Here is a 57,671-nt window from a genome sequence, read left to right on the forward strand (position 1 = left end):
TCCCCCGCCGCCGTCTCGGGCTCGACGACCTCCTCGGCCCCGACCTCCTCGGCTCCGACCACCGCCACCCCGACCGCCGCGGCGTCGATCACCGTGACGCTCCCGGGGGCCGGACCGCGTCGGTGGTCGCTCGCCCAGCTGCTCGCCCTGCCCCGCACGACGGTGACCGCCGCGGACGGCAGCACCGTCACGGCGCCCACGCTGGCGACGCTGACGCGGTACGCCGGCCCGGCCCGCACCGGGTCGCCCGACTCGCGCCTGCTCGTCGTGTACCGCGTCTCCGGCACCGGGACGGGCGCGGCGATGACCTTCACCCGGGCGGAGACCGAGGCGTCGGTCGGGGACCACCCGGCCCTGATCACCCTCACCGCCGCCGGACGGCTCGACGTCGTCGTGCCGCAGGACCGGACGACGGGCCGCTCGGTGCTGGGGTGGACGCGGTCGACGTCCGGGTGGTCGAGGTGCCGGCCGCCCGTCGCCCGTCCCGGCGCCCGGGTCGGTCGAGGTCGATGCCGGGTCGAGCCACCGCACGGTCGACGTCGCCTCCCTCCCCCGCCGCGACTATCACGCCCTCGGCCACCACGCCGGGTCGGCCACCACGCGCCAGCAGGGGGCGCCACGCTCGCACGCGACGGCGACCGCGCCGACGGCTGTGACCGACGTGCTGACCGCGGCCGGCTGTCGCTCGACGACGCGACGCTGGTCACCGTCGTCGGCAGCACGGGCCAGGTCGCGGTCCCTCACCGGTGGTGAGGTGCGGGAGGCGCAGAAGGAGGTCGGGCTCAGTCTCGCCCAGGACGGGCGGTCCCTGCCCCGCCCGCAGCTCGTCGTCGGCGGTGACGTGGGCCCCGCGCGGACCGTGACGTCGGTGACGCGGGTCGTCGTCGGGAGCTGACGACGCCGGGTCAGGCGGCCGCGCGCAGGTGCTTCTCGAGGTTGCGCCCGAAGCGGTCGCCGGTCTGCGCCATCGCCGCGCCCATGACCCGCTCGACCGCGGGGGCCGCGAGCCGGGAGACGGGCAGCTGCACGGTGAGCGTGATGGAGATGTCGAGGCGGGTGCCCGTGCCCTCGTCGGCCAGCGCGTACCACCCCTGCGCGCCACCCCGCTCGGTCACCCCGGCGGGCGGGGTGTGCTCGAACTCGATCCGGGTCTTCGGGGTGAAGCGCATGGTCTCGGTGAACGACGGGTCCACCGTGATCCCGGCGAGCTTGAGCGAGGCCAGCCGCCACCGCCAGGTGTCGCCGTCGGTCTCGATGCCCTGCAGGAACGGCGTCAGCCGCGGCAGGACGTCCGGGTCGGTCAGTGCCGCCCAGATGTCGGCGCGCCGGGCCGCGACCACCGCCGTCGACTCGGTCGTCGACGAGAAGCTGGCCATGCGGTCCTCCCAGGGACGGGGACGAAGAGGGACGTACGGCGCGCCGGGCGCGCCCGGCGTCGACATACCCCCACCGGCGCCCTCGCACCCCCGGGCGCGCGGCCTCCCGGTGGGGCCTCAGGTGGTGGAGAGCTTGTCCGCGTTGGCCTGCAGCTTGGCGTCGTACGACTGGAGCGTCGCCTTGTCCCACTTCTGGTAGCCGTCCGGCAGCTCGATGGAGATCGCGCCGACCTCGACGGAGTTGGTGAGGGCGGCCTGCCAGTCCTGGATCTTGGCGTTCGAGGCGGTCTGGATGTAGAGCGGCTGGTGCAGCCCCTGCAGCATCGTGTAGAGGGCGTCGTACGCCTTGCCGCGGGTGTTGCCCTTCATGGAGTTGTTGCCGAGCACGCACCGCGGGCCGAGCTCGCTCACGCAGTACTTGGCGATCTGCTCGGGCACCTGGACGCTGGCCTGCGCCGAGGCCTCCGACTTGTCGTTGGAGCCCTGCTTGGTCAGCGACTGGTACGGGTTGAAGGCCATGGCCATGTTGGTCGTGCGCCAGTCCTTCGCGAACATGCTGACGGTGTTCTTCAGGCAGGCCTGGTCGGTGGCGTCGCTGTAGCCCTTCCCCGAGGCGGAGGCCACGTTGGCCTTCTCGCTGAACTGCCGCTGGAACGGCTCGGCGAAGTTGGTGATGCACATGCCGGGGACGAGCTCGCGCAGCTGCGGGTCGCCGTCGTACTTGGCCGCCAGCTTGGCGTCGAACTGCTGGAACAGCTGCTGGAACCTCGACCCCCAGAAGACGGGGACGGGGTAGCTGGTCGGGCCGGCGTCGTTGGCCGTCCCCTGCCACGTCACGCTGCCGGCCGACTGGAGCACCCAGGCGGGGCTGTTGTAGCCCGCGTAGACGCGCATCCGGACGGCGAGGTCGTGAGCCTTGGCGAACGCGAGCTGCTGGTCGATCTTGCTCGTGTCGAAGCTGTCGGGTCCGGTTGGCTGGACGTCCTTCCACAGCACCTGGATGACGAAGCCCTGGACGAGCGGCTTGCCGTCGTAGGTCAGCTCAGAGGCGTCCGGCGGGCCCTTGCGGTCCATGACGCCGACCACCCACGGCTTGCCCGAGCCCGGGGCGGCCGTCGCCGAGGAGGAGGGCGAGGAGGAGGACGAGGAGGTCCTGGTGGGCGGCGTGGACGAGCCGGAGCAGGCCGCGAGCCCGAGGACCGCGAGCGCGGTCAGGACGGCGAGGACGGCCGCCCGACGCGGGCGTGGGGAGAGGATCGGCATGACACCACCAGATCCTGCCCGTGATCGGGCCTGCCGTCATCTCGCTGTGCGTGGCCTGTGTCCCGACGGTCACGGGCCCCTGCCCCGTGGCCCCCGGGCGGCGCGGTGCCGCACGAGCTCGCGCACGGTCGCCCCGCGAGCGCCGACGACCTCCCCGCCCGGGGCCTCCTCGGACGCGGCGCCGACCTCCCACGGGGCCTCGCCCTCGTCGGCATCCTGCGGGGCGCCCGCGTCGCCCCCACCGTCCCCGTCGCCGGACCACCGGCGCGTGCCGGGGTCGAGGGTCTCGCGGTGGAAGCGGCCGTCCTCGGCGCGCAGCAGGAACAGCTCCTCGGTGTCGTCGCGGTGCGCGGCGAGCACGCCGTCGACCCGGTGGTCGAAGGTGAAGGCGTCGAAGGCCGGCCCCCTGCCCCGGGCGAGCGCCCGCGGGCCGAGGAAGTGGTCGACGAGGAAGCGCAGCGCGAGCAGCGCGTCGTTGGAGAACGGCGCCGGCCGCCACACCAGGTGGCACCCCTCGTCGCAGGGCGCCCAGTCGCGCACGCCCGCGGGGATCCCCGTCCGGCGGCCCTCGTCGGCCGGTCGCGCCCACGGGTCCTGGCCGGCGCGACCGGCGAGGTCCGCCCGCGGGTTCATCGGGACGTCGAAGGGGTCGCCGTGCGGGCCACCGCCCCACTCGGCGAACGCCCGCAGCCAGTCCAGCTCGGCCTCGGCCAGCGGCGGGTCCAGCCGCAGCTGACCGAGGTACGTCGTGTGGTGCTCCATCGCTGCTCCTTCGTGGCGGTCGGGCGGGGCGGGTCGGGCGAGGCGGTCGGGCGTGGACCGGTCCGCGGGCCGGCGACCTGCCCGCCCGACGATGCTGGCACGTGCGCCCACCCCTCCCCGGGCCTCGTCCACAGGCCTCGCCCGGCGCCGATCAGCCTGTGGAGGAACCGGATCGGCGTCGCCGCGCCGCTGCCACGCTGCTGGGATGAGCACCTCGACCCCCCGCTGTCCCCGAGCCCCGCCCGATCGCCCCACCGGCCCGCCCCCGGACCTCATGCTCGCCCGGTGGGAGCTGGCCAACCCGGCGCGCACCCTCGCCGAGGTGGTCCGGCGGACCGCGCCGCGGCCCGGTGACGTCGTTCCTGGCGCTGCTGCGCTTGCGGTCCGGCGGGGCGCGGACCTGCATCGACGCCGCCGTCGTCGTCCGGCGCGGCGAGCACGTGGGGCCGTGGCAGGCCGCCGAGCGGCTGGCCGAGCACACCGCCCGCCCGGCGGGCACCCTGCCCCTTGTCGCCGGCCACGAACCGGTGCGACCAAGTCATTCGTCACGGTCGTGTGCCGGGAGGGGCGGGTCGTCCCGGGTCCGGCCGAGACGGTGTGGAAGCTGGCGTGGCTGCGCGCCGCCGACGTCGGCGCCGCGATGGGCGGGGACATCTACGTCCTCACCCCGCACGGGTGGACGGGCTGCCTCGACACCCGGGCCGGGCACCCGCCCGGCGCTCCCCCCGCCGCGGCTGAGCGCCGTGCGGTGACCCCTGGTGCGCCGCCGACCCGTGTCGCAGAACGAGGACACCCAGTCCTTCCGTCCCGCGATCCGGCCGGGGTTACCGTCGTGGCCAGGCTGGAAGGAGGGCGATGGCGCCCACGGAGGACTCGCTGCTCCCGCGACGCGCACGCTCGCCGTACGTCGCCCGGCGGAGCCGGGTCGCCGCCCTCTCCCCCCGGCTGCTGGCCTCGTGGCGGCGCAGCGAGGACTACGGGGTCGACCTCGAGGAGGTCGAGCCGGTCTGGTCCGGCACGTCCGGCGCGGCCGCCGGCGATTCGCTCTTCTTCGAGTGCGGCGCCGAGGTGCTCACCGGTCTGCACCGCACCCTCGCCAACGAGCCGATCAGCCTCATGCTCACCGACGCCGACGGTCTGGTCCTCAACCGCCTCAGCGGCGACACCTCGCTGCTGCGGGCCCTGGACCGGGTCCACCTCGCCCCCGGCTTCGCCTTCTCCGAGCGCGAGGCCGGCACCAACGGTTGGGGATGGCCCTGGCCGACCGCACGCCCAGCCTGGTCCGCGCGGAGGAGCACTACTCGGCCAGCCTGTGCACCTACACCTGCGCCGCCGTCCCCGTCCTCGACCCGCTGTCGGGGATGCTCGAGGGGTCGGTCAACATCACGACGTGGGCGCGTTCCTCGAGCGACCTGCTGCTCGCCCTGGCCCAGTCGGCGGCGGGCACGACCTCGGCGCTGATGCTCGCCCGCTCGCAGGGACGGCGCTCGCGCCCGCAGCCGCGCGGTGGCGTGTTCCGGGTGCAGAACGCGCGGCTCGAGCCGGCCGCCGGCACCATCCGCGAGATGTCGGCCGCGTGGAGCGAGGCCCTCGCCGCGGCCACCCGCGCCGTCGAGGACGGCAAGGTCGTCGCCGCCGTCGGCGAGCCCGGCTCGGGCCGGGCCACCCTCCTCGCGCAGGCCTTCCGGCGCGCCCGGCCCCGAGACCGCATCCTCAGCGCCGCCGTCCCCGCGCCGGAGGACGTCGAGCGCTGGCTGTCCCTGTGGACGCCCGAGCTGGGCAAGGAGCACACCGCCGTCATCGTCGAGGGCGCCGACTCGCTCCCGGCGTGGGGGGCGCAGACGCTGCACGACCGCGCCGTGGCCGCCCGCACCACGATGCCGGACACCCCCGCCGCGCAGCGGGTGCTGCCCTGGGCGGCGACCGCCGAGCGGCTGGACGAGGTGCCGCTCGTCCTGCGGGCGCTCGTCGACACCGTCGTCGAGGTGCCGTCGCTGCGCGACCGACCCGCCGACGTCCTGCCCCTGGCCCGGTACGCCGCGCACAACACGCGCGCCCGCGAGGTCGGGTTCACCCCAGCGGCGGAGCGCGCGCTCACCACCTACGGCTGGCCGGGGAACGTCGACGAGCTGTTCGCCGTCGTCCACGACGCCGCGATGCGCTCCGACACGGTCGACGTGCGCCACCTGCCCGGCCGGGTCCTCGGCGGCGCGAGCGCACCCACCGTCGGACGGATCGAGCAGTTCGAGCGCGAGGAGATCGCCCGCCTGCTCGCCCAGCCGGGCAAGACGATGAAGGACGTCGCCGCCGAGCTCGGGATGAGCCGGGCGACGCTCTACCGCAAGATCTCGCAGTACGGGTTGAGCTCGACCCGCTGACCGCCCGGGACGGCGTCGAGCCCCCGCCCCGGTGGGGACGAGGGCTCGACGGGCAGGACGCCGTACGGCGGCGGGTCAGGCGACCCGCTGCTGCGGCGAGTTCTCCACCGTCTTGCCCGGGTCGCGCTCGACGAGGTCGCCGAGGGCGTCGTCGATCCGCTGCATCAGCTCCGGCTCGAGGGTGACGCCGGCGGCCTTGACGTTCTCCCCGACCTGCTCGGGGCGCGAGGCCCCGACGAGGGCGGCGGAGACGTTCGGGTTCTGCAGGACCCACGCCACGGCGAGCTGGGCCATGCTCAGGCCGGCGTCGTCGGCGACCGGCTTGAGCTTCTGGACGCGGGTGAGGGTCTCGTCGTTCATGAACCGCTGGATCATGTCGGCGCCGCCCTTCTCGTCGGCGGCGCGCGACCCGGCCGGCGGCTGCTCGCCCGGGCGGTACTTGCCGGTGAGCACGCCCTGCGCGATGGGGCTCCAGACGATCTGGCCGATGCCGAGCTCCTCGCAGGTCGGGACCACCTCGGGCTCGATGACCCGCCACAGCATCGAGTACTGCGGCTGGCTCGAGATGAGCTGGATGCCGAGGTCCTTCGCGAGCGCGTGGCCGGCGCGGATCTGCTCGGCGGTCCACTCGCTGACGCCGATGTAGAGCGCCTTGCCCTGGCGGACGACGTCGGCGAAGGCCTGCATCGTCTCCTCGAGCGGCGTCTCGGTGTCGTACCGGTGGGCCTGGTAGAGGTCGACGTAGTCGGTCTGCAGGCGCTGCAGCGACCCGTTGATCGACTCCATGATGTGCTTGCGGGACAGGCCGGTGTCGTTCTTGCCCTGGGGGCCGGTGGGCCAGTAGACCTTGGTGAAGATCTCCAGGCTCTCGCGCCGCTCGCCCTTGAGGGCCTCGCCGAGGACGGTCTCCGCCGCGGTGTTGGCGTAGACGTCGGCGGTGTCGAACGTGCTGATCCCCTCGTCGAGCGCGGCGCGCACGCACTGCGTGGCGACGTCGTTCTCGACCTGGGACCCGTGGGTCAGCCAGTTGCCGTAGGTGATCTCCGAGATCTTCAGACCGCTGTTGCCGAGGTAACGAAACTCCATACCTGCGAACCTACGACCCGTCCGCCACCGCGTCTCACCTGGTCGACCGGACGGCCCACCGCAGCGAGGTAGATAGGCACCTGGAGCAGGTACCCTGGTGCCATGGCCATCAACATCAAGCGCGAGCGGGTGCAGGAGCTGGCTCGGGAGGCGGCCGAGCGCACCGGCCGGTCGCAGACCGACGCGATCGAGACCGCGCTGGAGCGCTACCTCGCGGAGCTAGCGGCGGACGGCGACGACCGCGAGCTCCGGATCGACGAGCTGCTGGCCCGGGTGGACGCCGAGATGACCCCGCAGACGCGCGCCGCTCTGCTGTCGGACGACCTGTACGACGCCGACGGCCTCCCCCGGTGATCCTCGACTCGTCCGCCATCGTGGCCGTCCTGACCGGGGAGCCGCAACGGGCCGACATCCGACGAGTCGCTCGGACCGCCTCGCGACTCGGCATCTCCGCCGGGACCCTGCTCGAGGTCGGTGTCGTCGTCGACCGGCGGGGGCAGCCCCTGTTGTCCCGGCGCCTCGACGCGCTTCTCGAGGAGTGGCAGGTCGAGGTGCACCCGGTCACCGAGTCGCAGGCCCGGATCGGTCGAGCCGCCTACCGCGACTTCGGCAAGGGGTCCGGACACCCCGCCGGCCTCAACCTGGGTGACTGCTTCTCCTACGCGCTGGCTCGCGAGACCCGCCGCCCCCTGCTCTTCGTCGGCGGCGACTTCGTCCACACCGATGTGGTGGACGCACTCGCCTGACCTGCACCTGCTCCCGGTCCGACCGGCGAGCCGCCGCCCCGTTTGTTCACCTTGGCTCACTACGGTCACGCGCGTCCCACCCCGACAGACCCGACCGACCCCGAGCCAGGAGGGAACGGTGACCGACCGGCGCCTCGCCGCGTCCGACCGCGCGCCCGCCCCGCGCACCCTCGTCGACGTCATCACCGCGACGGCGGCCGCGCACACCGACGCCCCCGCCGTCGACGACACGACCACCGTGCTCACGTACGACGACCTGCTGGGGGCCGCGCGCGACCTCGCCACCGGGCTGCACGCGGCCGGGGTCCGGCGCGGCGACACCGTCGGCGTCCGCGCGACGTCCGGCCACGCCGACCTCTACGTCGCCGTCCTGGGGATCCTCCTCGCCGGGGCGGCCTACGTCGCCGTCGACGCCGACGACCCGCAGGAGCGGGCCGACCTCGTCTTCGGCGAGGCCCGGGTCGCCGCCGTCGTCGGGGCCCGGCGCAGCATCACCGTGGCGCCGGGGGGCCCGGCTGCGACCGACCGCCCGGGCGAGCCGCTGCCCGCGGTCACCCCCGACGACGACGCCTGGGTCATCTTCACCTCCGGCTCGACCGGCGTCCCCAAGGGCGTGGCCGTTACGCACCGCTCCGCGGCGGCCTTCGTCGACGCCGAGGCGCGGATCTTCCTGCAGGACAGCCCGATCGGCCCGGGCGACCGCGTCCTCGCCGGCCTGTCCGTCGCCTTCGACGCCTCGTGCGAGGAGATGTGGCTGGCCTGGGGCCACGGCGGCTGCCTCGTCCCCGCACCCCGCTCGCTCGTGCGCACCGGCCAGGACCTCGGACCGTGGCTCGTCGCCCAGGACATCACCGTCGTCTCGACCGTGCCGACGCTCGCGGCGCTGTGGCCGGCGGAGGCCTTCGAGCCGGTGCGGCTGCTGATCTTCGGCGGCGAGGCCTGCCCGCCCGAGCTCGCCGCCCGCCTCACCGTCCCCGGCCGCGAGGTGTGGAACACCTACGGCCCCACCGAGGCCACCGTCGTCGCCTGCGCCGCGCCGATGGACGGCACCGGCCCGATCCGGATCGGCCTGCCCCTCGACGGCTGGGACCTCGCCGTCGTCGGCGCCGACGGCCGGCCCGTCCCCGAGGGGGAGACCGGCGAGCTGATCATCGGCGGGGTCGGCCTGGCCCGCTACCTCGACCCGGCCAAGGACGCCGAGAAGTACGCGCCGATGCCGACCCTCGGCTGGGAGCGCGCCTACCGCTCCGGCGACCTCGTCGTCCACGACCCCGAGGGCCTGCTCTTCGTCGGCCGCGCCGACGAGCAGGTCAAGCTCGGTGGGCGCCGGATCGAGCTGGGCGAGGTCGACGCCGCCCTCCAGGCCCTGCCCGACGTCACGGCCGCGGCCGCCGCGGTGAAGACCACCCCGGTCGGCAGCCAGGTCCTCGTCGGCTACCTCGTGCCGGCCGACCCCGACGCGCCGTACGACCGCGACCGCGCGCTGGCCCGGCTGCGCGAGGAGCTGCCCGCCGCGCTCGTCCCCGTCCTCGCCGTCGTCGACGACCTGCCCACCCGCACCTCGGGCAAGGTCGACCGGGACGCGCTGCCGTGGCCGCTGGTCGGCGCGACCGGCGACGACGTCCCCGCCCTGCCGGGCACGGCCGGCTGGGTCGCGGGCCACTGGTCGGCCGTGCTCGGCCTGCCCGTCACCGACGAGCGCGCCGACTTCTTCGCCCTCGGCGGCGGCAGCCTGTCCTCCGCCCGGCTCGTCTCGCTGCTGCGCGAGCGCTACCCCACCGTCACGGTCGCCGACGTCCACGCGCACCCCCGCCTCGGGGCGCTGGCCGAGCTGCTCGACTCGTTCGCGCCGGCCGAGCCGCAGGCGGCGGTCGACCGCGAGGTCCGCCGCCTCCCCCGCCGGGTGCAGCTCCTGCAGACCCTCGTCTCGCTCGTCCTGCTCACCGTCCGCGGGCTGCAGTGGCTCGTCGGCCTCGCCGTCGCCACCGAGGTCCTGCGCGGCTCCGGTACGGCGTCCTGGCCGCCGCCGGCCTCGTGGTGGGCGATCGGCGTCGGCCTGCTGCTCTTCGTCACCCCGGTCGGGCGGATGGGTCTGACCGCCCTGGCCTGCCGGGTCCTGCTGTGGCGCCTGGCCCCCGGCTCCTACCCGCGCGGCGGCTCGGTCCAGGTCCGGCTGTGGGCGGCCGAGCGCTTCGCCGACGCCATGGGGGCCGTGACGATGGCCGGCGCGCCGTGGATCGTCCACTACGCGCGGCTGCTCGGCGCGCAGGTCTCCCCCGGCGTCGACCTGCACACGGTGCCCCCGGTGACCGGGATGCTCCGGGTCGGCGCCGGCGCGAGCATCGAGCCGGAGGTCGACCTGTCGGGGTGGTGGATGGACGGCGACGTCGTCCACGTCGGCCCGGTCCACATCGGCCGCGACGCCGTCGTCGGCGCCCGCTCGACGATCGGCCCGGGCGTGCACATCGGCAAGGAGGCCGTCGTCGCGGCCGGCTCGGTCGTGCTGCGCTCGGTCCCGGCCGGCCGCTGGGTCGCCGGCTCCCCCGCCGAGCGGGTCCGCGACCACGCCCCGCTCGACGTCCCCGCCGAGCGGCCGCCGCGCCGGCCCGCCTGGGTCATGGCGTACGGCGCCTCGGGGGTCCTGCTCTCGCTCCTGCCCTTCCTCGCGCTCGGGCCCGCCCTGCTCGTCGTCGCCGCCGCGCTGCGCGGCACGACGGGCCTCGGGCAGGCCGCCGTACGGGCCCTGGCGTGGACCCCGCTCGGTGCCGTCCTCGCGGTCGTCACCCTCGCGCTGCTGACCATCGCCCTCGTGCGGCTCCTCGGCCTCGGCCTCGGCGAGGGGGTGCACCCGGTCCGCGGCCGCGTCGGCTGGCAGGTGTGGATGACCGAGCGGCTGCTCGACCAGGCCCGCACCCTGCTCTTCCCGCTCTACGCCAGCCTCGTCACGCCGGTGTGGCTGCGCGCGCTCGGCGCCAGCGTCGGGCGCGACGTCGAGGCGTCGACCGTCCTGCTGCTGCCGTCGATGACGACCGTCGCCGACGGGGCGTTCCTCGCCGACGACACGATGGTCGGTTCCTACGAGCTGGCCCGGGGCTGGGTGCGGATCGGGCCGGTGAAGATCGGCAAGCGCGCCTTCCTCGGCAACAGCGGGATGGCCGCGCCCGGTCGGCGAGTGCCCAAGCACGGGCTGGTCGCCGTGCTGTCCGCCGCGCCGGTCAAGGCCAAGGCCGGGTCGAGCTGGATCGGCAGCCCGCCGACCCGGCTGCGCCGCCCGCCGCAGGGCAGCGACGACGAGCGCACCTTCGCGCCGCCGACCCGCCTGAAGGTCCTGCGCGGCCTCGTCGAGCTGTGCCGGCTCGTGCCGGTCGTCGTGACCGCGGCCCTCGGCGTCGGCGTGCTCGTCACCCTCGCGGCCCTCGCGCAGATCCTCGGCTGGGTCGCGGCCGGGCTGCTCGGCGGGCTCGTCCTCGCCGTGGCCGGGGCGGTCGCCGCCGCGGTGACGACGGCCGCGAAGTGGCTGGTCGTCGGGCGGATCGGGGTGGTCGAGCACCCGCTGTGGAGCTCGTTCGTCTGGCGCACCGAGGTCGTCGACACCTTCGTCGAGATGGTCGCCGGGCCGTGGTTCGCGTGGACGGCGACGGGCACCCCCGCGCTGACCTGGTGGCTGCGCAGCCTCGGCGCGACCATCGGGCACGGCGTCTGGTGCGAGACCTACTGGCTGCCCGAGGCCGACCTGGTCACGCTCGGCGACGGCGCCACGGTCAACCGGGGGTGCGTGCTGCAGACGCACCTGTTCCATGATCGGATCATGTCCATGGACACGGTCACCCTCGGCGCGGGCGCCACCCTCGGCCCGCACGGCGTCATCCTGCCGGCGGCGTCGATCGAGCGCGCCGCGACCGTGGGGCCGGGCTCGCTCGTCCTGCGCGGCGAGGCGGTGCCGGCCGGCAGCCGGTGGACGGGCAACCCGATCGCGCCCTGGCGCGCACCGGCCTCCTGATGGGGCTCGCCCCGCCCGAGACCCGCGAGCCGCTCGACCCCTACACGCCGGAGCGCGGCGACGCGTCGTACCGGGTCGAGCACTACGACCTCGACCTCGACTACAAGGTCGCCCCCAACCGGCTGGCCGGCACGGCGACCCTCACCGTCCGCGCGCTGGCACCGGTGACCTCGCTGCGGGTCGACCTGGTCGGGCTGCGCACGACCCGGGTGACCGTCGACGGCAAGCCGGCCAAGTGGACCGCGCGGCCGCAGTCGCTGCTCGTCCGGCTCCCCCGTCCGCTCTTCACCGGGACGACGGCCACCGTCCGGATCACGTACGGCGGCACGCCCTCCCCCACGACCACCCGCTGGGGGACCCTGGGCTGGGAGGAGCTCGAGGAGGGCGCGCTCGTCGCGTCGCAGCCCACGGGCGCCCCGACCTGGTTCCCCTGCAACGACCACCCGAGCGGCAAGGCGACCTACCGGGTCACCCTCGACTGCGACTCGCCGTACGACGTCGCGGTGACCGGCCGGCTGCTCTCGAGCCGGGTCCGCGGCAGCCGCACGAAGCGGGTCTTCGCGCAGGCCCACCCGACGGCGACGTACCTCATGACCGTGCACGTCGGGCACTGGACGGCGCACCGGATCGGCGAGCAGCCGTGTCCCGTCTGGGTGCTCGCGCCGAGCGAGGGGTCGGCGGCGGCGCTGCACGACCTGGGCCGGCTCCCGCAGATGGTCGCCGTGCTGAGCGACCTCGTCGGGCCGTACCCGTTCGAGGACTACACCGTCGTCGTCACCCCCGACGCGCTCGACATCCCGCTCGAGGCGCAGGCGATGGCGACCTTCGGGGCGAACTGGCTGCCCGGCGACCGGCGCCACGAGCGGCTCGTCGCGCACGAGCTGGCGCACCAGTGGTTCGGCAACAGCCTGACCCTCGGCTCGTGGCGCGACATCTGGCTGCACGAGGGGTTCGCCTGCTACGCCGAGTGGCTGTGGTCGCAGGCGTCCGGCGGCTGGTCGACCGACCGGCACGCGCGCGAGCACCACCGCCGCCTCGCGCTGGAGACGCAGCCGCTCGTCGTCGGCGACCCCGGCCCGGAGGCGATGTTCGACGACGCCGTCTACAAGCGGGGCGCGTTGACGCTGCACGCGCTGCGCCTGGCTCTGGGCGACGCCGCGTTCTTCGGGCTGCTGCGGTCGTGGGTGGCCGAGCACGCCGACGGCACGGTGACGACGGCCGACTTCGTCGCCGCGGCGGCCGCGGCCGGCGAGGCGGCGGGCGTCGGCGCCGGGTCGGTGCGGGACCTGCTCACCGCCTGGCTCGACCGCGCCCCGCTTCCCGACCTCCCCTGACCGCGCCTGCCTCCGGCCCGGGGTGGACTCGACGCAGCGTCGAGCCGCTCGACGCAGGGTGCACCCTGGGTCAAGCGGCTCGACGCTGCGTCAAGTCCACGGGCACGGAGGGGTCGGGGCGGCACAGCGCGACCGCCCCCACCAGCGGCGGTACGACGCCCCGTCCGCCCACCAGGGCGGTGAGCCGGTCCGGGTCGAGGTCGCTGACGACGACCGGCGCGTCGTCCGGGCCGAGCCGGGTGACCGCCCCGGGGCGCGGAGCGGGGAACGAGGCCGGGTCGATCGTCAGCCCGGAGCCGACCGCCTTGAGCGAGGCCTCCTTGCGGGCCCACAGGACGGCCGCGTCGAGGCCGCCGTCCTCCGGGTGCCGCGCCACGTCGTCGAACCCGGCGAAGTCGGGCTCCCCCGCCCAGGCCAGGTCGAGCCCGACGGGGGCCAGGCGGGTGACCGCGACCGCGACGACCGGCGGACCGACCCGGGCCGGGGTGCCCGCCCCGGGCGGGCGGCCGGCCCGGCTGACCGAGACCGACAGCGCCGGGTCGTCGAGCACCCGGATCCGTCCGTGCGCCCGGCCGCAGCCGGGACAGGTCCGGTCCAGGCGCACCGCGCCCGGCCGGGTCCCGAGCCGCTCGCCGAGCACCGCGCGGACCAGCCGGTAGCCGGCGGCCCGGGACACCGCCACCCACGAGGAGGCCTCGGCGACGCGGGCGCGCTCCCCGTCGGAGAGGCCGGCCAGGTCACCCGGCCCGACCCCCCTCGGGGCGACCGCCTCGACGACGACGACGACCGAGCCCTCGGCGTCCCGGCCGCTCACGCGCCCGCCGCGAGCCCGAGGTGCCGGGCGACAGCGTCCCCGCCGACCGCGCGCAGGACCCGGGGGTCGCCGACGACGACCAGCCGGTCGGTCGCCCGCGACAGCCCGACGTACAGCTTCTCCGTGGCCCGCTCGAGGGTGTCGTCGGCGTTGACGCAGAGCACGACGGCCCGCCGCTCGAGGCCCTTGCACCCCAGGACGTGCCCGTAGAACACGTCGTCCTCGTCCCAGAACGAGTCCCAGTAGCCCTGGTGGCCACGGCGATCCTGCCGCTCCTTCTGCTCCTGGTGGCGCGAGCCGACGGCGAGCAGCGCGACGTCCTTGGCTGGCCACCCCTCGTCGAGCAGGGCCTCGACCTCGTCGTTCGCCAGGTCCATCGCCTCGTCCGGGCGGCAGGCGACGAACCGCACGTCGGGGCCGTCGCCGCCCCGCAGCGACATCCGCATCGGCGCGAGCGGCTGGAAGACGGTCGCGATCTGCTGCGTGTTGCGCAGGTTGTGGTCGAGCACGAGCGGGACGAGCTCGACCGGCGGACGGCCGAACCGCGCGAAGATCCGCTGGTTCTCGTCCGAGTAGGCGTAGACCCCGCCCTCGTCGGGGTCGCGCAGGGCGGACATCAGCGGCCGCCACCAGTCGTCGGCGAAGTCCTGCGCCTCGTCGACGATGACGGCGTCGAACTTCCTGCCGTCCGGCAGCGCCTGCGCCAGCTCGGTCATCCGCGGGGCGAGCCGCTGCTCCCAGAAGTCGGTGTCGTCACGCGCGGCGAACTCGTGGATCCCCAGCTCCCGGGCGAGGTCCTCGAAGCAGCCGACGAAGGCGGGGCGGTGCCGTCGCGGCACGGCCGCGACCTCGCGGCGCAGGTAGGCGGCCAACCCGATGGAGTAGCACAGCAGCGCCACCCGCTGCGGCCGGCGCTCCCCCTGGCCGCGGGTCAGCTCCTTGGCCTGGGTGAGCGCCAGCACCGTCTTGCCGGAGCCCGCCCCTCCGCGCACCTCGACGCGGCGCAGCAGCCGGGTGACGTGCAGCAGCATCGCCTGCTCCCGGGTCAGCCGGTCGGCCCGCGCCTGCCGCTCGTCGGCCTCGGCCCCCGGGTCGGGCTCGAGCACGCCACGCCCCGTGAGGATCTCGCGCACCAGCGCGACGTCGTCCTCGTCGGGTGCCCGCCGACCGGTCTCCTGCCGACGGGCGCTGTCGGCGAGGCGCTCGGCCAGCCGGGGCAGGTCGTCCCGGTCGCTCACCGCCCAGCGCGGGCACTCGGGGTGGGCGAAGTCGGCCGGCAGCCGGCTGAAGGGCAGCACGACCGCGTGCACCCAGCGGACGTGCCGACGCGAGGAGTCGCGCCAGCGAGGGTCCTGCTCGACGTAGTCCCGCAGGGCGTACTTGCCCCGGCGGACCTGGCCGACCGGGTCGATGACCTTCGCCCGGCGTCCCTGTCGCCAGCGGCCGTCCGCGTCGATGCGCACGTCGCCGCCCTTGACCTCGACGGCGACGAGTCCGGCCCCCGGGATCATCACGAAGAAGTCGATCTCGTGGTCGAGCTCCTCGTCGGTCAGCCGCAGGTTGGGCAGGACCACCGCGTCCACCGGCAGCTGCCGCCGCAGCTCCTGCCACACCAGCCGCTCCGACTCCGTCCGGAACGCCGGCTCCACCACCTCGTCCACCACCCGGTCCCCCGTCATGGCCGCAGCGTAGGGCCGGACACCGACGACCGCCGCCATCCCCGCGCCCGTGTCACCCCGACGGCAGTGGTTGCCCAGGACACGACTGGAGGACCCGCGCGATCGCGTCCCTCTCGGCCGCCGTCACGGTCAGCCGGTACGCCGCCTTGACCGCCACCTGCCGCGCGACGTACGCGCACCGGAAGGCCTTGCGCGGCGGCAGCCAGGTCGCGGCGTCGCCGTCCCCCTTGGCCTGGTTGACGGCGCCGCTCGTGGCGAGCAGCTCGAGCGGGTCGTTGGCGAACGCCTCGCGCCGCGCCGGGCTCCACTGCTGGGCGCCCTTCTGCCAGGCATCGCCGAGCGCGACCACGTGGTCGACCTGGACCTTCGCGCTGGTCCCGCTCCCGCGCACGAAGTCGACCCGCTCCCCCGTGTAGGGGTCGTCGAGCTCCCCGCGCAGCACGACGCAGCCGTGCGTCCCCGCCTTGGGCTCGGTGCCCAGGAGATCACGTCCCAGGACGTCGTTGCGGGTGTCGCAGCCGTTGCGGTCGACGTCCTTCCACGCCGGGCCGAAGGCCGCGCGGTCGTAGCCGGTCATCGGCGCGCGACCCGTCACGGGCAGGGTGGCGAGAGCCGCGAGCGCCGTACCGGCACTGGCCGACGACGGGGTCGCCCCCGAGGGGGCCGCCGCCCCCGAGGGAGCCGGTCGGGTCCACCACCCCGCGCCGAGCCCGAGGACGACGAGCAGGGCGAGGGCCGCCCACCCGCGTCGTCTCACGCCGACACCGTACGGAGCCCCGGGGACGCCACCGCGACCCGGGTGCGCCCGGTCACCGGGAGGCGACGAGCTCCGCGAGACCGGACCCCATCCACGTGCCGATGGCCTGCGCGTGGGTGGTGACGGCGGCGGCGAGCACGACCCCGCCGAGGAGCCGTCCCCACCCGCGGGCACCGGTGGCGCGTCGGCGCATCGCCCGCGGCCGCGCCGACGGTGGCACAGGGTTGCGGCGGGCGCCGGCGGGGACCCGGTCGAGCGGGCCGACGGGCACGCTGACGAACGGGCGGCCGGCCCGGCCGACCGCACCCGGCCCCGTCGGGACGGGCGGGAAGCGCGTGGCGCACGCCCGGGCCAGCGCCTGGACCGTGGCGTCGTCGACGACGACGGGCCGGCGCAGGAACCACTCGCGCAGCCGCCCGGACGGCACGACGTGGACGCCCGCCACCTCCTGCGGCTCGAACCCCTGGTGCACGTCGTTGGCCAGGACGAGGACCGGGTGGACCGGGACGCGCAACGCCCCCGCCATGGTCTCGGCGTGGTCCGCGACGACCGACAGCGTGTGGTCCTGCGGCGTGTGGTGCCGGCTGTGCGCCGGCCCGACGTGCCGCCACAGCATGCCGTGGTGGACCGTGAGGTCGGCCATCCAGTTCTTCGTCTCGAGGACGAACACCCCGGAGTCGGTGACGACGACGTGGTCGAGGTCGGCGAGCGGTCGGGCCGGGGTGAGCAGCCGCTGGTGCAGGGCGTGCACCTGCGGACCGAGCCCGTCGAGGACCGCGGCGACGTGGCGCTCGCCGCCGGACCCGCGCGACCACCGGGCCGCGAGGAGGTCCTGCTGGGCGGCCCGCTGGTGCGGCCGCTCGACGCCGGCGCCGAGCTCCGGGACGCGACCGGCGACCCCGCTGGTGGGGGCCGTCGCCCCGCTCGACGCTGCTGCGTCCCGTCCGTACGACGCCGTGCTCACGGACCACTCCCGACCGCTCGACCTGCTGTGCCGGAACAAGTCTTCCGGACAGCGAGGGATGGGGGAAGGGTCATGGGGTCGCCGAGGACTGGCCGTTCGGACGAGTCGCCCCCGCTCGCCCGGGCTCCGCCGACGTCATCAGGAGGCGGACGGGGCGGCTTCGTACCGGAACGTGGAGACGAGCCGCTCGAGGTCCTCGGCGAGCGCGGAGAGGTCGCTCGCGGCCTCCTGCGTCGTCGTGGCGCTCTCCGCGGTCGCGGCGGCGACCTGGGCGACGCCGCTGATGGTGTGCGCCGCGCCGGCACTGCTCGCGGCGACCTCGGTGACGGTCCGGCCCATCTCGGAGGTCGTGGCGTTCTGCTCCTCGACGGCCGAGGCGATGGTCGTCGTGTAGTCGCTGATCCGCACGATGACGTCGGCGATCTCGGTGATGGCCTCGCCGGCGGACGTCGTCGACACCTGGATCGCGGTGATCCGGTCGCTGATCATCTGGGTGGCGTCGGCGGTCTGGCGGGCGAGCTCCTTGACCTCCCCGGCGACCACCGCGAAGCCCTTGCCGAACTCGCCGGCCCGGGCCGCCTCGATCGTCGCGTTGAGCGCGAGCAGGTTGGTCTGCTCGGCGATGGTGCGGATGAGCTTGACGACGTCGCCGATCTCGGCGCTGGCGGTGCCGAGCTCGCCGACCTGCTGATTGGTGCGCTGCGCCACGGTCATCGCCTGGTTCGCCACGTCCGCCGCGTTGGTCGCGTTGAGCGCGATCTGGGTGATCGAGGAGCTCATCTGCTCGGCCCCCGCGGCGATGGACTGGACCCCGACGCTGACCTGCTCGCTCGAGGCGCTGGCCGAGCCGACCTGGTCCGAGGCGTCCAACGCCCCCGAGCGCAGCTCCCCGCTCACCCGGTCGAGCTGGTGCGCCGCGGTGCTGAGCAGCGAGGTCGACTCGGCGATGCCGCGGATCGTCGTGGACACCTTGCCCACGAACCGGTTGAAGGCGTCGGCCAGCTGGCCGGTCTCGTCGTCGGTGACCTCGACGCGCTGCGTCAGGTCCCCGTCACCCTCGGCGATCTCCGCCATCCGGTCGCGCAGCCGGTCGATGGGCCGCACGATCGTGCGGGCGACGACGAGGGCGACGAGGGCCCCGACGAGCAGCGCCCCGAGGGCGATCAGCAGCCCCACGTGCTGGGTCGCCACGGCGTCGGCGACGATGGTGCTGGTCGGCACGGCGACGACCAGCGACCAGGTGTCGGCCTGGCCGAGGCGCACGGGGACGGCGATCTGGAGCGTCTCCGCGTCCCCGCCGCCGACCACGCGCTGCGTGCTGCGCCCGGCGGACGAGGAGCTGCCGGCGAGGGCGGCGACCGCCGCGTCGACCGGCTTGCCGGCGTCCTGCGCGCGCCCGCCGCCGACGAGGTTCCCCTTGGTGCTGACGAGGATCGCGCTGCCGGTGCCGAACGGGTGGATGCCGCCGACGACGCCCTACAGACTGGCCAGGGTGAGGTCGACGCCGGACACGCCGACGACCTTGCCGTCGCGGACCATGGGCTCGGCGACCGACGTCATGAGGACGTCCTGCCCGCCGATCTTGTAGACGTAGGGCTCGATGATCTTCTCCTGGCGCGTCGACGCGGCGATCGCGTACCAGTCGTTGGCGCCCGGCTTGTCGTAGTCGACCAACGGGGTCTGGGTGATGGCTCCCCCGTCACGCACCCAGTAGGGGACGAGTCGGCCGGTGGCGTCGTCGCCGGCCCCGGCGCTGCGGAAGTCGCGGTCGCGGCCGTCGAACGCGTTCGGCTGCCAACAGGTCCACGTCCCGAGCAGGTCGGGGTGGGTGGCGAGGACGGACCGCAGCTCGGCGTTGACCACGCGGCGGTCGCCGCCGGTGCTCGAGCTCGCCAGCAGCATCGGGGTGAAGGCGCGGGCCGTGTCGACGGCGCCGCGCAGGACCTGCTCGATCGACTCCGCGTTGCGCTGCGCGACCTCCCCGGCGTAGGCGTACCCGGCCGCCTTGGCCTCCGCGAGGCTGCGCGTCGTGATGTAACCGACGACCCCGCCGAGGGACACGACGAGCAGGGCGACGACGGCCACGACGACGCGGGCCTTGATGGTGAAGCGGAACCGACGCACTGTGACTCCCGACGCGACGACGACACGGCGGCACGGCCGCCGCTCTCGTCCTCATCGGCCACGGGACCTTCGTCCTGAGCGAATGGTCGTGCCACGATCATCTCGCATCGCGCACCGCTCGCGGCCCGTCCCAGCGCTGCGGGGTGTCCGGCACCCGTACGGCGTTCCCGCCCTCCGGGTGCGCGGGCTCAGCGCTCGCAGTCGATGCCGTCGTGGTCCGCGTCCTTGTACCAGTCGTACTCGGGGTCGATGCCGACGCGGTACGGCCCGTAGCCGGCGGCGATGGCCGCCTTGCAGGTCGGGAAACGCGGGTCGAGCGACGCCGATGCGGCCGATGCGGCCGATGCGGCCGCCTGCGCCGCCGCCTGCTGCGACGCCGCCTGCTCAGCCGCCGCCCGCTGGGCGGCGGCCGCCTGATCGGCCGCTGCTTGCTGCGCGGCCGCCTGCGCGGCGGCCGCCTGCTGGGCCGCTGCCTTCTGCGCAGCCGCCTTGGCCGCGGCCGCTTGCTCGGCGGCCGCCTTCTGCGCCGCGGCCTTCGCGGCTGCGGCCTGCTGCGCCGCGAGCGCCTCGGCGGCCGCCTTGTCCGCCGCCGCCTTGTCCGCCGCCGCCTTCTCGGCGGCCGCCTTCTCCGCCGCGGCCTCGTCCGCCGCCGCCTTCTCGGCGGCCGCCTTCTCGGCCGCGGCCTGCGCAGGGGCTCCCGGGTCGGCGGCGGGGGCACCACCCGACAACGCGACAGGGTCGGACGTGGAGGTGGTCGACGTGGAGGCCGCGCCCCCGATCGACCCCAGCACGCCGAACAGCGTCAGCAGCGCGAGCGCCGCGGCCGGGAGGAGGACCCGCTTGCGGGTCCACGGATTGCGCTGCCCGACCGGCGCGGAGACGGGAGCCACCACCGGCCCGGCCACCGGCGCCGCCACCGGCCCGTCGACCGGCGCGTCGACCGGTCCGGCGTAGGCCGGTGGCGCCAGCGGCGCGGTGTGCGAGGTCCACATCCGACCGTCCCAGTAGCGCAGGACGGTGCCGTCCGGGTACCAGCCGGCCGGGGCGGGGGGTGTGGTCACAGAAGTCCTCCGAGGTGTCGCGGGCAGGGCGGAGCCGAGGCGCGCCCGCACCTCGTCCCCGAGCCCCGAGGCGCGCGGTCGGCGCCTCGAGGGCGTCGTCACCGTAGTCAGGAAAATCCCAGGAAACGGCGCCTTCCGGGAAATCCGTCACACGACCGCCATGTCGGTCGACTCCCGCGCGCCTGGTCCCTACCCGGCGCGCCGACCCCGCGCGTACGACGCCGCCATCAGCTCGAGGTACCGCCCGGCGGGGCTGCGGTCCTTGGCGATCGGCCCCTCGCTCACGGGGTGGATCGCTCCGGTCGCCAGGTCGACGTACCCCAGCCGGTGGTGACCGACGTGGTGGCCCCACAGCTCGCCGTACAGGCGGTCGGCCCCGCCGCGGCGCCAGTGGTAGCCGACGTGGAACGTGGTCCACAGCCGCCCGAGCACCCCCATGGCGCGCCCACCCGGCAGGGCCAGGGGGATCTTCGGCAGGGACGCGCGGTCGAGGTGCAGCCGGCCGAGCTCGGCGTGCTCGAGCAGCGCCCGGACGACGCCGTCGGCGGGGGCGTGGGTGACGGCCACCTGCCCGGAGACGGTGTCCTTCCAGCCCAGCGCGGTCCCCTGGTCGTCGTGGACGTAGAGGCGCTGTCGCCCCGATCGGGTCCACGGCTCGACGAAGAGCGTGGCGTTGGCCCGGCCGTAGAGGCCGGGGCGCGCGGGCCCCTCGACCTGCTCGGCGGCCAGGGCCGCCGGCGTCGTGGTGCCCTGTGGCGGGAAGGCGAGCGACAGGCGCCGTACGGCGTCCTCCACCGTCGCCCGGTCGGCGACCGGCACCGCCGAGGCCAGCAGGGGCGGGAGGCCGCGCAGACCGACGACGTGGACCCCGTCGACCACGGCGTGCGGCAGGGCGACGTTGCGGTCGTGGGTGAGGACGAGCAGCCCGCGGACCGGGAGGTCGAGCGATGCGGCGACGAGCACCCGGCGCACCTGGTCGGTCAGCGCGGTCATCGCGGGCACCGCTGTCGTGGTGCGTGATCCGGCCCGCAGCCCCCGGGTCACGGTCACCGCCGAGCTCCAGTGCTTCGCGTCGAGGACGACGACGCCCCCGGGCCCGACCGCCAGGTGGTCGAGGTTGCCCAGGTGGGGCACGCACCGGTCGTGCAGCACCGTCCACCCGTCGACGGTGAGCGGGGCGAGGGTCTCGGCGACGAGACGCTCCCCCACCGCACCCCGGGCGAAGGCGTCGGCCCGTCGTCGGGCGTACGCCGCCTTGCGGTCGAGCACGCGGGCCGCCTCCGCAGCGCTCGCCGCTTCCTCGAGCGCGCTGCGTCCCGCCGACACCTCAGGCGACCTCGGCCGCGGCGACCGCCGGCAGCGGTTCCTGCGCCGACACGGGCCGGCCGTAGAGGAACCCCTGCGCGGCGTCGACCGACGCCGACCGGATCGCGTTCTCCTGGCCCGGCAGCTCGACGCCCTCGGCGATGACGGTGAGCCCGAACGCGTGCGCGGCGGCGGCCATGAGCCGGACGAGGCTCTGGTGCGCGGGGTCGGCCGACGCGACGAAGCTCCGGTCGATCTTCAGGGTGTCGACGGGCAGGTGCGGCAGCTGGCCGATCGAGGTGTAGCCGGTGCCGAAGTCGTCGATGGCGATCTGGACGCCGAGCGCCCGCAGCGTCCGCATGTTCGTCGTGCAGACGGGGTCGTCGACGAGGACGGTCTCGGTGATCTCGACGACGAGGCGCGGCGGGTCGATGCCCTCCCGTCGCAGCGCGCCGACGACGTCGTCGACGAAGCCCGGGGTGGCCAGGTGCCGCCCGGACACGTTGACCGCCATCGTCAGGCCCGACCGCTCGGTGTCGGCGGCGTCCCAGCGCGCCAGCTGCGCGGTCGCCTCCGCGAGCACCCAGCGGCCGATCTCGTTGACGAGGGTGGAGCGCTCGGCGAGCGGGATGAAGGTGTCGGGCGCGAGGACGCCGTACCCCGGCCGGTCCCAGCGGATGAGCGCCTCGACGCCGACGGGCGAGCCTGTGCTCAGCTCGATGACGGGTTGGTAGTGCAGGAAGAACTCGCCGGCGGCGAGACCGGCGCGGATCGCCTTCTCGAGCTCGAACCGTCGGCCCAGCTCGGTGCGCAGTAGGTCGTCGAAGACCTCGACGCGGCCGCGGCCGGCGGTCTTGGAGCGGTACGCCGCCGCGTCGGCCTCACTGAGCAGCTGGTCGGCCCCGACGGCGGAGTCGGCGCAGAAGGCGATGCCGATGCTGGCGCTGACGTTGACGCGGTGGTCGGCGTCGACCGCGATGTCCTCCTCGAGGGCGGCGATGAGCCGTTCGCCGATGGCGATGGTGTCGGCCTCGTCGGCGACGTCCTCGACGAGCATGACGAACTCGTCGCCGCCGAGCCGAAAGACGGTGTCGCTGGCCCGCATCTGGTCGCGCATCCGCTCGGAGACCGTGCGCAGGACGACGTCGCCGGCGGCGTGGCCGTGCGTGTCGTTGACGGCCTTGAAGTGGTCGAGGTCGATGAACAGGACGGCGGTCATCGTCCCCGCGCGGGTGCCGCGGTGCAGCGCCTGGTCGAGCAGGAGCATGCACTGGACGCGGTTCGGCAGCTCGGTGAGCGCGTCGTGGGCGGCGTGGAAGGCCAGCTGGGCCTGGGCCTTCTCGCGGTCCTGGATCGCCTCGATCATCGCGCGCGCCGACGTGTGCATCACCTCACCGAGGCGGCCGGGGACCGCACTGGCGAGGACGGGGCTGTCGAGGTGGCCGGCGGCCACCTGAGCGGCTTGCTCCTGCACCCGCCGCAGCCCGGTGACGGTGTCGTCGAGGGCGGCCGCGACGGTCTGGACCTCTCGGGGGCCCCGTACGGCGACCGTGGGCAGCTCCCCCGCACTGATCCGCCGCGCGGCGCCGGCGAGGTCGGTGAGCGGGCGGTCGATGAGCCGGCCGATGACGACGGCGGCACCGACGGTGAGCAGCACGAGCCCGATCAGCACCCCGATCGTCCAGTACTCCGCGCGCTGCGCGATGGAGCCCTGGGTCGCCGCGGCCTGCTCGGCGCGGACGAGCGCGGTCTTGAGCACCGCCTGGTACGCCGTGTTGCGGGCCTGGTCGGGGGTCAGCAGCCCGATGAAGTCGGTCAGCGAGGGTGCGGCGTCGGCCAGGGCGAGCGTGGCGAGGCGGTAGGTGTAGCCGGCGACCTCGGGCGAGGCCCCGGCCTGCTGCCACGCCCGCGCGAGCTCCGGCGAGGCCCCGTCGAGGACGCGGCTGGACGCGTCGGTGGCGGCGGCCCAGGCTTGCGTCCAGACGCTGCGCGACTCCGCCGAGGTCAGGCCGACCTTGGCGACCATGTAGGCCAGGCCGGGCAGCTCCAGGGCCGCGGTCTGGCTGGCGCGGGCGGCCATCTCGGTGTCCTGCACGGCCCGGACCCACGGCCCGGTGAGACCGGCGGCGAGCGCGCCGCCCAGCTCCTTGCTCTCCTGCTGACCGAGGCGGACGAGGAGGGCGGAGGCGGCGCGCGTGTCGGGCACGCCGTGCTCGCCGTCGAGGTCGGCCCGGGCGGCCTCGAGGTCGCGCTGCAGCGACGGCACGAGCGCGCGGACGGACAGCTGCTGAGCGAGGGCGGCGACCGCGGTGTCGGTCGTCGAGCGCAGCCCGTCGACGACGACGGCCATCGAGCTGACCTGCTGCAGCTGCCACGAGGTCGGCATCTCGGTCAGCACCTCGGGGTGCCGCACGCCGTAGCGCATCAGCGCAGGCATGACCTCCTGCTGCAGGTCGGAGCGGGCGAGACCCACGGCGACGGCCGCACGGATCCGCTGGTCGGCCTGGGCGACGATGTCCTGGCTGGCCAGGCTCGAGTGCACCTGGAACCCGGCGGCCACGCAGACACCCACCAGTGGCACCAGCACGAGCACCACCAGCAGAGCGCGGATGGACGGACCACCCCGTCCCGGGATTCGCATGGGAGGACCATCGTCCGAGCAGTTCGACCTCTGAGCGGTTCGCACTATGTCGTAGGACGTCGCAACTATCGGAGCGGCGGCTCGGCCGGTCGGCCGCGAGGTGTTTAGCTACCCGCCATGAACCCCGGGGGCAGCATCGTCGAAGGGCTCTACGAGTCCCTCATCACCCGTGAGCTCCTCGCGCGCCTCACCGGCCGCGACGACCTCACCCTCGCCGAGGCGGTGATCGACGACGCCGACCAGCCGGAGGTGCTCTCGCGGCACGTCCGCGACGCCGTGCGGCGTGCCCTCGCCGCCCGCCGGACGCCGGAGGACCGGCTGGCCCTGGTGAACCGGCTCGTGCAGGCGCTAGCCGACCCGGACGCGGAGGTGGTGGGGGCGCGGCAGCTGCTCTCGGTCGTCCGCCCGGCCGTCCCGGGCAGCAGCGCGACGTACGACACCCGCCGGCCGGCCACTCCCCTGTCGGACACCTCCCTGCTGACCAACGCCGTCGGCGAGCCGGCGATCGGCGCCGAGCTGCGGGCCGAGCTACCGAGCGCCGACTCGGTCGACGCGATCATCGCCTTCGTCAAGTGGTACGGCCTCCGGGTCATCGAGCCGGAGCTGCGGCGCCTCGCCGAGCGCGGTGTGCCGCTGCGGGTCATCACGACGACGTACATGGGCGCGACCGAGCGGCAGGCGCTGGACCGGCTCGTCCGCGACCTCGGCGCGCAGGTGCGGATCCAGTACGACGCCCAGCGGACCCGGCTGCACGCCAAGGCGTGGCACTTCCGTCGGGCGACCGGGTTCGACACGGCGTACGTCGGCTCGTCGAACCTCTCGCGCGCGGCGCTCCTCGACGGCGTGGAGTGGAACGTGCGGCTGTCGGCGGTCGCGACGCCCGCCGTCCTGGAGAAGTTCGCCGCGACGTTCGACAGCTACTGGGCCGACCCGACCTTCGAGGCCTACGACCCGGACCGTGACGCCGACCGGCTCGACGACGCCCTGGCGCGGGCGCGCTCACGGGGAGGGGCCCCCGCCGGCGGTGGACCGATAGCGCTGTCCGGGCTGGAGGTGACGCCGTACCCCTACCAGGCGGAGATGCTCGAGCAGCTCGACGTCGAGCGGCTCGTCCACGACCGGCACCGCAACCTGCTCGTCGCGGCGACCGGCACCGGCAAGACCGTCATCGCCGCCCTCGACTACCGCGAGCTGTGCGCCCGCGCAGGACGGCGCCTGCGGCTGCTCTTCGTCGCCCACCGCAAGGAGATCCTCACCCAGTCGCTGCGGACCTACCGCGAGGTGCTGGCCGACGCCGGCTTCGGCGAGCTCTACGTCGACGGCGCACGACCCGAACGGTGGGAGCACGTCTTTGCCTCCGTGCAGTCGCTCTCGGCCTACGGCCTGGAGAACATCGTTCCCGACGCGTTCGACGTCGTCGTCATCGACGAGTTCCACCACGGCCAGGCGGCGACGTACCGAGCGATCCTCGACCGGCTGACTCCGCGTGAGCTGCTCGGGCTGACGGCGACCCCGGAGCGCGGCGACGGCGTCGACGTCCGCACGCTCTTCGGTGGGCACGTGGCCGCCGAGCTGCGGCTGTGGGACGCGCTCAAGGCCGACCTGCTCACGCCCTTCCACTACTTCGGCATCGCCGACGGCACCGACCTGCGCCGCGTCGACTGGAGCACCGGCGCGTACGACGCCATGGCCCTCTCGAACGTCTACACCGGTGACCGCGCACGCGCCCGGATCATCCTCAAGGCCGTCGAGGACAAGGTCGCCGACCTCACCGCGATGAAGGCCCTGTGCTTCTGCGTCTCGATCGACCACGCCGAGTTCATGGCCGACCAGTTCCGCGCGGCCGGTATCGCCGCGGCGACCATCACCAGCCGCACCGCCGCCCCCGACCGGCAACGCCACATCGAGGACCTGCGCGCCGGGCGGATCCAGGCGATCATGACTGTCGACATCTTCAACGAGGGCGTCGACGTCCCCTCGATCAACACGGTGCTGTTCCTGCGGCCCACCGAGAGCTCGACGGTCTTCCTCCAGCAGCTCGGTCGTGGGCTCCGGCTCGCCCCGAACAAGCCGGTTCTGACAGCGCTCGACTTCGTCGGCCACCACCGCAAGGAGTTCCGCTTCGACCGCCGGTTCCGGGCGATGACGGGCAGCACCCGGTCGCAGCTCGAGCGCGACGTCGAGCACGGCTTCCCGTTCCTGCCGGCCGGCACCCAGATCGTGCTGGACCGCACCAGCCAGGACCTCGTCCTGGAGAACATCCGATCCCAGGTGACCTCTCGCTGGTCAACGATCGTCACCGAGCTGCGTCAGCACCCGACCGACGATCTGACGACCTTCCTCGAGCAGTCCGGGGTCGAGCTGGCCCAGGTCTTGTCCGGCGACCGCTCGTGGAGTCGGCTGCGCCGCGAGGCCGGCGCCGCCGCGCCGGCGCCCGGCCCGCACGAGACGGCCCTGCTGCGCCGGGCTCGCGCCCTCGCCCACGTGGACGACCCGGAGCGGGCAGCGGCGTACCTCACGTGGCTCGGAGACGAGCCGCCGTCGTACGAGGACGCGTCTCCCTACCTGCAGGCAATGGCCCGGATGCTCTTCTTCACCATCTGGCCCGACGCCGGCGGGTTCGTCTCGTGCGACGCCGCGTTCGCGTCCCTGCGTGACGAACCCGCCGTCCGGGAGGACTTCCGTGCCGTCCTCGCGCACGGCCTGGCTCACGCCGAGCGCGTGACGTCGCCGCTCGGCGGAGACCTGGGCGACCGACCGCTGCGCGTGCACGCCCGCTACTCGATCACCGAGCTGCTGGCGGCGCTGGACTACGCGCAGGTGGGCGGCCGCAAGGCTCGCGGCTTCCAGGAGGGCGTGCTGCGCGCGCCCTCCTGGAACGCCGACGCCTTCTTCGTCACCCTGCACAAGTCGGAGGCGGACTACTCCCCCACGACGATGTACCAGGACTACGCGCTCAGCCGCGAGCTCTTCCACTGGGAGACCCAGTCGGGCACGAGCGTCGCCTCACCGACCGGACAGCGCTACCTGCACCACGCCGACCAGGGCTCGCACATCCTGCTCTTCACGAGGCAGAGCAAGGTGACGGAGTTCGGCGGCGCGGCGCCGTACGTCTTCCTCGGCGAGGCGACGTACGTGAGCCACCGCGGCGAGCGACCCATCGCCATCACCTGGAAGCTGTCGACGCCGATGCCGGTCAAGGACTTCGAGGCGGCCAAGGTCGTCGCCTGACCGCGCCGACCGCCTCGAACCCCTGCCAACAGTGGCTCGATCGTCGCACGAGTGCGACGGTGGGGCATGGACATCGCCTCGGTCCCCATACGCCTGGCCCGGCCCACCCGCGACCTGGAGGCCGCACGACGATTCTGGGTGGAGGGTCTGGGTCTTGACGTCCTCTGGGAGTCGGGCGCCGACGCGGAGGGTGGCCACGCCCTGCTGATGGTGGGGGCGTCAGGTGCGAGGTGGCATCTCGAGCTGGTGCACGACCCGGACGCCCACGCAGCTTCACGGCCGAGCCCCGAGGACCTGCTCGTGCTCTACCTGGGAGTGGAGATCGAACCGGAGGTGGTCGAGCGCCTGGTCACGTGCGGGGGCACACGAGTGGCGTCACCGAACCCCTACTGGCAGCGCTGGGGCGTGACCGTGGAGGATCCCGACGGGTACCGCCTCGTCCTCAGTCACCGCTCCTGGGAGTAGCCGTCCGCGGCCAGGCCGTTGGTCAACGACTCAGCCGCCGATCGGCGTCGGGTTCGTCGGGTCGGGCGGCACGGGCAGCGACCCGTTGATCCGGTTCTGCGCCTGGCAGTCCTTGACGCAGTTCGTCGCGCCCTGGCTCAGCTCGATCGCGTCCTCGCCGAGCACGCCGCCCAGCCGGCCACCGGAGGCCACCGACCACGTCGTCACCGACCCGGTCTGCTGGGTCCTCGTCGCGACCTGCGGGCTGTCCTTGCCGAGCAGCATCTGGTGGGCGCCGGTGGCGCTCTGCGCGGAGGTCACCGCGTCGATCCCGTTGCCGAAGTTCACCTTCCCGGTGAACGGGTTGACGAAGTAGAACAGCGTCGGCCCGAGCTGGTGGGTGATGGTGACGGCCGTGCCGAACTCGGGCTCCATCTGGAAGATGCCACCCTGCGGCGCGTCCTTGGCCTGCACCTTGAGCTTGCCTCCGGACGTGCGGACGAGCGCGACGAGCGTGTCGTCACGCACCTGGAGGTCGAGGACCGGTGCGGCGAGCTGCGCGGCGGACAGGCTGGGCACCTTGCTGGCGAAGACCACCGTCGGTGCGGTGACCAGCCGCTCGGGCGACGGGGCGCCGGTCAGCGTGTAGTCGTAGACGCCCAGGGTGCGCGGGTCGAGGGTGAACGTCGTGTGCACGCCCTTGACGGTGACGGGGCCGGTCATCCGGACCCCGGAGACCTTGGCGTCCTTGCCGGGCGCCGGGTCGTACGTCGTGCCGTTGACCGTGACGGCGTAGTTGCCGCCGGCCGCGGCCGCAGTGGTGCCGCCGCCCGTGTCGTCGCCGGGCTCGCCGCCCTTGGCGGCGGCGACGCCGGTGACGGTGAGGCCGAGGAGGGCGGCGGCCGCAACGGCGGCGGTGCTGCGACGGCGGGCGTGGGGGGTCGTGCGCATGGGTGGGGCTCCTGGTGAGGTCGGCGCGCACCCGAGCGGTGCGCCGCGACCCCAGTCAAGGGCGTCGTCGGTATCGTCTGAAAGCGGACAAAGGTACTAAGACCCTCGACTCGCCCCATCCGGACGGAACGGAACGACGTGAGCCAGATCCCGCACGACAAGGCCGACCAGCTGCACAAGGTGCAGCAGCTCCTGCTCCCGGGCGAGCAGGTGCTGGCCGTGTACGACGGCAAGGGCGTCGGCACCGGCTTCATCGGCCTGACCGACCGCCGCGTCATCCTCCAGGACAACTCGTTCGTCGGCGGCAAGTCGGCCGTGACCAGCCTCCCGTACTCCCGCATCTCGGCCGTCTCGTTCGTCGCCGACAAGTCGATCTTCGGCAAGCTCGCCGCCTCGTCGACCGTCGCCATCGCGGTCGGCAACGTCGGTCACGAGGTCGAGTTCCGCGGCGACGAGAAGGCGCGGCACGCGCACGACGTGATCCTGCACTACGTGCTGCAGCGCTGAGGCCGGGTCAGCGGCAGGTCAGCGGCGGGTCAGCTCGATGACCGGGATGACCCGCGTCGTCTTCTGCTCGTAGGACCGGAACCCCTCCGACGCCTGCGTGAACTTCGCCCACGCCGCGTCGCGCTCCTCCCCCTCCAGCACCCGCGCCCGTACGGCGACCTCGCCCTCACCGGGCACCTCGATGGTCACCTCCGGGTGCGCCTTGAGGTTGTAGAACCAGTCGGGGTTGTCCGGCGCCCCGGCCTTCGACGCGGCGATGAGCCAGCCGCCGTCGTCGCTATGAAAGAAGGCGAGCGGGCTGATCCGCTCGGTGCCGGACTTCGCGCCGAGGTGGTGGACGAGGACCAGCCCCCGCCCGAAGCCCATCGTCGTCACCGTGCCGTCGTTGGCGCGCCACTCGTCGATGATCTGCTGGTTCCAGTCGGACACGTCGGTCTCCTTCTCCGGGGTCGGCCCCGCCATGATCGTCCCGCTCGCGCCGACCCGCCAGCCCCCCGGGGTTCCCGATGCGAGCGAGGTGGGTACGCGTTCGTGGTTGCTCATCCCCTCCCTGCCCAGGAGTGCCCCGTGGAGTCATCGATCACCCTGCACGTCGACGGGACGGAGCGCACCGTCGTCGTCGACCACCGCACGACCCTCCTGGACGCCCTGCGCGACCGGCTCGCGGTCACCAGCGTCAAGAAGGGCTGCGACCACGGCCAGTGCGGCTCGTGCACCGTCCTGCTCGACGGTCGCCGCCACCTGACCTGCCTCACCCTGGCCGTCGCCCAGGACGGCGCGGAGGTCGTGACCGCCGCGGGGCTCGGCACGGGTGACGCCGGCGACGGCGACGACGAGCTCCACCCCGTGCAGCAGGCCTTCCTCGAGCAGGACGGCTACCAGTGCGGCTACTGCACCCCGGGCCAGGTCTGCTCCGCCGTCGGCATGCTCGACGAGGTCAAGCAGGGCCACCCCAGCCATGTCACCGACGACCTCACGGCGGCCGGCGGGCTCGACGACCTCACCGACGAGGAGATCCGCGAGCGGATGAGCGGCAACCTGTGCCGCTGCGGTGCCTACGTCAACATCGTCTCCGCGATCCACGAGGCGGCGACCCGATGAGGACGCTCGAGCACACCCGCGCCACCGACCCCGCGTCGGCGGTCGAGGCGGTCCACGGCGACGACCACGCCGTCTTCCTCGCCGGCGGCAGCAACCTCGTCGACCACCTCAAGCTCGGCATCGCCCGCCCCTCCCGCCTCGTCGACGTCAGCCGCCTCCCCCTCGACACCGTCGAGCCCCACGACGGCGGCCTGCGGATCGGCGCCACCGTGCGCAACAGCGACCTCGCCGCCCACCCCGACGTCCGCGAGCGGTACGAGGTCCTCTCCCGCGCCCTGCTCTCCGGCGCCTCCGGCCAGATCCGCCACCAGGCGACGACCGCCGGCAACCTCCTGCAGCGCACCCGGTGCGTCTACTTCCAGGACCCGACGACCGCGTGCAACAAGCGCGAACCGGGTTCCGGCTGCTCGGCGCTCGAGGGCTACGGCCGCTACAACGCGGTCCTCGGCACCTCCTCGTCGTGCGTCGCGACGCACCCGTCCGACCTCGCGGTCGCCCTCGCCGTCCTCGACGCCCAGGTGCTCGTCCTCGGTCCCGGCGGCGAGCGCACGATCCCGTACGGCGACGTGCACCGCCTCCCCGGCGACGCTCCCCACCGCGACACCACCCTCGAGCACGGCGACCTCGTCCTCGCCGTCGACCTCCCCGCCCCCGCCGCAGGAGCCCGGTCGACGTACCGCAAGGTGCGCGACCGGGCGTCGTACGCCTTCGCGCTCGTGTCGGTCGCGGCGCTCGTCGAGATGGACGGCGACGTCGTCCGCGACGTCCGCGTCGCCTGGGGCGGCATGGCCCACAAGCCGTGGCGCGCCTCGGTGCTCGAGGAGCACCTGCGCGGGGAACGGTTGACGCCGCAGGCCCTCGGCGCCGCCCTCGACGCCGAGCTCGCCCCGGCCACGACGAGCGAGGACTCCGCCTACAAGCTGCCCATGATCCGCCGGACGACGGCCGCCGTGCTGCGCGAGCTAGCCCGGCCGGCCACCGCCCGCACCGACGCAGGAGCCACGGCATGAGCGACACGACCGTCCAGGAGCTCCCCCCGTTCGAGGCGAGGGCCGTCGGCCGCGGTGTCGCCCGACGCGAGGGTCCGCTCAAGGTGAGCGGCCAGGCGCCGTACGCCTTCGAGGCGCCGGCCGACGAGCCGCTCTTCCTCCACCTCGTCCAGTCGACCGTCGCCAAGGGCACGGTGCGCGCGGTCGACGCGGCGCGCGCCCTGGCGCACCCCGGCGTCGTCGACATCCTCGACCACACGAGCGCGCCGCGCCTCAGCGGCGACGACGGCGAGCTCATGGTCCTGCAGACGCCGGACGTCGCGTTCCGTGGCCAGGTCGTCGCGGTCGTCGTCGCCGAGTCGGCCGAGGCCGCCCGCGAGGGCGCGTCGCTGGTGACGGTGACCTACGACGAGCAGGAGCACCGGGCGCAGCTGCGCGCCGACGACCTGGACCTCTACAAGCCCGAGAAGGTCAACCCCTCCTTCGACACCGACAGCAGCGACGGCGACGTCGACCAGGCCCACCGCGAGGCGACCCACGTCGTCGACGCGACGTACACGACGCCGTACGAGCACAACAACCCGCTCGAGCCGCACGCCGTCACCGCGCGGTGGCGCGCCGACGGCGAGGACGGGCCGCTGCTGACCCTCGACGCGTCGACCCAGCAGGTGCACGGGGTCGTCGAGACCGTCGGCGGACTCCTCGGCCTCGAGCCGGAGGAGATGCGGGTGCGCTCGCCGTACGTCGGCGGTGGGTTCGGCAGCAAGGGCATGCCGAAGGTCCACGACGTCGTCGCCTCGCTGGTGGCCAAGACGCACCCGGGGCGGACGTGCCGGCTGGCCTTCACGCGGCAGCAGATGTTCGCCCTCGCTGGCTACCGCACGGCAACGATCCAGCACGTCGTCCTCGCCGCCGACGACACCGGTCGTCTCCTGGGAATCCAGCACGAGGTGGTCGAGCAGACCTCGGCCGTCAAGGAGTTCGCGGAGCAGACGGCCGTCGCGACGCGGCACATGTACGCCGCCCCGCACCGCGCCACGAGCCACCGACTGGCCGCGCTCGACGTCGCCGTCCCCTCGTGGATGCGGGCGCCCGGCGAGATGCCCGGCATGTTCGCGCTGGAGGTGGCGATGGACGAGCTGGCCGTGGCGACCGGGGTCGACCCGATCGAGCTGCGGGTGCTCAACGAGCCCGCGGCCGACCCGGACACCGGGCTGCCCTTCGCCCAGCGTCGGCTCGTCCAGTGCCTGCGCCGCGGCGCGGACCGCTTCGGGTGGGCGGGCCGCGACCCGCGGCCGGGCTCGCGGCTCGAGGGCGACTGGCTCGTCGGCACCGGGGTCGCGGCGGCGACGTACCCGGCGATGACGATGCCCGGTAACCAGGCCCAGATCACCGCGACCGACGACGGCTACCTCGTCCAGCTCGGGGCCGCCGACATCGGCACCGGGTCGAGCACCGTCCTTGCGCAGATCGCCGCCGACGCCCTCGAGGTGCCGGTCGAGGAGGTCACCGTCGAGCTCGGCGACAGCAGCCTGCCCAAGGCCACCGTCGCGGGCGGGTCGTCGGGGACGAGCTCGTGGGGGACGACGATCGTCGCGACGGCCGCAGCGTTCCGCGACGAGCACGGCACCTCCCCCGCGGCGGGCGCGTCGACGACGGGGTCGCAGCCGGAGAACCCGGCCGCCGACGAGCACGCGATGTTCTCCTACGGCGCCCAGTTCGTCGAGCTGCGCGTCAACGTGTGGACGGGTGAGCCGCGGGTCTCGCGGATGCTCGGCGTGTTCTCCGGCGGGCGCATCGTCAACCCGGTGCTCGCCCGCTCGCAGCTGATCGGCGGGATGACCATGGGGCTCGGGGCCGGGCTGCTCGAGGAGTCGGTGCGCGACCCGCGGTTCGGGCACATCGTCACCCAGGACCTCGCGAGCTACCACGTCGCGGCGCACGCGGACGTGCCGGCGATCGAGGTCGAGTGGCTCGACGAGGTCGACGGCGTCATCAACCCGATGGGGTCGCGCGGGCTCGGCGAGATCGGGATCGTCGGGATGGCCGCGGCCATCGCCAACGCGGCCTTCCACGCCACCGGGGTGCGGGTACGGGACCTGCCGGTCACCGCCGACCGGTTCCTCGACCTGTCCCCCGACCTGCCCGCCCTCACCGACCACCCCGCCCGCTACCCGGTGTGAGCAGAGCGGTCCTGTGGCTCGCTTCCTGTCGGTGCCTCACACCAGCACGACATCGACGAGAGCATCCACTGCCCTCGCCAAGCGGGCGTCGCGGGTGACGAGCGAGCACCCGAGCGCCTCCGCCACAGCCACGTAGGCGGCGTCGTACGCCGTCGCCCGATCGCGGAGGGACAGCATGCGGGTCCTGAACGGATGGCTGATCGGCCATCGCCGCACCGGCAGCTGGTCGTAGTCACCGAGGGCCGCCGAAGCCCGTTCGACGCTGAGGTGGCGTCCGAGCACCAGGCCGCGCAGTGCGGAGACGACCTCGACGTCGAGGAGGTCGGGAGCGTGGAGCTCCCGACCGCCCAGTAAGCGCCGGACGTCACCGCTTCCTGGTGCTGACAGCAGGACGTCGACGACGGCCGAGCAGTCGACGACGATCACCGCGGCGAATCGCCCACGGCATCACCCGATCGCGCGTCCCGCTCGGCCCTGATCAGGTCGACCGCGGACACCGAAGCGATCTCAGCGCGAGCAGCTGCTCGCGCCAGCACCTCGGCGACGGTGGGCCGTGAGACCTCACGGTCGATGAGCGTCAGGAGGTAGGCGTTCAGCGACTGACCGGCCTCCGCCGCCCGTTGTCGCAGGACGCGTCGGGCGTCATCGCTGACGTTGCGGATCTGCAGGTAGGTCGTCACCCGTCCAGGGTAGACGGGATGCAGTGCAGATTGCAGTGCACTGTCTGAATCCACCAGCGTCACCGCGCCTCGACCCGTGCGCCCCGGGCCAGGTCGGCCCGGTCGGCTGCCGCCACCCCCGCCGACCACCCCTCGTGGTCGGTGGGGGTCGGCATCGGCGCCGAGTGCAGCGTGCCGAAGAGCTGGTCGACGGTCGCGTCGACCTCCTCGCGCCGCTGCTCGAGGACGTGCACGAGCGTGCCGCCACCGCCACCGCCACCGCGACGTGACGCCGCCGCAGGACCGCCTGCCCGGTCGCCGGCGGCCTCCTCCGCTGAGACCTCCTCGACGACCTGCTGGGCGGCCTGCTCGAGCCGCTGACCGACCCGGTCGGCGAACGCGGTGAGGAACGACTGCCGGAACGAGCGGGTCCGCGACGTCCCCCACCGGGTGCTCTTGCTCCCGTGCTCGGTCAGCTCCCGCGTCGACTGCAGCAGCAGCGACGTGAACAGGGTCTCGGTCGCGGCGAGGTCGGGGCCGAAGCCGACCACGGTGACGAAGCCGAGCTCCTTCGTCCACACCGACCGGCACCGGTTCGCGTGGGCGACGACCCCGAGCAGCATGACCTTCGCCTGCTCGTAGGGGCGGTCGACCCCGATCCGGCGACCCCGCGGGGCGTCGTGCTCGGGTCCGGCCGCGTCGAGCAGCGCCCGGTCGATGCTGTGCCGCGCCATCAGCGCCTGCGCGCCCGCGGTGAACGTCTCGGCCTCCGCCGGGTACGTCGTCGCCTCGGCCTTGGCCAGCAGCAGCCGCACCCGCTCCAGCACGCGCTGGTCGACGTCGCCGCGGCTGTCGACCGGTTCGCGCCACTGCCCGGGCAGCGGGTCGAGGGCCTCGAGGCGCACCAGGCCGCGCAGGAAGATCATCACCGGCAGCGCCGTCAGGCACACCTCGACCAGATCGCCCCCGTCGCGAGCCACCCTCGCACTCAACGGTTCCCGGTCGGCTGGCCACCACGTGGCGACGTCCGCCATCGCCAGCTGGTCGTGCCAGGACGGCGTGACCGTCGCCGACGCGTACCGGGCGAGGTCGGCGAGGAGCAGGTCGCCCAGCAGCTCCACCGACCCCGCCGGCAGGTCGCGCCGCGCCAGCCGCAGCAGGTCCGCCGGCTGCCAGCCCTTCCGCCACGCGGAGTCGACCACGTCGGCCAGCTCGGTCCGCAGCTCGGTCAGGGCCCGACGGCCCGAGGCCCCGGCCAGGATCCGGCGCAGCTCGGCGACCGCTCCGAGGCCCTCGCTCTCCCGCTTCTGCCGGCGCCACCACAGCACCTCCCGCGCCAGCGACACCCAGACGTCCCAGTGCTCCGGCCCGCCCTCCTCCTCGTCCGGCACGCCGTACGGCGCCCCGAAGGCCGCCCCCGGCGGACTGCCCGGCCGCGCGGCCCGCGTCTCGCGGCGGCGACGACTCTGCTTGCCCATGCCGGTCGGTTCTCCTTCGTGCGTTCTCACTCGGAACGGTGCGGTACAGGGCCCACCTTGACCGATCCGCACCTCGATCTGCCGATGTCGTCCACAGGATCGGTCCGGCCCTCGGTAACGTCACCACCCCTGTGGACGACGACCGGCTGCTGCTGGTCGGGCTGACAGCCTCGGTGGATGACCGCTGACCTGCACGACTGGGACCTGGCCGACCCGAGCGAGACGCTCGCCGAGATCGTCAGCCTCGTCCGCCCCGCCGTCGGTGACGTCGTCGTCGCCGTGGTCCGGCGCCATGACGACGGCGCCCACGGCGTCGAGGACGCGATGAGGGTCCGGCGTGCCCGTCCGGTCCCCCACCCGCGGCAGCTGCCTGCGCGATCCGACCGCGAGGCACAGGAGCTCGTCGGGGAGGCGGCCCGCCGGCTCATGGCCGGCCGCGGCGACCCCCACGCCTGGGGCGGCGACCGCCGTCACGTCCTCGTCACTGTGGTCTGCCGTCGAGGCCACCTGGAGCCCGGAGCGGAGGAGACGCGCTGGCTGCACGCCTGGCGAGACGCTCCTCTCGACGTCCCCGTCGTCACCGGGGACGTCTACACGCTGACCGAGGAGGGATGGACGGGCTTCATGGACCGACGCACCGGCGCCACCCCGTCCCTCACCCCCGACCGCGAGGCCGGGGCGTGAGCTCGAGTCCTTCACGAGCGCGTCCCGTGGGTAGCACAAGTGCTACCTTGACGATCGTGGACACCGTAGGAGTGCGTGAGCTCCGCCAGAACGCGTCGGACCTGCTGCGACGCGTCGAGCAGGGCGAGGAGCTTCTCATCACCGTGTCCGGGCGACCCGCAGCCCGGATCACCCCGGTGGCCGCCGATCACTGGCGACGCTGGGATGAGGTCAAGGCGGTCTTCGCCTCCCCGATCGACGACTCCTGGGAGTCCGACCTCGAGCTGCTCGACACGTCGGTGGCCGACCCGTGGGAGCGCACCCGATGAGGACGGTCCTCGACACCAGCGTCCTCATCGCCTCGGACATCACCACCCTGGACGGCGATCTCGCGATCAGCGCCGTCAGCCTGGCCGAGCTGTCCTACGGCGTGCTGGTCACAGCGGACCCGGCCGAGCGAGCGGATCGGCTGCGGCGTCTGCAGGAGGTCGAGCGTCACTTCAACGCCCTCCCGGTGGACAGCACCGTGGCGACGGCATACGGCGAGCTGGCGGCCGCGGTCGTCGCCGGCGGCCGGCGGCCCAGGACGCGAGCGATGGACCTGCTCATCGCCGCGACCGCTCGCGCGCACGACGCCCGGCTCCTCACCCGCAACGGTGACGACCTGCGCGGTATCGAGCACCTGGTGGACGTCGTCCCGGTCTGACTCACGCCCGCAGCGGCAGCACCGCCGTCACCCGACCACCCGTCTCGGTCGCGCCGAACGACACCCGTCCACCGGCCTCGGCGGCCCGCTCGCGCATCCCGGTCAGCCCCACCCCCGGCACCCAGCGCCCGCCCGGGCCGCCGTCGTCCTCGACGACGACCCGCAACTCGTCCCCCTCGACCACGACGCACACCCGCGCCGAGGCCCCACTCCCGTGCCGGGCGACGTTGAGCAGCGCCTCCACCGCGATCCGGTACGCCGCCACCTCGGTCACCGCCGCGAGCTCGGGCAACGCCGTGGGCGCCGCCACCGACGCCACGAGCGGGCGCCCCTGGGGCGAGACCAGCCCGCGCGCCCGCTGCCGCAGCGCCTCGACCAGCCCCAGCTCGTCGAGCGCCGGCGGCCGCATCCCGTAGACGATCCGCCGCACGTCCCCGACCGCCTCGGCCGCGTCCTGGCGCAGCCCGCGCACCAGCTCGCGCGCGGCGGGAGCGTCGACGTCGAGGAGGTTGTCGACCGCGTCGGCGGCGAAGGCGATCCCGCTCAGCTGCGGTCCGAGCCCGTCGTGCAGGTCGCGCCGCAGCCGACGTCGCTCGTCCTCGAGCGCGGCCGCGGTCGCCGCCCGCGCCTCCTGCAGCTGCCCGCGCTGGCTCTGCGCCTCGAGGGTGAGCGCGAGCAGCGGGACGGTCAGCCGCAGCACCCGCTCGTCGTCGGCGCCGAGGGTCAGCTCCCCCGGCCGCAGCCCGACGACGAGCGCGAGCGGCGGACCCGACCCGCCGGGCACGTCCAGTCGCCGGACGAGTCCGCCCTCCTCGCCGCTGGAGGCGACGACGACCCCGCCCTCCTCGAGTGCGACCCACGGCAGCCGCAGCGCCGCCCGGACGGCCGCTGCTGCTTGCCTGCTGGCCGGTGCTGCACGTGATCGGGCTGGTGTTCTTCGGCAACGAGGTCCCGCAGGTCATCGGCGCCGCCCTCCAGGTGGTCGGGTTCGCGCTCTGCGCACGCGAGCTGGCTCGGGCGCCGCGCGCTGCCGTCTGAGGAGACCCCGTACGGCGGAGGGCCGCACCCTGGGGGGTGCGGCCCTTCGCGTGCAGCGGCTGAGCCGTGGAGCAGCCAGTCCTGGTCTCAGGGCGTCGCGCTCGTCCCCGTCAGCGGATGCGCGGGCCGAGTCGAGGCAGGCGGTGTCGTGGGATGCGACCCCTCGTGGGACGGCGTCGGTCGGGGCTGCGACGGCGCCGGTCGTGCGACGACCGCGGTCACAGCGACCGCGACCAGCGAGCCGACGCCCATCGCGAGCGGCGGACCGAGGAGCACGCACATCAGCACGATCAGGACCTTGACCGGCATGCCCCGCCGAGCTGCGGGACGCCGACGTGGCGAGGGCCGCCTCGTCGCACGAGGCGCCCTCGATCGGCGAGGGTGACCGGGCGGCGGGGCCGATACATCGCCGCGGGCGGGTGCCGGCCGGCTGACGACTGTCGTGGTCGTCGCGTCCGGGAACTCGCGGGCGCACACGCCGAAGAGTGACCCGGACTGGATGTCGTCCATCACCACGGGCCGTCGCAGGAACCACTCGCGCAAGCGCTGAGCCGGGACGACGTGCACGCCGGCGACGAACGCCGGTTCCAGGCCCTGGTGGTGATCGCGGGCGAGGACGAGGAGCGGGGTCACCTGGACGCGCAGCCTCGCGGCCATGACGTCGGCGTACCCCCCGACGGTGGCCAGGTCCTTGTTGCGTCCGTACCGGCGACTGTCGGAGTGCACCCACAGGGTGTCGTCACTCACGGACACGTCACCGGACCAGCTCTTCGTGTCGAGGACGAAGACCCCCGCGTTGGTGACGACGACGTGGTCGAGGTTGACCCTCGACCTGCCCGGCTCCAGCAGCCGGTCGTGCAGCACGGCGAGCTCCAGGGGGAACGACCCGAGGAGCTGCGCGACCGCTTCCTCGCCCTCGGCACCGACCCGCCAGCGCCCCGCCTTCTCCCGCGCCTGCAGGTAGTCGCGATGACTTTGCTCGGCTCGACGGCTCCAGTACGCCGCCTGCGCCCGAGCCGACCCGCCCGCCCCACTCGTCGCACGTCCGCCCGACGTCACCTGCTCCGTCACCACTCCCCCTGCTCGGCCGCCTCCGTCTCAGGACGGCGCGCCGACGAGTATCGGCGTCGACGCCGGAATGCCGAAAGCCGCGCAACGGACACACTGCGCGGGCCGAACGGACGACAAGTGGCGGCCCCTCGGCGTGTTCGCCAGAGGTGGCTCTCCGATCGGTGCTTCGTGGACCCTCCGGCTCCTCGTCGTCGTGAGAGGCCTCGACAGTTGGTGACGTTCGAGGACGATCGGGCCACCGGGAGAAGGGTGGCAGGAGGCATCTTTTCCGTTCGCGGACGAGCGCGCCGAGGCCGAAGGTCTGAAGGGGTTCTGAAGGGCCCGGAGCAACAGTTCCTGCATCAGCTCTCAGCGCTCAATGGAGGTCTCTGTCATGAAGCCCCGCCGCCTCATCGCCCCGCTCGTCGCCCTTGCCGCCGTGGTCTTCACCGCCGTCCCGGCCCAGGCGGCCAACGCCACCAGCTATGGCTTCGCCTGCAGCGCCTCCAACCACTGGATCCGGCAGAACTGGCCCAACATCCGCACCGACTACTCGACGGCGCAGAACGTCTGGTTCGACACCGACCTCTACCGCTGGAACGGCTCGCAATGGGCCTTCTGGCAGAGCTCCGGCTGGATGGGTGGTGCGTCGACCAGCTCGGGCCGCCGCGCACTCGGCTACCTCGCGGGGTCGCCGTACTACTTCCTGTACGGGACGACGCGCAACGTCGCTCCGCTCCTGGGCTGGACCTTCACCCAGCTGCCCTCCGGTTACTACCGCACCGTGGAGTTCTACAGCACCCCCAGCGGGTCCTGGTCGACGTGGTCACACGTGCAGGGCGCCTCGGACGCCCACTGCCAGATCTGAACCGCGCACCGCCGCACGGGCGCCCCGTACGGCGGAGAGCCGCACCCCAACGGGATGCGGCCCTCCACCTCGAGAACGGAGTCGGTCTACTTGACCGCCATCTCCCCCAGCTCGCTCCACCCGTCGACCTTCGTATTGATGATGTCCGGAGTGCGCTGCAGGTACTGCGGCAGCTCGGCGGTGGCCTTCTTGAAGTGGTCCGACTGCACGTGGGCGCCGCCGGCGTCGTCGTCCTTGAACGCCTCGATGAGGACGTACTCGTTCGGGTCGGCGAGCGAGCGGGCCCACTGGAAGAACAGGCACCCCTCCTCCGCGTTGCACGCGTCGGTGAACTCCTTCGACAGCTGCGGCCAGTCGTCGGCGTGCTCGGGCTTCACGGGGAACTTCGCGGTGATGAAGATCAACGTCACTCCTTCTCGAGGGTCAACAGGGACAGCGAGCGCCTCAGACCGCCGGCGCCGTCGGCACCTCGGCCGGCGCGGGCCGCACGACGGCCGCTTGGATCTTCTCCCCCAGCACGCCGGACGCGAAACCGAAGAGCGCGCCGACGACGAGCGCGGTCACGGTCGGCCAGAACGCGAACTGCGCGCCGAAGAACGACGCCGCACCGACGAACGCCCCCGGGATGAAGCTCAGAGGAGCCCACCCGGCCTGCAGGCACATGGCGACGGCGATGACCCCGACGGCGATGGCGAGGTTGCCCTTGAACGCGACGTGGCTGATGAACTCGACGACGAGCCACCCGTAGACCGCGCCGGACAGGTTGGACAGCAGGCCGTTGCGCAACCCGGTGACCCCGCCGCCGGCGGCGAAGTAGCACGCCCACGCGGCGAAGCCGACCCACGTGATGAGCGTGATCGAGGTGATGTTGGTGCTGAGCGCGGTCCAGATGCCGGCGAGGACGCCGATCGAGACACCGACGCCGATGTAGTTCTTCACGAGGACTCCTTTGTCCGTCGAGAGCCCGTGGCCGGGCAGGGGAAGGTCGAGCGCGTACGGAGCCGCGCCGGGCCGGGGATCAGGTCGCGCCGGCCCGGCGCGGTGGAGGGGGGACGAGCCGCCGTACGGCGGCCTGTCGTCAGGGGACGAGGATGGCGCGGCCCCGGACCTGACCGTTGTCCAGGTCCGTGATGGCCTGCTGGAAGTCGTCGAGCGCGTACTTCTGCGTGTGCAGGGTGACGGCGCCCGTGGCCGCGAGGGCCATGAGGTCCTGCAGGTCGTTGTAGGAGCCGACGAGGTTGCCAAGGACGTTCTTCTCGGTCGAGACCAGGTCGATGGTCGGGACGTCGACGTTCTCGCCGTAGCCGACGACGAGGTAGTCGCCCGCCTGCCGGGTCATGTCGATGCCCTTCTTGGTCGAGCCGTTCTCGCCGACGAAGTCGACGACGACCTCGGCGCCGAACCCGCCGGTGAGGTCGAGCACCGTCTCGACCTCGTGGCCGTCGCCGAGGACGCCCTCGTCGGCGCCGATCGACTTGGCCAGCTCGAGCGCGGCCGGGTGGCGGTCGACGACGACGAGCCGCGCCGGCGACAGGGCCTTGATGACCTGGATCCCGATGTGCCCCAGGCCTCCCGCGCCAATCATCACGACGGTGTCGCGCGGGGTGAGGCGCTTGGCCGCCTTCGCCGCCGCGTGGTAGGCGGTGAGGCCCGCGTCGGCGAGGGCCGCGACGTCGGCAGGCTCGAGGCTGTCGTCGATCTTGACGACCGAGCGCGCCGAGGTGAGCAGGTACTCGGCGTACCCGCCGTTCGTGCTGATTCCCGGGAAGGCGTTGTTCTCGCAGTGCACGTCGTCGCCCGACCGGCACGCGCGGCACAGGCCGCAGGTGATGAGCGGGTGGAGGATGACCTTGTCACCCTCACGCACGTTGGTCACGGCGGAGCCGACCTGGTGCACCCAGCCGGCGTTCTCGTGACCGATCGTGTAGGGCAGCTGGACCTGCGACTTCTCGGCCCACTGGCCTTCGAGGATGTGCAGGTCGGTGCGGCAGACGCCGGCGCCGCCGATCTTGACGACGACGTCCCACGGTCCGGTCGCCTCGGGGACGGGCAGCTCGGCCATCTTGAGGTCCTGGTGGTAGCCCACGACCTGGACGGCGCGCATGGTGCTCATCGGTCAGCTCTCCTTGACTGTCAGGGGAAGAAGGGTGTGCTGGTCGGCCGGTTCGATGCCGTCCAGGCGCACGGCCTGGTCGGCGCCGGACCCGTCGTAGCGGGTGCGCAGCAGGCCGCGGCAGAAGTGCGCGTTGCCGTCGATGGAGATCCGCGTCGACCGGGCCCGCCGCAGCGCCAGGGGGATCTGCTCGGGCGTGTAGCCGTTGCCCTCGTGGTCGACCATGACGACCGCGGTGGGGCTGGTCGACAGGCCGAGGGCGGCGCGCCGGCGCAGCAGGGCGTCGGTGTGCCGGCCGGTGGGCAGGTCCCGCAGCCGTACGTCGCCGAGGCGCGCCTCCTCGAGGGAGGCGTCGGCGCGCAGCAGCTCGGTGAGGCAGCGCTCCATCGCGGCGGTGTGCGCCTTGCGGCGGAAGGTCCACCGCAGCTCCTCGAGGTCGTGCTCGGCCTCGTGCTTGAACGTGCCCTTGTAGCCCGCGTCGGCGGCGAGGCCGGCGTTGATGAGGTCGGAGTCGTGGTGGTCGTCAAGCTCGACGACGACCCGCTCCACCCCGTCGAGGGCGGTGACGACGTCCTTGGCGTCGGAGGCCATGAGGTAGGCGAAGTTCGGCGAGCAGAACGACGTCGGCAGCCGCAGGTGGATGGTCACCTCCGCGTCGGTGACGTGCACCGAGCGGACGAAGCCGAGGTCGGTGATCGGCTCGTCGAGCTCGGGGTCGAGGACGACGCCCAGCGCCCGCCGGACGTCGTCCTCCCCCACCGCCGCCAGTGACTCCGACTGCTGTCGGGTGGCGAGTGCGGTCATCGCTCAGACCGTCGCCAGGTCCGCCGCCGCGGGCTCGCGCGGGCCGGTCGCGGTCTCGTCCGCCTCCGGCAGGCGCAGGTGCTCGGGCACGTCGAGGCCGTACATCTTGGCCGCGTTGAGGCCGAGGATCTTCTTCTTGGTGTCCGTGCCGATGGGCGCGTACTCCGTCATGTCCTCGGGGATCTGGAAGTCGACGAACTTCTCGACGAGCCACTTCGGCGTCCAGATGGCGTAGTCGCTGGAGAAGAAGAGGCGGTCCTCCCCGACCCAGTAGAGCAGCTCGCCCATGATCTGGGCGAAGTAGCGCGGGCGGGTGTGGATGAACGGCATGGCGACCGCGAGACCGCCGTAGACGTTGGGCTCCTGCGTGGCGATCCAGCAGTAGTCCTCCAGACGCGGCAGGCCGACGTGCTCGACGATGAAGTTGAGGTCGGTGAAGTCGGTGGCCACGTGGTCGATGTCAGCGACGTCGAACGCGTCACGGTCCAGCGGGCGGATGGTCGGGCCCTTGTGGATGTGGATGTTGGTGATGCCGAGCTTGCGGCACTCCTCGAAGTACTTGTAGGCCCACGGGTCGGTGAGCTTCCACCCGCGCGACTCGCCGTGCCACTCCGCGGTGTAGAGCTTGACGCCCTTGAAGCCCATCTTCTCGTGGTCCGCGCGCAGCTGGTCCAGGCCCTGCTCGCCGTTGCGCGGGTCGAAGTGGTGGTTGTAGGTCAGCTTGCCCGGGTTGGCCTTGGCGAGCTCGAACGCCTCCTCGGTCTGCCCGAAGCCGTTGTTGTAGAACTCACCGAGGTGGGCCGGCTGGAAGATCGCGTGGTCGACGTAGCCGTCCTCGAAGAGGTCCTTCATGAGGCGCTGACCGCCCTGGTAGAGGTACTCGTCGTAGCCCCACACCTCGCTCTCGGGCGAAAGGTTGCGGTGGTAGTCGTAGAAGCAGTCGATGAACTGCTTGCCGTGGATGTTGCGCTGGTTCTCGGGCCGAGCGTCCCAGAGCGCGATGTGCGCGTCGACGATGTAGTAGCTCTCGCCGTCCTTGGTGTACATCCCCATCTCCTTCTCGCGACGCCGTCGTCGCGGTCAAGAGCGACCGTACGGAGCCCTGGCCTGGCGCCCCAGTCAGCACGCGTCTCAGTCTGAGACGGCTCCCTAACCCCGGTCTAAGCCCGCCGTGACGAAGTTTTCTTCGGGCCTGGGCGGTCACCGCACCGGCCAGGTCATCTGGAGCGGGCAGCCTCGGCGAGTTTGGGAATCTCGCGACGCAGACTCTTGTACGAAGTCGGGAGCGCTGTGGCACCGAGGCCTGCGATTGCAGGGAGGAGGACTTCTTGCCGCTTGATCGCGCTCGACTTATCGACGAGCAACTTCTTGGTGGACCTGTCTGCCTCCGGCACGCCTAGCTGATCGAGCATCCGAGTTCTCGGAGTGGAGGCGTTCACGAGGTCAACTTCCAGCGACCACATGAAGCTGAAGAAACCCAGAGGGATGAGAGCTCTCATGGCATCGCTCGGATGGGCCGAGAGGTCGTCGATGATCTTCTTGCCAAGGTTTCCCTTTGGCAGTACCTCCTTGAGTAGGCATCCGGCTTGCAGGGTGGAGCCAAACTGCGGGAACCCTCTGCTGTCGAGGCTATTCTTTCGTTCCCCATTCTTGTAGGGCAGGAAATAGTCGCGGTCGACTACGAAAGCCGCCTCAATCTGGAGGCCCCGCAATAGGTGAAACATGTAGTCGATACTGGTAACCCCATCCAGGGGAACGACGCTGATTCCGAGTTGGTCCGGTGGGGTTCCAGCGTCAACCAGGAGTCGCTCCACGACGACTGCGTCGACCGGTCCCTCGGTTACAACAACAAAGTCCGCGAACAGGAACTCAGAATTCCTTCGCCGGTGGAACTTGTAGTACCGCTCGCGGTCGAGCTGGTGATCGACAAAGAACGTCCGACTGATCTGGGAAATGCGTACTTCGAGCTCCCGCTTCTTACTCGTGGTCCGCTTGCACATCACGACGTGCTCGTGGTCCAGCGTGTCGACGATGGTGGGCGAGTGCGTCGTGAAAACGACCTGTAGGTCGAGCGCTGAGAGGTTGCGCATGAGTTGCTGCTGTGCCTGTGGGTGGAGGTTCTGTTCAGGTTCCTCCAGGCCGAGGAGGTAGGTGGTGCTCTCAAGTTCCGCCAAGTACGCGTATAGGGCGAACACGGCCATGCTTTGGGTCCCACTGCCGCTGTCGGACAACGGGATCGACTGCCCGCCCTCCTTGACCGTGAGCGCCAGGTTCTGCAACAGGAGGCGGTAGTCGGGCGGGATCGAGTAAGTCAGCTCGAAGGAGAAGGGGCCGTCGAGCGGGGCGATCGACCGGAGTTGCTTCTCCAACCCCGCGAGTGACTTCTCGCGAAGCCGCGTAGCCACCTGGGCGATCTCCGGGCTTCGGCGGTCGCGTTGACTGTGGTTGCTGACCCACTCCTCGACAGCCCGCTCCAGGAGGCCGCCGGCGGGATCATGCGCGACCTCGTGGTCACGGCGGATTGGCACGAGGGCTAGGTGATGTGTTGGCGAAGAGTGTCCTGGAAACTTGGCACAGTCTCCCACTTGCCACCCTTCCATACCTGCCATATCGGCTTGCGCTGGTACTTCAGGCGGCCGCGAAATTCGCCGGTTCCTACAACAATGGGCAGCAGTGTTTCTGGCGGGAGGCCAGCGATCGTGACTTCGATGATCGACTGTGTACTCGTCGAGTAGCGGTGCCACCCAGCCTCGAACGCTTGGCGCTCTGAATCAAAATTGAAGAAGGCGTTAAGCGCCCGCAGAACCGAAGATTTGCCGGCCCCGTTCTGACCAACGAGCGCGACCGTGCTGCCGAGTTCGATCTCGGCGGCGCCTATCGCCCGGAACTTCTCGATCTTAAGGCGGGTAACTCGCACCTTCATCCGCTCCGGAGAAGCGGCCGTCACCCCGCCACCAACTGCATCAGTTCGGTGTAGTCACTGACGACGTCGTACTTCACGTCTTCGTGCTCGGCCTTCTCGTTGAGGGACGCAAAGAACTTGCGCGCGCACTCGATCTTGGCGTTTTCCACCCCTCTAAGCTGCAGGGTGGACATGGAGCCCTTGGTCTCGGCGACGAAGTAGACGTGCTTGATCTTCGTGGTGTCGTCGCGAAAGGCGATGGCCCAGTCGGGGTTGTAGTCGCCGACGGGGGTCGGAATGAAGAAGCCGCGCGGCAACTTTGAGTAGACAACTACCTCGTCGCTGATGTCGAGCTTCTCCACGAACGACCGTTCGATCTTGGAGTCGGTGACGACGTACTCATAGACGCTCTTCTTCAGCTTGTCCCCTGCTTTTGACAGATCCTTGGCCGTCTGGCTCTCAGTGAAGATCGACGAGTCGTAGCGGTTGTCGAGGGGGTCGTAGGTCAGGTGCTCGACGATGACAGTGGCCTTCTGCTCATTGATGAGCCGGGCGGCTTCGGTGATGAACTGCTCAGGGTTTTGCTTGAACTTCGCGAACGTGCCCGGGTTGACGCCGGTGAGGATCGCCGCGCAGGTGCGACGGGTGAGCTGGGTCTTCTCCGCGATCTCCCCGAGAAGGTCGTACTTGACGGTAGATCCCGCTGAGACGGCCAAGTGCTCCACCTTCGCCTCTGACACCCTGAACCCGGTCCCGGCCTCGAGCTTCTCCACATCCATTCCCACGACCTGCTTGCCTGCCTCGACGAGATACTGCATGACCGTCACGTTGAGTGACTTGTCGAGCGTGTGGATGCAGTTGTTGATGAGCTCTGCTGAGTCGAACTCGACCTGGTATACGGCCTTGTGGTTGATCCGGCCCCACAGTTCCTGGAACTCGCGCTTCTTAAAGTTCGCCTCGTTGAACGGGATCTTCTTCGGCTTGCGGCCGTCGGTCGGCTTGGGTACGTCGAGATAGAGGGCATCGACCAGCGGCCAGACGAAGTCGATCACCGGCTTGAGAGCTTCGGAGGTGGGCCTGGCGAGCACTCCTTCGGTGCGGGCGTCCTTGTATGCCTGAGTCACCAGGCCGTCGTCGTCGATGTAATCGTGACGGATCAGGTGGTTGTAGAGAGCCTGCGCGAGCCCCTTCTCCAGCACCCTCATCGAGCCGTCTTCGAGCTTGATCTGCTTGCCGGTGAAATAGTCAACGCTCGCCTTGCGTGGGCGGGCCGACAGCGACTCGATGATCTCCTTCTGCAGGGCGACGACGAAGTCGGTGTACGACTCGTCGGTTACGACTGTCAGCTCGTTGATGTCGTGGACGTTGACTGGGTTGTCCATCCGCTCACCGTGCTGGTCGACCGACAGGCGCAGGCCTCGGCCGATCTCCTGTCGCCGTGTGGTGGTGTTGTCGCTCTTCTTGAGCATGCCCATGACAAAGACGTTCGGGTTGTCCCAGCCCTCCCGCAGCGCTGAGTGTGACCAGATGAACCGCACGGGCTCCTCGAACGACAGCAGCCGCTCCTTGTTCTTCAGGATCAGGTCGTAAGCGTCGACGTCGTCCGACTGGCCTGCAAAGTCACCGCGCGCGGCGATCTTGCCGTCGACAGAGTGGCCGGTCCTCTTGTCGATCGAAAAGTAGCCCTCGTGGGTCGACCGAGTCGGAATAGCCTTTACGTGCTGGCGGTACCGCTCGGCCGCCTCATCGAGGTCCAGTTGGCCAAGGTAGTCGGCGAGCACCGATTCGTACTCGTCCTCGAACACACGGGCGTATTCGCCGAGGGTGTCTTCGCGCTCGTAGTCGCGGTACTTGGCAACCTCATCGATGAAGAAGAGCGACAGTGTCTTGATACCCTGCGCGAAGAGCTCGCGCTCTTTGTCGATGTGGGTGCGGATCACCTCACGGATCTGGATGCGACGCTTTTGATCATCTGCGACGTCCTCGGTGACCTCGCCCGCGCCGATGATGTGGCCGTCGCTTAACTCGATGATGTCGCGGTTCGCGTCGACGTTACGGACGAACAGGCCCTTGTAGGCCTCGATGCCTCCGGAGATGTCGTGCAGGTTCATGCCCTGGCTCAGCCGCTTGACCTGCCGCTTGATCCCTTGGGCGGTCTGTACCTCCAGCTCCACGCGCGCCTTCGGGAAGTCCGTCCCCTTGCCGACCTCGAGCCCGTCCACGTAGAGGTAGGCGGAACTGCCGGCCAGATGCTTGACGGTGATGCCCCGCACAGCGATCTTCTTAACGAGCTTCTGGTTGTATGCGTCGACCGCGTCGAGCCGGTGCACCTTGGTGCGCTCGATTCTGTGGGTCGCCGAGTAGCGCAGCGCGAACAGAGCGTTGAACAGCCCGAGCGCCTCCAGCGACTTGGATGGCTTCTTGGCGTCGCCTTCGATCTTCTGGGGTTCGTCGATGATGAGGATCGGCCGGTTGGCGGCGATCACGTCGATGGGCCTGCGGGACTGGAAGTCGTCGAGCACCTCGTAGATGCGTCGGGCGTCTTTGCCGGTAGCGTTAAACGCCTGCATGTTGATGATCATGACCTGTACGCCGGAGTCGGAGGAGAACCGCTCCACCTCCTGCAGCCGCGAGGAGTTGTACACGAACGTGCGCGGCTTGGTGCCGTAGAGCTGCTGGAAGTGGTCGGCTGTGATGTCAAAGGACTTCATCACTCCCTCGCGGATCGCGATCGACGGCACGACCACGATGTACTTCGACCACCCGTACCGCTTGTGCAACTCCATGATGGTTTTGATGTACACATAGGTCTTGCCGGTGCCGGTCTCCATCTCGATGTCTAGGTTGATCGACGCTGCGGAATTCTTTACTGGGTCCTTGAGGTCCTTCGACGGCGTCAGTCCGCGGGCCTGCTGGGTGGCATGCACATTGGTCAGTAGCTGCGGCGTTGTAAGCGCGATCTCCGCATTGCGAAGTCCCGCGTCTTCCAATAGCGTCGGTGCCGAGTGCTTGCCAGGGTCGATGCGGTACGACACACCGTCGGCAAACGGCTGGCCAGAGAAAACATCGACCACGGCATCGACGGCCTCGGTCTGATACTGCTGGACCTTGAACTGGAGCTTCATTGGGTCAGATCGCCCTTACCTCGGTCTCGGGTGACACTTCGCGGAAGATCTGTTCGGCGTTGATGCGCGCAGCGTCGGTCGGGAAGCCCGCATCGAGAAACACGGCGCGGAGTGGACGGCGATCCGCGATCTGCCGAACGACAGAGTCGCTGATGTCGGCTGCGAAGCACGCGACGAGCGCGCCGTCAGCTACCGATAGCACCTCCACGCGATCGACTTGTTCCGCCTTCACGGGTTCACTTAGGTCGAGCGCCCAGTCAAGTAGCACCTGGAATAGCAGATCGAAGCCCGTGCGGCCCTCCTTCACGCTGGCGATTGCACCGACCAAAGTGTCCTGTAGCAGCGCGTCGGGAGTCTCCAGTGTGTCAGCCAGGTTCGAAGTGTCGATCTTCAGCACACGAAACCCGCTGTCGCTCAGCAGGTCACCCGCGAGGCGCTCATTCAGGAGCCGCATCCGCTGCTTCGTAATCTCGGCGACCGTCGCAGGGCGGCCGAGCCGAGTGAGCAGCTTGATCGCGTTCGTGGTGATCTGCTTCGCCGCGCCCTTCGCCGTCTTGAGCGTCTCGTTCAAGTCCTCCGGAAGTTGGATGCCGATGAATCGGCAGACGGACTCGCCGCCACGATTGAGTTCAAGCACGGCCTGCAGGGCCGAGCCCGACCCAGCGAACATGTCGAGGACAACGTCGTCGCCAGTCACTCCAACTGCGCGATAAATGTCGCGGAGCAGGAACTCGTCCTTCGGATTTGTGAAGACCTTCTCGCCGAACAACGCCGCGAGTCGCTTCGAGGCAGCGCGACCGTCGACGTACCGGATACTCGTCAGGCTCTGGTATTCGGTGTTCGCGAGATATGTCTTGTTGTTGGGGACCGTCGTTTCATCCAGGCCGAAGTGCACGCGGCCATCGGCGATGCGTTCGCGCATCGCGGCCTCGGGATATCGCCAACCCGTGGACGGCATCTTCACGGTCCTGCCCGTCACGGGATGCGTGACGTCGTAGACGTACTGTCCGTCATTTGGGCCAGCGATGTTGTCTGGGAAGTAGACGCCTTGGGCATCCATCCAGGTGTAGTGCTTGCTGCTGGACACGGGGTCGCTTGCGGGGAACTGCTTGAACCATGCCTTCGCTTCCGCGTGGATGGCCGCCCAGTCGTCGCCATGCTCCTTCCGGAACCCCTCGAACGCAGCGTAGATCTTGTCGAGGCCTTCCTTCTTCTCGACCCAGTCGCCGGTATTGGCTTGCCGGTTCTTGACGAAGAACACGATGTACTCGTGCTGGATCGAGACGTACGCCTGGTCGTTCTTGCTGCTGTTCTTGAGGACGATCTCGCCTACGTACGAGGCATCCCCCAGGACTTCCTCCCCGAGGCGAACAAGGCTAGCGTGCTCGTTCTCGTCGATCGACACGACGAGAACACCGTCATCAGTGAGCAGGTTCTTCGCGAGCCTGAGACGCGGGTACATCATGCTAAGCCAGTCGGAGTGGAAGCGGCCGTTTGCTTCGGTGTTGGCGACAAGGCGTTCACCGGCCTCAGACTTCTGGCCCGAGCGTGCGAGGTAGTCCGCACGCGATTCCGCGAAGTCGTCTTCGTACACAAAGTCGTTTCCCGTGTTGTACGGCGGGTCGATGTAGATCAACTTCACCTTACGGAGGTACGACTCTTGCAGCAGCTTGAGCGCCTCCAGGTTGTCGCCCTCGATGATCAGATTCCTGGTCTCATCAAAGTCGACTGACTCCTGACGCACCGGTCGCAGCGTCTTGGCGATCGGTGCGTTGGCGGCGAACGCAGCGGCGCGCTTGCCGGGCCAGTCGAGCTGGTAGCGCTCCTGCGGCCCCTCGACGACGTGATCGGACAGTTCTTGGCGGAGGGCGTCGAAGTCAACTGCGCGGACCAGGTTGCCGTCGGCGTCGACCGCCTCGGTCACGACGGCCGGGAACAACCCGGCAACGGCCTCGATGTTGCGCTGGGTGAGGTCGAGCGAGTGCATCTTGAGCTTGTCCACGGTCATTCCTTGTTGCTCGGTAGCGGGTCAGTCAGCTCGGCGACCACTTGGGTGCGTTCCTTGATCTGCTTGCGGAGATCGATCTTGCGATTCAATTGGGGTTCGGTGTGCAGCTTTTTCTCCAGAGCGGAGATCTCGCGGGTGAGCACCCGGATGCGTCCCACTCTGTCGAGGGCGTCCGACAAGTCCTCGACCGGCCTGATGGGGTGGGGGAGCAGGCTGCCGAGCAGTTGGCTGTATAGACCGTCCATGTCAAGGGCGGCGGGCAGCGGGATGCGCGGTTGTTCGGAGCTAATCCAGCCGGTGCGGAAGTAATCGGAGCCCCTAATCTTGCTGCCTGTACGCTTGTAGGCGGCGGTCATCACTTGCTCGGCCCATAGGCCGTCCTTGCGGCGCAGTTCGAAGACGATCTGGCTCGGGACGGTCTTGTCGATGGCAGCGAGAACGGAATTGTCGAGGCTGGAGCCTTTCAGGTCGACGACGAAGACCTGAATCTCTGTGACGGACTCGCTGGGGGCCAGACGCAGTGACTCCTCGCCGAGCTTGTAGGCCCAGCGGACACGCTGGACCTCGTCGACGAACCGCTGCTTGAGGGCGGCGCCCGCACTGGCCTCGGCGTACAAGCGCTCCTTCGGGATGACCCGATCGACCTTCGCGGTCTCGGGCCACTGGATGAGGTCAGTCATCGGTCGTATGGGGCTCGACGATGGCGAGAAAGGCGATCAGCTCGAAGTCATCGAGACCTTCGAAGTTCTGTTGCAAGGCGGTGGTCTTGGTGCCGGAGAAGAGGCTGTCGATGTCGCGCTGCTCGGTGACGTCGATGAGGGAGTTGATGGCCTCGTTGAGCAGGTTGGAGTAGGCGCCCATCTCGGCGCCTTCGTTCGTGAGCTGGTTGAAGACGTGGTAAGCGGCGGGGATCGGCTCGTGCGCGCCTTGGCAGCTCGCGCGGATCAGGTCGAGGAGCTGCTTGACCTCGGTGTGATCGGTAACGACGTTGCCGTCGTCGTCGAGGCAGATCAGGTAGTGCGGGTGGAGGCGGTTGTGGCGGTTGATCTTCGCCTGCTCATCCACGCTGCGGAGCGCGAAGATCACGCCGGGGCGCAGACCACGCTCGGGATCTGCAGGGACGGCTGCATGAAGTCCCTTAGGTGAGGAAGCGAGATCGCCGTACTGCTCCATGAATTTGAGTAGATCCATGCGGAAGTCGTTGAGCCCGAGATCGGTGATGGAGACGCCCGTGCGGACGTCCTCGAGCTCGATCACCTCGTCTTGGAGTCGGCGGAGCTGCTCCTTGCGGAACTTGGTGTCGTTGGACTCCTGGATGAGGAGGTTGTCGTCGGCGGTGGCCGCAATGTCGGCGATCACCATACGGTTCTCGACGCGCTCCTTGAGGTTGATGTACTCATCAAGGCTGATGTCGGGCCAGAAGTTGACCATCTGGATCACGGAGTTCTTCGACCCGATGCGGTCGACACGGCCGAAGCGCTGGATGATCCGGACCGGGTTCCAGTGGATGTCGTAGTTGACGACGTAGTCGCAGTCCTGAAGGTTCTGGCCCTCCGAAATACAGTCGGTGCCGATCAGCAGGTCGATCTCGCCCGGCTCGTTCGGGAAGACGGTCGCCTTGTCCTTCGAGCCGGGGGAGAAGAACGTCAGCAGCTTCTGGAAGTCGAATCCGTCGCCCAAAGTCGTCTTGGGGCGACTGGCGCCGGTGACGAGACCGAGGTCGAGGGAGTTGTCGGCGTGGACCGTCTGCTCCAGATTCGTGTAGAGGTACCGCGCGGTGTCGGCAAAGGCCGAGAAGAGCAGCACCTTCTTGTTGTCGACGTTAAGTGGACTCGCGACCTTGTCCTGGATGACCCGTTGGAGCCGTTGGAGCTTGCGGTCGTGTTCCGGGGTGATGACATCCATCGCCTCGACGAGCTCGCAGACGGTCTCGCGGTCATGCCACAGGTCGTTGCGCCACGACACGGTGTCAATGTCGTCGAGGTCGATCTGGTACTTCTTGCCGACCGATGGCGCGGTGGGGACCTCAAAGTCGTCGTCATCGGCGTCGATGTCGCCGAAGGCGGCGCCGATGTCGGCGATCTTGCCGCCCTTGTCGTCCAGGGCCTGGAGCGCGCTGTCGATGGCGGCTTCGACCTTGCGGAGAGTGATGCGGAATGCCTCGACCGAGCTCTCCAGGCGTTTGAGGAGGTTGACCGTCATCAAGGTCTTCAGCCCCTGCTCTCGGCCGGTCATGCCGAGGTTGCCGCGGGCGGTGCCGCCTTGTACGGCGTAAATGTCGACGTACTTCTGCATCTTGCTGGGGAAGACGTAGGACAGCGGGGTGTAGACGGCGAGGTTGAGGACCTGGAGCTGCTCGAAGATCTCGTTGAACGTCGGCGCCTGCGGCAGGTCCGTGAGCGGCTCGCGGATGGACTCGGGCGGCAGTCGGCTCGGGAAGGCACCGATGTCAGCAGTGTCGTAGAACGACTGGATGTGCTTGCGGGAGCGGGCGATGGTGACGGCATCAAGGAGCTCGAAGAAGTCGAAGTCCAGCATGCGCAGGATCGCGTCCGTGGTCCGCTCCTCGGCGGGAAGCTCCGACCACTTCTTGAAGGCGACCTGGGCCTCGCGGAAGACCTGCTCGATCGACTTACTGATGTCAAGCTGGGCCGAGAGCTGCTCTGACTCGCCCTCATAGGCGAGCTGGAGCTGGTTCTTGAGATCGTTGAACCGGTTGTTGACCGGCGTGGCCGACAGCATGAGGACCTTCGTTTTCACGCCACTCTGGATGACCTTGCGCATGAGCCGCTGGTAGCGGCTCTCCCTGTCCTCTGAGTAGTCGGCGTTGCGGAAGTTGTGCGACTCGTCGATCACGACGAGGTTGAAGTTGCCCCAGTTCACCTTGCTCAGGTCGAGCTGGCCGGCGTACCCCCTGTCGCGGGACAGGTCGGTGTGGGCGAGGACGTGGTAGCTGAAGCGGTCGGCCGAGAACGGGTTGGTGACGTACGGGCTGTTGTAAGTCGTCCAGTTGTCCTCGAGCTTCTTGGGCGCCAGCACGAGAACGGACTTGTTGCGGCTCTCGTAGTACTTGATGACCGCGAGCGCAGTGAACGTCTTCCCGAGGCCGACGCTGTCGGCCAAGATACAGCCGTTGTAGGTCTCCAGCTTGTTGATGATCCCCACCGCGGCGTCGCGCTGGAAATTGTAGAGCTTCTTCCAGATCGCCGAGTCGCGCCACCCGGTCAGGTCGTCGGGCAGCACGTCCTCACTGATGTCCTCCAGAAACTCCGAGAAGAGGTTGTAAAGGATAAGGAAGTAGATGCGCTCGGGACTGTTCTCGGAGTAGACGCTGGCGATGTGCTCGTAGATAAGCTGAGTGACCTCTTCGACGTGCTGAGGGCTCGACCAGATCTGATCGAAGGTCTGGAGATACGCGGACGCCAGCGGAGCCTCGTCGAGCTTGTTCACGAGATTGGAGACCGCGTCGCCGCGCTCGTAGCCGAGGTCTACTGACGTGAAGCCCTGGAGCGGCATGTAGGCGGCGCGGTCGTCGATGACGGCGAACTGCTGCATGGGAGCGCCGGTCTTGTTCGACTTAAAGGTGGCCTTGCGTCTGATCCAGTCGGCGCACTCCCGGGCAATCGCCCGCTGGGTGAGCTTGTTTCGCAAACGAATCTCGAACTGGGAGCCGTAGAGACTCGACTCGCGTTTGGTTTGCGGGATGTAGAACTCCTTGCGCTCCTTCTTTACCTTATCGGTCGCCTGGCTGGCGATAAACGTCGGAGCGGTGAAGATGAACTCCAGCTCCCTGACACCCTCAAGCTCTTTGCGAAGCGCCTCAAAAGCATAGATCGAAAATGTGGAAGCGGCGACGCGGAGCTTTGAGCCTGGCTGCAGGCTAGATTTTAGGTCGTCGCCGAGGAGACGGTTGAGGTTGTCGATTATCTCCACTGGTTCGCCTTAAGCGTGGCCGGGCATTCGTCTAGGTTGAGTCCTGCCGACGCTGTCAGGCGCTGGCCAGAACGACCCCGACGCGCGAAACTCGCGAAGGGCGCGTGAACATCTGCGACCCGAGAGGCACGGCGCCCAACAACACCCTCAGAAACTAGCGGCCTGGCGTTCATGACGCGACCCTAACGCGTTGAGACGGCCCTGACCATGTCGGGACAGGACCGTCTCAACGCTTAGTTCACGGGAGCACGTTCACTCACTGAGCTCAGGAATGCGCTGACGCAGGTGCGCAATTGCCAAAGTCAGCTGCAGCCACTGGTGCTGCCGCAGCCCTCGCAGACGTAGCAGGAGCCGGCGGGGCGCATCTTGGTCCCGCAGGTCATGCACATCGGGGCGTCGGCGGCCTTGCCCTGGAACTTCTCGAGGAGCTCGGCCGAGGAGTGCACGTCGGAGGAGACCTCGCGGGCGCTGGCGGCGCCGGCTCCGGACTTCACCTCGGCGACGGGAATCGTCGCGGTGTGCTTGGTCTCCTCGGCCGGCTTGGCCTTGGCGACCGGGGCCGACTGGGCGTAGGACTCGAGCTCGTCCTCGACGTCGTCACCGGACTGGCCGCCGTCGGGGGTGTACTCCCCCGTCTCGAGCTGGCGGGCCCGCTCGGTCGCGGTGTGGATCCCCATGAAGTTGCGGGTGTCGAAGTCCATGTAGTCCAGCGCCAGGCGGCGGAAGACGTAGTCCATGATCGACTGCGCCATCCGCACGTCGGGGTCGTCGGTCAGGCCGGCCGGCTCGAAGCGCAGGTTGGTGAACTTCTCGACGAACGTCTCCAGCGGGACGCCGTACTGCAGGCCGATGGAGACGGCGATCGAGAAGGCGTCCATGACGCCGGCGAGGGTCGAGCCCTGCTTGCCGAACTTGAGGAAGATCTCCCCCAGCTCGCCCGACTCGTAGGTGCCGGCCGTGAGGTACCCCTCGGCGCCACCGACGGCGAACGACGTCGTCTGCGAGCCGCGACGCTTGGGCAGACGGCGACGGACCGGGCGGTACTCGATGACCTTCTCGACCTTGACCGCGTCGGCCTCGGCGGCCGCGTCGGCGGCCTTGTCCTTGGCGGTCGAGCCGCCGTCGGAGAGGGGCTGACCGACCTTGCAGTTGTCGCGGTAGACCGCGAGCGCCTTGAGGCCCAGCTTCCAGCCCTGGAAGTAGACGTCGGCGATCTCCTCGACCGTCGCGTCCTCGGGCAGGTTGACCGTCTTGGAGATCGCGCCCGAGAGGAACGGCTGCGTGGCGGCCATCATCTTCACGTGGCCCATCGGGGAGATGGAGCGCGCACCCATGGCGGTGTCGAAGACCTCGTAGTGCTCCGGCTTGAGGCCGGGGGCGTCGATGACGTGGCCCTTGTCCGCGATGTACTCGACGATCGCCTCGATGGTCTCGCCGGTGTAGCCGAGCTTCTTCAGCGCGCGCGGGATCGTCAGGTTGACGATCTGCATCGAGCCGCCGCCGACGAGCTTCTTGAACTTCACCAGCGAGAAGTCGGGCTCGATGCCGGTGGTGTCGCAGTCCATCATGAAGCCGATGGTGCCGGTGGGCGCGAGGACCGAGGCCTGCGCGTTGCGGTAGCCGTGCTTCTCCCCCAGCGCGACGACGTCGTTCCACGCCTTGGTCGCGAGGCGGTGGATGTCGCCGTCGATGGTGTCGAGGGTCTTGACCTCGTCGTTGGCGGCCTGGTGCTTGCGCATGACCCGCTTGTGCGCGTCGGCGTTACGGGCGTACCCGGCGTAGGGGCCGACGACGGCGGCGATCTCGGCGGAGCGCTTGTAGGCGGCGCCGGTCAGCAGCGAGGTGATCGAGGCGGCCAGGCTGCGGCCACCCTCGGAGTCGTAGCCGTGGCCGGTGGCCATGAGCAGCGCGCCGAGGTTGGCGTAGCCGATGCCGAGCTGGCGGTAGTCACGGGTGGTCTGGCCGATGGACTCGGTCGGGAAGTCGGCGAAGCAGATGGAGATGTCCATCGCCGTGATGACGAGCTCGGTGACCTTCTGGAAGGTGAGGGCGTCGAAGGTGTCGTCGTCCTTGAGGAACTTCAGCAGGTTGAGCGAGGCGAGGTTGCACGCGGAGTTGTCGAGCGACATGTACTCCGAGCACGGGTTGGACGCGGTGATACGGCCGGTCTCGGGGTTGGTGTGCCAGGCGTTGATCGTGTCGTCGTACTGGATGCCCGGGTCGGCGCACTCCCAGGCGGCCTTGGCGATCTTGGCCCACAGGTCGCGGGCGTCGACCGTCTCGATGACCGCGCCGTCGAGGCGGCTGCGAAGGCCGAAGTCGGTGCCGCCCTCGACGGCACGCATGAACTCGTCGTTGACGCGGACCGAGTTGTTGGCGTTCTGGTACTGCACGGACACGATGTCCTTGCCGCCGAGGTCCATGTCGAAGCCGGCGTCGCGCAGCGCGCGGATCTTGTCCTCCTCGCGCGCCTTCGTCTCGACGAACTCCTCGATGTCGGGGTGGTCGACGTCGAGGACGACCATCTTCGCCGCGCGGCGCGTCGCGCCACCGGACTTGATCGTCCCCGCGGACGCGTCGGCACCACGCATGAAGGAGACCGGGCCGGACGCCGTACCGCCGCTGGAG

General features: G+C 71.1%; 50 protein-coding genes (1 of these 50 running past the window's edge). 17 read left to right on the plus strand and 33 right to left on the minus strand.

Annotated elements, in window-relative coordinates:
• A partial coding sequence (locus FB458_RS00005) for a hypothetical protein (protein WP_141845658.1) occupies window positions 1-362 on the minus strand: 362 nt, incomplete at its 3' end.
• A gap of 392 nt (window positions 363-754) precedes the next feature.
• Between FB458_RS00005 and FB458_RS21135 the strand changes: the two genes are divergently transcribed.
• Window positions 755-895 (plus strand): hypothetical protein, encoded by a 141-nt coding sequence (locus tag FB458_RS21135; RefSeq protein ID WP_170185505.1) that lies wholly within the window; start codon window positions 755-757, stop codon window positions 893-895.
• A gap of 10 nt (window positions 896-905) precedes the next feature.
• Here the strand turns inward: FB458_RS21135 and FB458_RS00010 are convergent, their stop codons facing one another.
• From FB458_RS00010 to FB458_RS00020, 3 genes are all read right to left on the minus strand, one after another.
• Window positions 906-1,376, minus strand: coding sequence for an SRPBCC family protein (locus tag FB458_RS00010; RefSeq protein ID WP_170185506.1), 471 nt, complete (start codon window positions 1,374-1,376; stop codon window positions 906-908).
• A gap of 117 nt (window positions 1,377-1,493) precedes the next feature.
• Window positions 1,494-2,639: a hypothetical protein gene (locus FB458_RS00015; RefSeq protein WP_141845662.1), complete on the minus strand. Its 1,146-nt coding sequence runs from the start codon at window positions 2,637-2,639 to the stop codon at window positions 1,494-1,496.
• A 69-nt stretch (window positions 2,640-2,708) separates the two neighbouring features.
• Complete coding sequence (locus FB458_RS00020; protein WP_141845664.1) at window positions 2,709-3,401, minus strand: hypothetical protein; 693 nt, start codon at window positions 3,399-3,401, stop codon at window positions 2,709-2,711.
• Window positions 3,402-4,651: 1,250 nt separating this feature from the next.
• Between FB458_RS00020 and FB458_RS00025 the strand changes: the two genes are divergently transcribed.
• Window positions 4,652-5,779: an AAA-type ATPase lid domain-containing protein gene (locus FB458_RS00025; RefSeq protein ID WP_246060979.1), complete on the plus strand. Its 1,128-nt coding sequence runs from the start codon at window positions 4,652-4,654 to the stop codon at window positions 5,777-5,779.
• Window positions 5,780-5,854: 75 nt separating this feature from the next.
• Here the strand turns inward: FB458_RS00025 and FB458_RS00030 are convergent, their stop codons facing one another.
• Window positions 5,855-6,865, minus strand: a complete 1,011-nt coding sequence (locus tag FB458_RS00030) for an aldo/keto reductase family protein (protein WP_141845666.1) — start codon at window positions 6,863-6,865, stop codon at window positions 5,855-5,857.
• Between the two features lie 102 nt (window positions 6,866-6,967).
• Here FB458_RS00030 and FB458_RS00035 point away from each other — a divergent pair, with 102 nt between their 5' ends.
• The 4 genes from FB458_RS00035 (at window position 6,968) to FB458_RS00050 (ending at window position 12,945) form a co-directional block, all read left to right on the plus strand.
• The gene (locus FB458_RS00035) at window positions 6,968-7,219 is read left to right on the plus strand and encodes a type II toxin-antitoxin system VapB family antitoxin (protein ID WP_141845668.1); all 252 of its coding nucleotides are present in this window, start codon (window positions 6,968-6,970) and stop codon (window positions 7,217-7,219) included.
• A complete protein-coding gene (locus FB458_RS00040) occupies window positions 7,216-7,611 on the plus strand; it encodes a type II toxin-antitoxin system VapC family toxin (RefSeq protein ID WP_141845670.1) in 396 nt (131 codons plus the stop codon). The genes FB458_RS00035 and FB458_RS00040 overlap by 4 nt, the downstream gene beginning before the upstream one ends.
• Window positions 7,612-7,729: 118 nt before the next feature.
• The gene (locus FB458_RS00045) at window positions 7,730-11,611 is read left to right on the plus strand and encodes a Pls/PosA family non-ribosomal peptide synthetase (RefSeq protein WP_246060980.1); all 3,882 of its coding nucleotides are present in this window, start codon (window positions 7,730-7,732) and stop codon (window positions 11,609-11,611) included.
• Entirely contained in the window at window positions 11,611-12,945 is a 1,335-nt protein-coding gene (locus FB458_RS00050) for a M1 family metallopeptidase (RefSeq protein ID WP_141845674.1), read from the plus strand. The genes FB458_RS00045 and FB458_RS00050 overlap by 1 nt, the downstream gene beginning before the upstream one ends.
• Window positions 12,946-13,015: 70 nt before the next feature.
• Here FB458_RS00050 and FB458_RS00055 read toward each other — a convergent pair whose 3' ends face one another.
• The 9 genes from FB458_RS00055 to FB458_RS00095 all read right to left on the minus strand — a co-directional run bounded on the left by FB458_RS00055 (window position 13,016) and on the right by FB458_RS00095 (window position 24,245).
• A complete protein-coding gene (locus tag FB458_RS00055; RefSeq protein WP_141845676.1) occupies window positions 13,016-13,759 on the minus strand; it encodes a 4'-phosphopantetheinyl transferase family protein in 744 nt (247 codons plus the stop codon).
• Window positions 13,756-15,438, minus strand: coding sequence for a nuclease-related domain-containing DEAD/DEAH box helicase (locus FB458_RS00060; protein WP_141845678.1), 1,683 nt, complete (start codon window positions 15,436-15,438; stop codon window positions 13,756-13,758). The genes FB458_RS00055 and FB458_RS00060 overlap by 4 nt, the downstream gene beginning before the upstream one ends.
• Window positions 15,439-15,490: 52 nt before the next feature.
• Window positions 15,491-16,195 (minus strand): HNH endonuclease family protein, encoded by a 705-nt coding sequence (locus FB458_RS00065; protein WP_246060981.1) that lies wholly within the window; start codon window positions 16,193-16,195, stop codon window positions 15,491-15,493.
• 52 nt (window positions 16,196-16,247) lie between these two features.
• Window positions 16,248-17,159 (minus strand): nuclease-related domain-containing protein, encoded by a 912-nt coding sequence (locus FB458_RS00070; RefSeq protein ID WP_141845680.1) that lies wholly within the window; start codon window positions 17,157-17,159, stop codon window positions 16,248-16,250.
• A gap of 138 nt (window positions 17,160-17,297) precedes the next feature.
• Window positions 17,298-18,467, minus strand: coding sequence for a methyl-accepting chemotaxis protein (locus FB458_RS00075; RefSeq protein ID WP_141845682.1), 1,170 nt, complete (start codon window positions 18,465-18,467; stop codon window positions 17,298-17,300).
• A 168-nt stretch (window positions 18,468-18,635) separates the two neighbouring features.
• Window positions 18,636-19,283: a cache domain-containing protein gene (locus FB458_RS00080; RefSeq protein ID WP_141845684.1), complete on the minus strand. Its 648-nt coding sequence runs from the start codon at window positions 19,281-19,283 to the stop codon at window positions 18,636-18,638.
• Between the two features lie 188 nt (window positions 19,284-19,471).
• Entirely contained in the window at window positions 19,472-20,344 is an 873-nt protein-coding gene (locus FB458_RS00085; RefSeq protein WP_141845686.1) for an excalibur calcium-binding domain-containing protein, read from the minus strand.
• Window positions 20,345-20,533: 189 nt separating this feature from the next.
• On the minus strand, window positions 20,534-21,613 hold the full coding sequence (locus tag FB458_RS00090; RefSeq protein WP_170185507.1) for a nuclease-related domain-containing protein: 1,080 nt from the start codon (window positions 21,611-21,613) through the stop codon (window positions 20,534-20,536).
• 58 nt (window positions 21,614-21,671) lie between these two features.
• Window positions 21,672-24,245: a putative bifunctional diguanylate cyclase/phosphodiesterase gene (locus FB458_RS00095; RefSeq protein WP_170185508.1), complete on the minus strand. Its 2,574-nt coding sequence runs from the start codon at window positions 24,243-24,245 to the stop codon at window positions 21,672-21,674.
• Between the two features lie 180 nt (window positions 24,246-24,425).
• Here FB458_RS00095 and FB458_RS00100 point away from each other — a divergent pair, with 180 nt between their 5' ends.
• Window positions 24,426-27,521 carry a DEAD/DEAH box helicase gene (locus FB458_RS00100; RefSeq protein WP_425460867.1) on the plus strand — a complete coding sequence of 1,032 codons (3,096 nt, stop codon included), beginning with the start codon at window positions 24,426-24,428 and terminating at the stop codon, window positions 27,519-27,521.
• 66 nt (window positions 27,522-27,587) lie between these two features.
• Window positions 27,588-27,986, plus strand: a complete 399-nt coding sequence (locus tag FB458_RS00105) for a VOC family protein (RefSeq protein ID WP_141845694.1) — start codon at window positions 27,588-27,590, stop codon at window positions 27,984-27,986.
• 30 nt (window positions 27,987-28,016) lie between these two features.
• Here the strand turns inward: FB458_RS00105 and FB458_RS00110 are convergent, their stop codons facing one another.
• Window positions 28,017-28,916 (minus strand): hypothetical protein, encoded by a 900-nt coding sequence (locus FB458_RS00110; RefSeq protein ID WP_141845696.1) that lies wholly within the window; start codon window positions 28,914-28,916, stop codon window positions 28,017-28,019.
• A gap of 138 nt (window positions 28,917-29,054) precedes the next feature.
• Between FB458_RS00110 and FB458_RS00115 the strand changes: the two genes are divergently transcribed.
• Window positions 29,055-29,423: a PH domain-containing protein gene (locus tag FB458_RS00115; protein WP_141845698.1), complete on the plus strand. Its 369-nt coding sequence runs from the start codon at window positions 29,055-29,057 to the stop codon at window positions 29,421-29,423.
• A gap of 18 nt (window positions 29,424-29,441) precedes the next feature.
• Here the strand turns inward: FB458_RS00115 and FB458_RS00120 are convergent, their stop codons facing one another.
• Entirely contained in the window at window positions 29,442-29,885 is a 444-nt protein-coding gene (locus FB458_RS00120; RefSeq protein WP_141845700.1) for a nitroreductase family deazaflavin-dependent oxidoreductase, read from the minus strand.
• Between the two features lie 105 nt (window positions 29,886-29,990).
• Here FB458_RS00120 and FB458_RS00125 point away from each other — a divergent pair, with 105 nt between their 5' ends.
• From FB458_RS00125 to FB458_RS00135, 3 genes are read left to right on the plus strand one after another with little or no spacing between them, the layout of a single operon-like run.
• Window positions 29,991-30,524 (plus strand): 2Fe-2S iron-sulfur cluster-binding protein, encoded by a 534-nt coding sequence (locus FB458_RS00125; RefSeq protein ID WP_141845702.1) that lies wholly within the window; start codon window positions 29,991-29,993, stop codon window positions 30,522-30,524.
• Window positions 30,521-31,534, plus strand: a complete 1,014-nt coding sequence (locus tag FB458_RS00130; RefSeq protein WP_141845704.1) for an FAD binding domain-containing protein — start codon at window positions 30,521-30,523, stop codon at window positions 31,532-31,534. Before FB458_RS00125 ends, FB458_RS00130 begins: the two co-directional genes overlap by 4 nt.
• On the plus strand, window positions 31,531-33,696 hold the full coding sequence (locus FB458_RS00135) for a xanthine dehydrogenase family protein molybdopterin-binding subunit (RefSeq protein WP_141845706.1): 2,166 nt from the start codon (window positions 31,531-31,533) through the stop codon (window positions 33,694-33,696). Before FB458_RS00130 ends, FB458_RS00135 begins: the two co-directional genes overlap by 4 nt.
• 36 nt (window positions 33,697-33,732) lie before the next feature.
• On the opposite strand, the gene FB458_RS00140 is transcribed toward FB458_RS00135, so the two are convergent.
• From FB458_RS00140 to FB458_RS00150, 3 genes are read right to left on the minus strand one after another with little or no spacing between them, the layout of a single operon-like run.
• Window positions 33,733-34,122 (minus strand): type II toxin-antitoxin system VapC family toxin, encoded by a 390-nt coding sequence (locus FB458_RS00140; protein WP_141845708.1) that lies wholly within the window; start codon window positions 34,120-34,122, stop codon window positions 33,733-33,735.
• Window positions 34,119-34,376, minus strand: a complete 258-nt coding sequence (locus FB458_RS00145; protein WP_141845710.1) for a FitA-like ribbon-helix-helix domain-containing protein — start codon at window positions 34,374-34,376, stop codon at window positions 34,119-34,121. The genes FB458_RS00140 and FB458_RS00145 overlap by 4 nt, the downstream gene beginning before the upstream one ends.
• Before the next feature lie 59 nt (window positions 34,377-34,435).
• A complete protein-coding gene (locus FB458_RS00150; RefSeq protein WP_141845712.1) occupies window positions 34,436-35,833 on the minus strand; it encodes a DUF2786 domain-containing protein in 1,398 nt (465 codons plus the stop codon).
• A gap of 177 nt (window positions 35,834-36,010) precedes the next feature.
• Here FB458_RS00150 and FB458_RS00155 point away from each other — a divergent pair, with 177 nt between their 5' ends.
• From FB458_RS00155 to FB458_RS00165, 3 genes are read left to right on the plus strand one after another with little or no spacing between them, the layout of a single operon-like run.
• The gene (locus FB458_RS00155; RefSeq protein WP_141845714.1) at window positions 36,011-36,517 is read left to right on the plus strand and encodes a hypothetical protein; all 507 of its coding nucleotides are present in this window, start codon (window positions 36,011-36,013) and stop codon (window positions 36,515-36,517) included.
• A 56-nt stretch (window positions 36,518-36,573) separates the two neighbouring features.
• The gene (locus FB458_RS00160) at window positions 36,574-36,825 is read left to right on the plus strand and encodes a type II toxin-antitoxin system Phd/YefM family antitoxin (protein ID WP_141845716.1); all 252 of its coding nucleotides are present in this window, start codon (window positions 36,574-36,576) and stop codon (window positions 36,823-36,825) included.
• Complete coding sequence (locus FB458_RS00165) at window positions 36,822-37,202, plus strand: type II toxin-antitoxin system VapC family toxin (RefSeq protein ID WP_141845718.1); 381 nt, start codon at window positions 36,822-36,824, stop codon at window positions 37,200-37,202. Before FB458_RS00160 ends, FB458_RS00165 begins: the two co-directional genes overlap by 4 nt.
• Before the next feature lies 1 nt (window position 37,203).
• Here the strand turns inward: FB458_RS00165 and FB458_RS00170 are convergent, their stop codons facing one another.
• On the minus strand, window positions 37,204-37,986 hold the full coding sequence (locus FB458_RS00170; protein WP_170185509.1) for a sensor histidine kinase: 783 nt from the start codon (window positions 37,984-37,986) through the stop codon (window positions 37,204-37,206).
• Between the two features lie 125 nt (window positions 37,987-38,111).
• On the opposite strand from FB458_RS00170, the gene FB458_RS21995 reads away from it, so the two are divergent.
• The gene (locus tag FB458_RS21995; RefSeq protein ID WP_281286067.1) at window positions 38,112-38,240 is read left to right on the plus strand and encodes a hypothetical protein; all 129 of its coding nucleotides are present in this window, start codon (window positions 38,112-38,114) and stop codon (window positions 38,238-38,240) included.
• A gap of 87 nt (window positions 38,241-38,327) precedes the next feature.
• Here FB458_RS21995 and FB458_RS00175 read toward each other — a convergent pair whose 3' ends face one another.
• Entirely contained in the window at window positions 38,328-39,311 is a 984-nt protein-coding gene (locus FB458_RS00175; protein WP_170185510.1) for a nuclease-related domain-containing protein, read from the minus strand.
• A 373-nt stretch (window positions 39,312-39,684) separates the two neighbouring features.
• On the opposite strand from FB458_RS00175, the gene FB458_RS00180 reads away from it, so the two are divergent.
• Window positions 39,685-40,158 carry a hypothetical protein gene (locus FB458_RS00180; protein ID WP_141845724.1) on the plus strand — a complete coding sequence of 158 codons (474 nt, stop codon included), beginning with the start codon at window positions 39,685-39,687 and terminating at the stop codon, window positions 40,156-40,158.
• Between the two features lie 86 nt (window positions 40,159-40,244).
• Here FB458_RS00180 and FB458_RS00185 read toward each other — a convergent pair whose 3' ends face one another.
• From FB458_RS00185 to FB458_RS00240, 12 genes are all read right to left on the minus strand, one after another.
• Entirely contained in the window at window positions 40,245-40,562 is a 318-nt protein-coding gene (locus FB458_RS00185) for a putative quinol monooxygenase (protein WP_141845726.1), read from the minus strand.
• Between the two features lie 40 nt (window positions 40,563-40,602).
• Window positions 40,603-41,097 carry a DUF1097 domain-containing protein gene (locus FB458_RS21140; RefSeq protein ID WP_170185511.1) on the minus strand — a complete coding sequence of 165 codons (495 nt, stop codon included), beginning with the start codon at window positions 41,095-41,097 and terminating at the stop codon, window positions 40,603-40,605.
• Between the two features lie 139 nt (window positions 41,098-41,236).
• Window positions 41,237-42,271 carry an NAD(P)-dependent alcohol dehydrogenase gene (locus FB458_RS00195; RefSeq protein ID WP_211355877.1) on the minus strand — a complete coding sequence of 345 codons (1,035 nt, stop codon included), beginning with the start codon at window positions 42,269-42,271 and terminating at the stop codon, window positions 41,237-41,239.
• Window positions 42,272-42,274: 3 nt separating this feature from the next.
• A complete protein-coding gene (locus tag FB458_RS00200) occupies window positions 42,275-43,075 on the minus strand; it encodes an iron-sulfur cluster assembly protein (RefSeq protein WP_141845730.1) in 801 nt (266 codons plus the stop codon).
• A 3-nt stretch (window positions 43,076-43,078) separates the two neighbouring features.
• On the minus strand, window positions 43,079-44,122 hold the full coding sequence (locus FB458_RS00205) for an amidohydrolase family protein (protein ID WP_141845732.1): 1,044 nt from the start codon (window positions 44,120-44,122) through the stop codon (window positions 43,079-43,081).
• 170 nt (window positions 44,123-44,292) lie between these two features.
• Entirely contained in the window at window positions 44,293-45,603 is a 1,311-nt protein-coding gene (locus FB458_RS00210; protein ID WP_170185512.1) for an ATP-dependent nuclease, read from the minus strand.
• A 5-nt stretch (window positions 45,604-45,608) separates the two neighbouring features.
• Window positions 45,609-46,022 (minus strand): AAA family ATPase, encoded by a 414-nt coding sequence (locus tag FB458_RS00215; protein ID WP_141845737.1) that lies wholly within the window; start codon window positions 46,020-46,022, stop codon window positions 45,609-45,611.
• On the minus strand, window positions 46,019-49,102 hold the full coding sequence (locus FB458_RS00220) for a type III restriction-modification system endonuclease (protein WP_141845738.1): 3,084 nt from the start codon (window positions 49,100-49,102) through the stop codon (window positions 46,019-46,021). Before FB458_RS00220 ends, FB458_RS00215 begins: the two co-directional genes overlap by 4 nt.
• A 4-nt stretch (window positions 49,103-49,106) precedes the next feature.
• A complete protein-coding gene (locus FB458_RS00225; protein ID WP_141845740.1) occupies window positions 49,107-51,104 on the minus strand; it encodes a site-specific DNA-methyltransferase in 1,998 nt (665 codons plus the stop codon).
• A 2-nt stretch (window positions 51,105-51,106) separates the two neighbouring features.
• Entirely contained in the window at window positions 51,107-51,790 is a 684-nt protein-coding gene (locus tag FB458_RS00230; RefSeq protein WP_141845742.1) for a DUF4391 domain-containing protein, read from the minus strand.
• Window positions 51,783-55,043: a helicase-related protein gene (locus FB458_RS00235; RefSeq protein ID WP_141845744.1), complete on the minus strand. Its 3,261-nt coding sequence runs from the start codon at window positions 55,041-55,043 to the stop codon at window positions 51,783-51,785. Before FB458_RS00235 ends, FB458_RS00230 begins: the two co-directional genes overlap by 8 nt.
• A gap of 302 nt (window positions 55,044-55,345) precedes the next feature.
• On the minus strand, window positions 55,346-57,671 hold the 3' portion of the coding sequence (locus FB458_RS00240) for a vitamin B12-dependent ribonucleotide reductase (RefSeq protein ID WP_141845746.1). The gene runs 596 nt beyond the window's last position; only the last 2,326 of its 2,922 coding nucleotides appear in the window; its start codon lies off the right edge, out of view; it ends in the stop codon at window positions 55,346-55,348.

This window comes from Lapillicoccus jejuensis (genome assembly GCF_006715055.1).
Classification (GTDB): Bacteria; Actinomycetota; Actinomycetes; order Actinomycetales; family Dermatophilaceae; genus Lapillicoccus; species Lapillicoccus jejuensis.

Bases quoted from the DNA above. Each gene is read 5' to 3' on its own strand.
- FB458_RS00010 (WP_170185506.1), bottom strand. From the start codon at position 1,376: ATGGCCAGCTTCTCGTCGACGACCGAGTCGACGGCGGTGGTCGCGGCC.
- FB458_RS00015 (WP_141845662.1), bottom strand. From the start codon at position 2,639: ATGCCGATCCTCTCCCCACGCCCGCGTCGGGCGGCCGTCCTCGCCGTC.
- FB458_RS00020 (WP_141845664.1), bottom strand. From the start codon at position 3,401: ATGGAGCACCACACGACGTACCTCGGTCAGCTGCGGCTGGACCCGCCG.
- FB458_RS00025 (WP_246060979.1), top strand. From the start codon at position 4,652: ATGGCCCTGGCCGACCGCACGCCCAGCCTGGTCCGCGCGGAGGAGCAC.
- FB458_RS00030 (WP_141845666.1), bottom strand. From the start codon at position 6,865: ATGGAGTTTCGTTACCTCGGCAACAGCGGTCTGAAGATCTCGGAGATC.
- FB458_RS00035 (WP_141845668.1), top strand. From the start codon at position 6,968: ATGGCCATCAACATCAAGCGCGAGCGGGTGCAGGAGCTGGCTCGGGAG.
- FB458_RS00050 (WP_141845674.1), top strand. From the start codon at position 11,611: ATGGGGCTCGCCCCGCCCGAGACCCGCGAGCCGCTCGACCCCTACACG.
- FB458_RS00060 (WP_141845678.1), bottom strand. From the start codon at position 15,438: ATGACGGGGGACCGGGTGGTGGACGAGGTGGTGGAGCCGGCGTTCCGG.
- FB458_RS00105 (WP_141845694.1), top strand. From the start codon at position 27,588: ATGGACATCGCCTCGGTCCCCATACGCCTGGCCCGGCCCACCCGCGAC.
- FB458_RS00110 (WP_141845696.1), bottom strand. From the start codon at position 28,916: ATGCGCACGACCCCCCACGCCCGCCGTCGCAGCACCGCCGCCGTTGCG.
- FB458_RS00120 (WP_141845700.1), bottom strand. From the start codon at position 29,885: ATGGCGGGGCCGACCCCGGAGAAGGAGACCGACGTGTCCGACTGGAAC.
- FB458_RS00130 (WP_141845704.1), top strand. From the start codon at position 30,521: ATGAGGACGCTCGAGCACACCCGCGCCACCGACCCCGCGTCGGCGGTC.
- FB458_RS00135 (WP_141845706.1), top strand. From the start codon at position 31,531: ATGAGCGACACGACCGTCCAGGAGCTCCCCCCGTTCGAGGCGAGGGCC.
- FB458_RS00150 (WP_141845712.1), bottom strand. From the start codon at position 35,833: ATGGGCAAGCAGAGTCGTCGCCGCCGCGAGACGCGGGCCGCGCGGCCG.
- FB458_RS00155 (WP_141845714.1), top strand. From the start codon at position 36,011: ATGACCGCTGACCTGCACGACTGGGACCTGGCCGACCCGAGCGAGACG.
- FB458_RS00165 (WP_141845718.1), top strand. From the start codon at position 36,822: ATGAGGACGGTCCTCGACACCAGCGTCCTCATCGCCTCGGACATCACC.
- FB458_RS00180 (WP_141845724.1), top strand. From the start codon at position 39,685: ATGAAGCCCCGCCGCCTCATCGCCCCGCTCGTCGCCCTTGCCGCCGTG.
- FB458_RS00195 (WP_211355877.1), bottom strand. From the start codon at position 42,271: ATGAGCACCATGCGCGCCGTCCAGGTCGTGGGCTACCACCAGGACCTC.
- FB458_RS00200 (WP_141845730.1), bottom strand. From the start codon at position 43,075: ATGACCGCACTCGCCACCCGACAGCAGTCGGAGTCACTGGCGGCGGTG.
- FB458_RS00205 (WP_141845732.1), bottom strand. From the start codon at position 44,122: ATGTACACCAAGGACGGCGAGAGCTACTACATCGTCGACGCGCACATC.
- FB458_RS00220 (WP_141845738.1), bottom strand. From the start codon at position 49,102: ATGAAGCTCCAGTTCAAGGTCCAGCAGTATCAGACCGAGGCCGTCGAT.
- FB458_RS00230 (WP_141845742.1), bottom strand. From the start codon at position 51,790: ATGACTGACCTCATCCAGTGGCCCGAGACCGCGAAGGTCGATCGGGTC.